The organism is Lentzea alba, assembly GCF_047445655.1.
GTDB lineage: Bacteria > Actinomycetota > Actinomycetes > Mycobacteriales > Pseudonocardiaceae > Lentzea > Lentzea alba_A.
The window spans coordinates 1-54,806 of sequence record NZ_JAJAEG010000035.1 but is presented as its reverse complement, the minus strand read 5'-3'; the positions used below and the strand labels follow the sequence as shown (position 1 = coordinate 54,806).

The 54,806-nt window shown below is 67.1% G+C and carries 61 protein-coding genes, 2 tRNA genes, 1 rRNA gene and 1 other RNA gene (1 of these 65 running past the window's edge); 20 read left to right on the top strand and 45 right to left on the bottom strand.

The genetic code is table 11. The features are described from left to right. Window positions 1-681, top strand: partial view of a saccharopine dehydrogenase gene (locus LFM09_RS40975; protein ID WP_414102033.1) — the 3' portion only. It extends 237 nt beyond the left edge of the window; 681 of the gene's 918 nt are visible here — the last part of the coding sequence; its start codon lies beyond the left edge, outside the window; the stop codon is at window positions 679-681. Here LFM09_RS40975 and LFM09_RS40970 read toward each other — a convergent pair. From LFM09_RS40970 to ssrA, 5 genes are all read right to left on the bottom strand, one after another. Then, the gene (locus LFM09_RS40970; RefSeq protein WP_414102032.1) at window positions 665-1,192 is read right to left on the bottom strand and encodes a zinc-binding dehydrogenase; all 528 of its coding nucleotides are present in this window, start codon (window positions 1,190-1,192) and stop codon (window positions 665-667) included. The genes LFM09_RS40975 and LFM09_RS40970 overlap by 17 nt on opposite strands. Then, window positions 1,120-1,470, bottom strand: coding sequence for an alcohol dehydrogenase catalytic domain-containing protein (locus LFM09_RS40965; protein ID WP_414102031.1), 351 nt, complete (start codon window positions 1,468-1,470; stop codon window positions 1,120-1,122). Before LFM09_RS40965 ends, LFM09_RS40970 begins: the two co-directional genes overlap by 73 nt. A 26-nt stretch (window positions 1,471-1,496) precedes the next feature. Beyond that, entirely contained in the window at window positions 1,497-2,024 is a 528-nt protein-coding gene (locus LFM09_RS40960) for an HD domain-containing protein (protein ID WP_414102030.1), read from the bottom strand. Window positions 2,025-2,187: 163 nt separating this feature from the next. Then, the gene (locus LFM09_RS40955) at window positions 2,188-3,138 is read right to left on the bottom strand and encodes a GlxA family transcriptional regulator (protein WP_414102029.1); all 951 of its coding nucleotides are present in this window, start codon (window positions 3,136-3,138) and stop codon (window positions 2,188-2,190) included. Between the two features lie 160 nt (window positions 3,139-3,298). Further along, window positions 3,299-3,676, bottom strand: a transfer-messenger RNA (tmRNA) gene (gene ssrA, locus LFM09_RS40950). Between the two features lie 121 nt (window positions 3,677-3,797). Here ssrA and LFM09_RS40945 point away from each other — a divergent pair. Further along, the gene (locus LFM09_RS40945; RefSeq protein ID WP_414102028.1) at window positions 3,798-5,036 is read left to right on the top strand and encodes a sensor histidine kinase; all 1,239 of its coding nucleotides are present in this window, start codon (window positions 3,798-3,800) and stop codon (window positions 5,034-5,036) included. Then, entirely contained in the window at window positions 5,024-5,665 is a 642-nt protein-coding gene (locus tag LFM09_RS40940; RefSeq protein ID WP_414102027.1) for a response regulator, read from the top strand. Before LFM09_RS40945 ends, LFM09_RS40940 begins: the two co-directional genes overlap by 13 nt. On the opposite strand, the gene LFM09_RS40935 is transcribed toward LFM09_RS40940, so the two are convergent. The 7 genes from LFM09_RS40935 to LFM09_RS40905 all read right to left on the bottom strand — a co-directional run bounded on the left by LFM09_RS40935 (window position 5,650) and on the right by LFM09_RS40905 (window position 11,002). Next, window positions 5,650-6,477 carry an amidohydrolase family protein gene (locus tag LFM09_RS40935; protein WP_414102026.1) on the bottom strand — a complete coding sequence of 276 codons (828 nt, stop codon included), beginning with the start codon at window positions 6,475-6,477 and terminating at the stop codon, window positions 5,650-5,652. The two genes, LFM09_RS40940 and LFM09_RS40935, sit on opposite strands and share 16 nt — an antisense overlap. Beyond that, window positions 6,477-6,953 carry an SsrA-binding protein SmpB gene (smpB, locus tag LFM09_RS40930; protein ID WP_414102025.1) on the bottom strand — a complete coding sequence of 159 codons (477 nt, stop codon included), beginning with the start codon at window positions 6,951-6,953 and terminating at the stop codon, window positions 6,477-6,479. Before smpB ends, LFM09_RS40935 begins: the two co-directional genes overlap by 1 nt. 30 nt (window positions 6,954-6,983) lie before the next feature. Beyond that, window positions 6,984-7,886, bottom strand: a complete 903-nt coding sequence (gene ftsX / locus LFM09_RS40925; RefSeq protein WP_414102024.1) for a permease-like cell division protein FtsX — start codon at window positions 7,884-7,886, stop codon at window positions 6,984-6,986. A 39-nt stretch (window positions 7,887-7,925) separates the two neighbouring features. Continuing rightward, window positions 7,926-8,615 (bottom strand): cell division ATP-binding protein FtsE, encoded by a 690-nt coding sequence (gene ftsE / locus LFM09_RS40920; RefSeq protein ID WP_086666930.1) that lies wholly within the window; start codon window positions 8,613-8,615, stop codon window positions 7,926-7,928. A 171-nt stretch (window positions 8,616-8,786) separates the two neighbouring features. Further along, entirely contained in the window at window positions 8,787-9,200 is a 414-nt protein-coding gene (locus tag LFM09_RS40915; protein ID WP_414102023.1) for a hypothetical protein, read from the bottom strand. Beyond that, window positions 9,176-10,276 (bottom strand): peptide chain release factor 2, encoded by a 1,101-nt coding sequence (gene prfB, locus LFM09_RS40910; RefSeq protein WP_414102022.1) that lies wholly within the window; start codon window positions 10,274-10,276, stop codon window positions 9,176-9,178. Before prfB ends, LFM09_RS40915 begins: the two co-directional genes overlap by 25 nt. Before the next feature lie 225 nt (window positions 10,277-10,501). Continuing rightward, complete coding sequence (locus LFM09_RS40905; RefSeq protein ID WP_030470382.1) at window positions 10,502-11,002, bottom strand: PadR family transcriptional regulator; 501 nt, start codon at window positions 11,000-11,002, stop codon at window positions 10,502-10,504. A gap of 386 nt (window positions 11,003-11,388) precedes the next feature. On the opposite strand from LFM09_RS40905, the gene LFM09_RS40900 reads away from it, so the two are divergent. Next, on the top strand, window positions 11,389-11,592 hold the full coding sequence (locus tag LFM09_RS40900; protein WP_045311201.1) for a hypothetical protein: 204 nt from the start codon (window positions 11,389-11,391) through the stop codon (window positions 11,590-11,592). Window positions 11,593-11,664: 72 nt separating this feature from the next. Here the strand turns inward: LFM09_RS40900 and LFM09_RS40895 are convergent. The 3 genes from LFM09_RS40895 to LFM09_RS40885 all read right to left on the bottom strand — a co-directional run bounded on the left by LFM09_RS40895 (window position 11,665) and on the right by LFM09_RS40885 (window position 15,146). Next, a tRNA-Ile gene (locus tag LFM09_RS40895) sits at window positions 11,665-11,738 on the bottom strand. Between the two features lie 280 nt (window positions 11,739-12,018). After that, window positions 12,019-12,092, bottom strand: a tRNA-Met gene (locus LFM09_RS40890). 51 nt (window positions 12,093-12,143) lie between these two features. Continuing rightward, complete coding sequence (locus LFM09_RS40885; RefSeq protein WP_414102021.1) at window positions 12,144-15,146, bottom strand: UPF0182 family protein; 3,003 nt, start codon at window positions 15,144-15,146, stop codon at window positions 12,144-12,146. Window positions 15,147-15,240: 94 nt separating this feature from the next. Between LFM09_RS40885 and LFM09_RS40880 the strand changes: the two genes are divergently transcribed. Continuing rightward, window positions 15,241-15,780, top strand: coding sequence for a PPA1309 family protein (locus LFM09_RS40880; protein ID WP_414102020.1), 540 nt, complete (start codon window positions 15,241-15,243; stop codon window positions 15,778-15,780). An 88-nt stretch (window positions 15,781-15,868) separates the two neighbouring features. Here LFM09_RS40880 and LFM09_RS40875 read toward each other — a convergent pair whose 3' ends face one another. Continuing rightward, window positions 15,869-16,948 carry a PDZ domain-containing protein gene (locus LFM09_RS40875; protein ID WP_414102019.1) on the bottom strand — a complete coding sequence of 360 codons (1,080 nt, stop codon included), beginning with the start codon at window positions 16,946-16,948 and terminating at the stop codon, window positions 15,869-15,871. 44 nt (window positions 16,949-16,992) lie between these two features. On the opposite strand from LFM09_RS40875, the gene LFM09_RS40870 reads away from it, so the two are divergent. After that, complete coding sequence (locus LFM09_RS40870; protein ID WP_414102018.1) at window positions 16,993-18,336, top strand: zinc-dependent metalloprotease; 1,344 nt, start codon at window positions 16,993-16,995, stop codon at window positions 18,334-18,336. An 819-nt stretch (window positions 18,337-19,155) separates the two neighbouring features. Here the strand turns inward: LFM09_RS40870 and LFM09_RS40865 are convergent. Then, on the bottom strand, window positions 19,156-19,683 hold the full coding sequence (locus LFM09_RS40865; RefSeq protein WP_414102017.1) for a M48 family metallopeptidase: 528 nt from the start codon (window positions 19,681-19,683) through the stop codon (window positions 19,156-19,158). Window positions 19,684-19,877: 194 nt separating this feature from the next. On the opposite strand from LFM09_RS40865, the gene LFM09_RS40860 reads away from it, so the two are divergent. The 4 genes from LFM09_RS40860 (at window position 19,878) to LFM09_RS40845 (ending at window position 22,847) form a co-directional block, all read left to right on the top strand. Further along, window positions 19,878-20,033: a DUF5679 domain-containing protein gene (locus LFM09_RS40860; RefSeq protein WP_169774275.1), complete on the top strand. Its 156-nt coding sequence runs from the start codon at window positions 19,878-19,880 to the stop codon at window positions 20,031-20,033. 45 nt (window positions 20,034-20,078) lie between these two features. After that, a complete protein-coding gene (locus LFM09_RS40855; protein ID WP_414102016.1) occupies window positions 20,079-20,879 on the top strand; it encodes a TOMM precursor leader peptide-binding protein in 801 nt (266 codons plus the stop codon). After that, on the top strand, window positions 20,876-22,186 hold the full coding sequence (locus LFM09_RS40850; protein WP_414102015.1) for an ABC1 kinase family protein: 1,311 nt from the start codon (window positions 20,876-20,878) through the stop codon (window positions 22,184-22,186). Before LFM09_RS40855 ends, LFM09_RS40850 begins: the two co-directional genes overlap by 4 nt. 85 nt (window positions 22,187-22,271) lie before the next feature. Further along, entirely contained in the window at window positions 22,272-22,847 is a 576-nt protein-coding gene (locus LFM09_RS40845) for a hypothetical protein (RefSeq protein WP_414102013.1), read from the top strand. A gap of 473 nt (window positions 22,848-23,320) precedes the next feature. Here the strand turns inward: LFM09_RS40845 and LFM09_RS40840 are convergent, their stop codons facing one another. From LFM09_RS40840 to LFM09_RS40825, 4 genes are all read right to left on the bottom strand, one after another. Next, window positions 23,321-24,193 (bottom strand): class I SAM-dependent methyltransferase, encoded by an 873-nt coding sequence (locus LFM09_RS40840; RefSeq protein ID WP_414102012.1) that lies wholly within the window; start codon window positions 24,191-24,193, stop codon window positions 23,321-23,323. Window positions 24,194-24,479: 286 nt separating this feature from the next. Then, window positions 24,480-24,803: a WhiB family transcriptional regulator gene (locus LFM09_RS40835; RefSeq protein WP_414102011.1), complete on the bottom strand. Its 324-nt coding sequence runs from the start codon at window positions 24,801-24,803 to the stop codon at window positions 24,480-24,482. A 98-nt stretch (window positions 24,804-24,901) separates the two neighbouring features. After that, the gene (locus tag LFM09_RS40830) at window positions 24,902-25,144 is read right to left on the bottom strand and encodes a hypothetical protein (RefSeq protein ID WP_414102010.1); all 243 of its coding nucleotides are present in this window, start codon (window positions 25,142-25,144) and stop codon (window positions 24,902-24,904) included. A 142-nt stretch (window positions 25,145-25,286) separates the two neighbouring features. Further along, a complete protein-coding gene (locus LFM09_RS40825) occupies window positions 25,287-27,356 on the bottom strand; it encodes an ATP-dependent DNA helicase UvrD2 (RefSeq protein WP_414102009.1) in 2,070 nt (689 codons plus the stop codon). Between the two features lie 85 nt (window positions 27,357-27,441). Here LFM09_RS40825 and LFM09_RS40820 point away from each other — a divergent pair, with 85 nt between their 5' ends. The 3 genes from LFM09_RS40820 to LFM09_RS40810 all read left to right on the top strand — a co-directional run bounded on the left by LFM09_RS40820 (window position 27,442) and on the right by LFM09_RS40810 (window position 30,638). Continuing rightward, on the top strand, window positions 27,442-28,170 hold the full coding sequence (locus tag LFM09_RS40820) for a DUF4191 domain-containing protein (protein ID WP_414102008.1): 729 nt from the start codon (window positions 27,442-27,444) through the stop codon (window positions 28,168-28,170). A 237-nt stretch (window positions 28,171-28,407) separates the two neighbouring features. Continuing rightward, the gene (locus LFM09_RS40815) at window positions 28,408-30,393 is read left to right on the top strand and encodes a helix-turn-helix transcriptional regulator (RefSeq protein WP_414102007.1); all 1,986 of its coding nucleotides are present in this window, start codon (window positions 28,408-28,410) and stop codon (window positions 30,391-30,393) included. A 62-nt stretch (window positions 30,394-30,455) separates the two neighbouring features. Beyond that, a complete protein-coding gene (locus LFM09_RS40810; protein ID WP_414102006.1) occupies window positions 30,456-30,638 on the top strand; it encodes a hypothetical protein in 183 nt (60 codons plus the stop codon). Window positions 30,639-30,640: 2 nt separating this feature from the next. On the opposite strand, the gene LFM09_RS40805 is transcribed toward LFM09_RS40810, so the two are convergent. Further along, complete coding sequence (locus LFM09_RS40805; RefSeq protein ID WP_414102005.1) at window positions 30,641-31,114, bottom strand: RDD family protein; 474 nt, start codon at window positions 31,112-31,114, stop codon at window positions 30,641-30,643. Between the two features lie 169 nt (window positions 31,115-31,283). Here LFM09_RS40805 and glnA point away from each other — a divergent pair, with 169 nt between their 5' ends. Further along, the gene (gene glnA, locus LFM09_RS40800) at window positions 31,284-32,708 is read left to right on the top strand and encodes a type I glutamate--ammonia ligase (protein ID WP_414102004.1); all 1,425 of its coding nucleotides are present in this window, start codon (window positions 31,284-31,286) and stop codon (window positions 32,706-32,708) included. A 141-nt stretch (window positions 32,709-32,849) separates the two neighbouring features. Here the strand turns inward: glnA and LFM09_RS40795 are convergent, their stop codons facing one another. The 9 genes from LFM09_RS40795 to LFM09_RS40755 all read right to left on the bottom strand — a co-directional run bounded on the left by LFM09_RS40795 (window position 32,850) and on the right by LFM09_RS40755 (window position 41,265). Beyond that, window positions 32,850-34,340, bottom strand: coding sequence for an AAA family ATPase (locus tag LFM09_RS40795; RefSeq protein ID WP_414102003.1), 1,491 nt, complete (start codon window positions 34,338-34,340; stop codon window positions 32,850-32,852). 66 nt (window positions 34,341-34,406) lie between these two features. Further along, window positions 34,407-35,549, bottom strand: a complete 1,143-nt coding sequence (locus LFM09_RS40790; RefSeq protein ID WP_414102002.1) for a tyrosine-type recombinase/integrase — start codon at window positions 35,547-35,549, stop codon at window positions 34,407-34,409. 110 nt (window positions 35,550-35,659) lie between these two features. Further along, window positions 35,660-35,842: a helix-turn-helix domain-containing protein gene (locus tag LFM09_RS40785; protein WP_414102001.1), complete on the bottom strand. Its 183-nt coding sequence runs from the start codon at window positions 35,840-35,842 to the stop codon at window positions 35,660-35,662. Between the two features lie 13 nt (window positions 35,843-35,855). Continuing rightward, complete coding sequence (locus LFM09_RS40780) at window positions 35,856-37,529, bottom strand: replication initiator (RefSeq protein WP_414102000.1); 1,674 nt, start codon at window positions 37,527-37,529, stop codon at window positions 35,856-35,858. Continuing rightward, window positions 37,529-39,007 carry an FtsK/SpoIIIE domain-containing protein gene (locus LFM09_RS40775; protein ID WP_414101999.1) on the bottom strand — a complete coding sequence of 493 codons (1,479 nt, stop codon included), beginning with the start codon at window positions 39,005-39,007 and terminating at the stop codon, window positions 37,529-37,531. Before LFM09_RS40775 ends, LFM09_RS40780 begins: the two co-directional genes overlap by 1 nt. 355 nt (window positions 39,008-39,362) lie before the next feature. Next, on the bottom strand, window positions 39,363-39,611 hold the full coding sequence (locus LFM09_RS40770; protein ID WP_414101998.1) for an AMED_5909 family protein: 249 nt from the start codon (window positions 39,609-39,611) through the stop codon (window positions 39,363-39,365). A gap of 14 nt (window positions 39,612-39,625) precedes the next feature. Beyond that, window positions 39,626-40,045, bottom strand: coding sequence for a hypothetical protein (locus LFM09_RS40765; protein ID WP_414101997.1), 420 nt, complete (start codon window positions 40,043-40,045; stop codon window positions 39,626-39,628). 120 nt (window positions 40,046-40,165) lie between these two features. After that, complete coding sequence (locus LFM09_RS40760) at window positions 40,166-40,936, bottom strand: GntR family transcriptional regulator (protein ID WP_414101996.1); 771 nt, start codon at window positions 40,934-40,936, stop codon at window positions 40,166-40,168. Window positions 40,937-41,010: 74 nt separating this feature from the next. Then, window positions 41,011-41,265: a hypothetical protein gene (locus LFM09_RS40755; RefSeq protein WP_414101995.1), complete on the bottom strand. Its 255-nt coding sequence runs from the start codon at window positions 41,263-41,265 to the stop codon at window positions 41,011-41,013. Window positions 41,266-41,404: 139 nt separating this feature from the next. On the opposite strand from LFM09_RS40755, the gene LFM09_RS40750 reads away from it, so the two are divergent. Then, window positions 41,405-41,569, top strand: a complete 165-nt coding sequence (locus LFM09_RS40750; RefSeq protein ID WP_414101994.1) for a hypothetical protein — start codon at window positions 41,405-41,407, stop codon at window positions 41,567-41,569. A gap of 66 nt (window positions 41,570-41,635) precedes the next feature. On the opposite strand, the gene LFM09_RS40745 is transcribed toward LFM09_RS40750, so the two are convergent. Further along, window positions 41,636-41,920 (bottom strand): hypothetical protein, encoded by a 285-nt coding sequence (locus LFM09_RS40745; protein ID WP_414101993.1) that lies wholly within the window; start codon window positions 41,918-41,920, stop codon window positions 41,636-41,638. Window positions 41,921-42,187: 267 nt separating this feature from the next. Next, a complete protein-coding gene (locus LFM09_RS40740) occupies window positions 42,188-42,463 on the bottom strand; it encodes a hypothetical protein (protein ID WP_414101992.1) in 276 nt (91 codons plus the stop codon). A gap of 94 nt (window positions 42,464-42,557) precedes the next feature. On the opposite strand from LFM09_RS40740, the gene LFM09_RS40735 reads away from it, so the two are divergent. The 3 genes from LFM09_RS40735 (at window position 42,558) to LFM09_RS40725 (ending at window position 44,210) form a co-directional block, all read left to right on the top strand. Then, a complete protein-coding gene (locus tag LFM09_RS40735) occupies window positions 42,558-42,974 on the top strand; it encodes an NUDIX hydrolase (protein WP_414101991.1) in 417 nt (138 codons plus the stop codon). 95 nt (window positions 42,975-43,069) lie between these two features. After that, window positions 43,070-43,528, top strand: a complete 459-nt coding sequence (locus LFM09_RS40730) for a hypothetical protein (protein WP_414101990.1) — start codon at window positions 43,070-43,072, stop codon at window positions 43,526-43,528. Window positions 43,529-43,679: 151 nt separating this feature from the next. Next, the gene (locus LFM09_RS40725) at window positions 43,680-44,210 is read left to right on the top strand and encodes an NUDIX hydrolase (RefSeq protein ID WP_414101989.1); all 531 of its coding nucleotides are present in this window, start codon (window positions 43,680-43,682) and stop codon (window positions 44,208-44,210) included. Here the strand turns inward: LFM09_RS40725 and LFM09_RS40720 are convergent. Genes LFM09_RS40720 through LFM09_RS40710 form a run of 3 tightly spaced genes read right to left on the bottom strand, consistent with a single transcriptional unit; the run spans window position 44,191 to window position 45,442 of the window. After that, entirely contained in the window at window positions 44,191-44,691 is a 501-nt protein-coding gene (locus tag LFM09_RS40720) for an NADAR family protein (RefSeq protein WP_414101988.1), read from the bottom strand. The two genes, LFM09_RS40725 and LFM09_RS40720, sit on opposite strands and share 20 nt — an antisense overlap. An 18-nt stretch (window positions 44,692-44,709) precedes the next feature. After that, window positions 44,710-44,871 (bottom strand): hypothetical protein, encoded by a 162-nt coding sequence (locus LFM09_RS40715; RefSeq protein WP_414101987.1) that lies wholly within the window; start codon window positions 44,869-44,871, stop codon window positions 44,710-44,712. 31 nt (window positions 44,872-44,902) lie between these two features. Then, a complete protein-coding gene (locus LFM09_RS40710; protein ID WP_414101986.1) occupies window positions 44,903-45,442 on the bottom strand; it encodes a hypothetical protein in 540 nt (179 codons plus the stop codon). Window positions 45,443-45,579: 137 nt separating this feature from the next. On the opposite strand from LFM09_RS40710, the gene LFM09_RS40705 reads away from it, so the two are divergent. Further along, window positions 45,580-45,813, top strand: coding sequence for a hypothetical protein (locus tag LFM09_RS40705; protein ID WP_414101985.1), 234 nt, complete (start codon window positions 45,580-45,582; stop codon window positions 45,811-45,813). Between the two features lie 66 nt (window positions 45,814-45,879). Here LFM09_RS40705 and LFM09_RS40700 read toward each other — a convergent pair whose 3' ends face one another. The 6 genes from LFM09_RS40700 to LFM09_RS40675 all read right to left on the bottom strand — a co-directional run bounded on the left by LFM09_RS40700 (window position 45,880) and on the right by LFM09_RS40675 (window position 52,350). Continuing rightward, window positions 45,880-46,812 carry an NADP-dependent oxidoreductase gene (locus LFM09_RS40700; protein WP_414101984.1) on the bottom strand — a complete coding sequence of 311 codons (933 nt, stop codon included), beginning with the start codon at window positions 46,810-46,812 and terminating at the stop codon, window positions 45,880-45,882. After that, complete coding sequence (locus LFM09_RS40695; protein ID WP_414101983.1) at window positions 46,809-49,709, bottom strand: bifunctional [glutamine synthetase] adenylyltransferase/[glutamine synthetase]-adenylyl-L-tyrosine phosphorylase; 2,901 nt, start codon at window positions 49,707-49,709, stop codon at window positions 46,809-46,811. The genes LFM09_RS40700 and LFM09_RS40695 overlap by 4 nt, the downstream gene beginning before the upstream one ends. 27 nt (window positions 49,710-49,736) lie before the next feature. Next, window positions 49,737-49,922 (bottom strand): hypothetical protein, encoded by a 186-nt coding sequence (locus tag LFM09_RS40690; RefSeq protein WP_112266236.1) that lies wholly within the window; start codon window positions 49,920-49,922, stop codon window positions 49,737-49,739. Beyond that, on the bottom strand, window positions 49,919-51,052 hold the full coding sequence (locus tag LFM09_RS40685; protein WP_414101982.1) for an anion permease: 1,134 nt from the start codon (window positions 51,050-51,052) through the stop codon (window positions 49,919-49,921). The genes LFM09_RS40690 and LFM09_RS40685 overlap by 4 nt, the downstream gene beginning before the upstream one ends. Before the next feature lie 85 nt (window positions 51,053-51,137). Further along, entirely contained in the window at window positions 51,138-51,893 is a 756-nt protein-coding gene (locus tag LFM09_RS40680) for a type 1 glutamine amidotransferase (protein WP_414101981.1), read from the bottom strand. A 25-nt stretch (window positions 51,894-51,918) separates the two neighbouring features. Next, window positions 51,919-52,350 (bottom strand): rhodanese-like domain-containing protein, encoded by a 432-nt coding sequence (locus tag LFM09_RS40675; RefSeq protein ID WP_414101980.1) that lies wholly within the window; start codon window positions 52,348-52,350, stop codon window positions 51,919-51,921. Window positions 52,351-52,430: 80 nt separating this feature from the next. On the opposite strand from LFM09_RS40675, the gene LFM09_RS40670 reads away from it, so the two are divergent. Further along, a complete protein-coding gene (locus LFM09_RS40670; protein WP_414101979.1) occupies window positions 52,431-52,880 on the top strand; it encodes an Lrp/AsnC family transcriptional regulator in 450 nt (149 codons plus the stop codon). On the opposite strand, the gene LFM09_RS40665 is transcribed toward LFM09_RS40670, so the two are convergent. From LFM09_RS40665 to rrf, 3 genes are all read right to left on the bottom strand, one after another. After that, window positions 52,877-53,689 carry a GNAT family N-acetyltransferase gene (locus LFM09_RS40665; protein ID WP_414101978.1) on the bottom strand — a complete coding sequence of 271 codons (813 nt, stop codon included), beginning with the start codon at window positions 53,687-53,689 and terminating at the stop codon, window positions 52,877-52,879. The two genes, LFM09_RS40670 and LFM09_RS40665, sit on opposite strands and share 4 nt — an antisense overlap. Next, the gene (locus LFM09_RS40660) at window positions 53,677-54,501 is read right to left on the bottom strand and encodes a GNAT family N-acetyltransferase (protein WP_414101977.1); all 825 of its coding nucleotides are present in this window, start codon (window positions 54,499-54,501) and stop codon (window positions 53,677-53,679) included. Before LFM09_RS40660 ends, LFM09_RS40665 begins: the two co-directional genes overlap by 13 nt. A 102-nt stretch (window positions 54,502-54,603) precedes the next feature. Continuing rightward, window positions 54,604-54,720: ribosomal RNA gene (gene rrf, locus LFM09_RS40655) — 5S ribosomal RNA — on the bottom strand. Window positions 54,721-54,806 lie beyond the last annotated feature (86 nt).

Genomic DNA, 54,806 nt, shown 5'->3' with positions numbered 1-54,806 from the left:
TACGTGGACGTGGCCGCCGAGATCGAGGCCAACGCCGACACGTTCGCCCGCGGCGCCTCAATCCCGGTCGTACCCGCCATGGCGTTCTTCGGCGGCCTGGCAGACCTGCTGGTCACCGCCGCGATGGCCGACTGGTCCACCGCCGACTCCGCCCACATCGCCTACGGCCTGAGCGGCTGGCAGCCCACCGCCGGCACCCTCGCCGCCGGCACGATCTCCCGCGAACGCCGCAACGGCCAGCGAGTCCGCTTCCGCGACGGCGCACTGCAGTACCACTCCGACACCCCACCGACCTCATCGTGGGACTTCCCCAACGGCCCCCGCGAGGTCATCGGCGAGTTCTCGATGGCGGACATCGTCACGATCCCGAGCCACCTGCAGATCCCGTCGGTGACCTCCTACATGTCGACCACCGCGGCCCGAGGCCTCAGCGATGCCGCCGACCGCGCAGAGCCCGAAACCTTCGAGGTGGACGTCCGCGTGCGCAAGGGCACCGAGGAACGCCGCATGACCATCGCCGGCCGCGACATCTACGCCGTAAGCGCCCCTCTGGCCGTAGAGGCCGTCGACCGCCTGTTAACCGGCCGCTCAAAGGTCACCGGCGTCGCCTCAGCGGGCGCGATGTTCGACGCCGCCGACTTCCTGGACGCCCTCTCCGCCCACCTCAAAACACCAGTGTGACCTTGCCGCCCAGCCCACCCCGCCGAAACCGCTCGTGCGCGGCCCGAACGTCCCGAACAGCGAACGTCGAGTCGATTCGGAGTTGGAGCACACCGTCGTCAACCAGCCGAACCAACTCCCGCAGGGCAACCCCGTCCTCACGAACCTCGATGTTCGTGGTCCGCACCCCGTCCCTGACCGGCACAGGACCGGCTTGCGAAGCAATCGACGCGTACCGCCCGCCCTCAACCACCGCGTCAACGACAAACGCGCCATACGTGTCGAACACAGCGTCGTACTCACCGTCGATCTCAGGTTCTTCCCTGGTCAACACGTCGACCTGCACACCCCGCGCCCGCGCCAGCTGCACCGCCAGACCTCCGACAGCCCCACCGCCACCCGCAACCAGCAACCTCTCGCCGGCTTCGAGTTGGAGCCACTCCAACGCCTGCAACGCGGTCATCCCGGCCAACGGCAACGTCGCCGCCTCCACGAAACTGCACGTCTCCGGCGCCGGCGCGACCAACTCCACCGGCAACGCCACCAGCTCGGCCCAGGTCCCCGACCAGTGCTGAGCTGGTGCGACATCGCCACAACCCGATCTCCGGCCTTGAACTCCCCCGCACCCTCGACGACAACCCCGGCAAGGTCCCACCCGAGCTCCCCGACCTCACCGAAGACACTCTGCGCGGTCTTGTCGTCAACCGGGTTGATGCTGGTCGCAACCGTCCTGACCAGCACTTCACCCGGCCCGGCAACCGCCTCCGGCACGTGAACGACCTGCAACTCCGCCGTCCGCACAGCCCGCATCGAGTCCCCCAGACCCACTGACCAACTCACTCCGGCCAAGCACTGCCCTTGATCAGGTCAACGAAGTCCGTCCGCTGAAATTCCGGGTCGAAGTGCGCCAGCACGTCGTCGTTCATCGTCCCGAACGTCGTTTCCGGCCGATGCGCCATGCCGTCGTAGAACGCCCTCAAGATCCGGCTCTTGAAATCCGGCCTGGGATGCGCCGCCACGACCTCTGCGCGCTGCTCGTCGCTCAGCTCGTCCAGCCCGACTCCGAGCACATCGGTCTTGACCCCCAACGCCACCGCGGCAACCTCGGGCGACAGGTGCTCGTTCACCTCAGGCGTCGTGTGCAACGCGATCGCCAACCAAACGTTGCGCGCCTCAGCCTCAGACCGCCCGTGCTCCAACAAGAAGAGCCGAGCAGCCTCAGCCCCATCAATCTCGAACCGCAGGTCTTTCGACGCGTAGGACTCAGTCAGCCCGAGGTCGTGGAACAGCCCACCCACATACGCGAGCTCCAGATCCACGTCCAACCCGCGCTGGGCGGCCTTCAACGCGCCCCACAAGAACACCCGCCGCGAGTGATGGAACAACGTGTCATACCGCGACCTTCCGAACCAACGCCGTAGCCGCCCGCGCCATCTCGGAGTCAGGAACCGTCACACCAGCAACAACCTCAGCCATGAGCCAATGCTCGACCGATCACCGGCCACTTCCCACTGTCAAACCAGACCGCTACCCCACAGATGTGGACATGCGAGCCCGATACTCGCTGGGCGACGCCCCAATCCGAGCCACGAACACCCGACGCATCGTCTCTGAACTGCCAAAACCCGCCAGCCGAGCCGTCTGCGCCACCCCGTGCCCGGCGTCCAGCAGCGCCTTGGCGTGATCGAGCCTCACCTGCTCCACGAACCGAGCAGGCGTGGTGTCCAACTCGCTCGCGAACAGCCTGGCCAGGTGCCGCGAGCTGACCCCCACCCGCGCAGCCAACGACCGCGCGCTGTGGTCCAGCGCGGGCTGCGCCGACACCAGGTCCACCACCTCACGCAACGCGGGTGTGCGCGGCCTCCTGATCTCCAACGGCGCCGAGAACTGCGACTGCCCACCGGGCCGCTGCATGAACATCACCAGGCTGCGCGCCACCGTCCGCGCCAGGTCAGCCCCGTAGTCCTGCTCGACGAGCGCAAGTGCCAGGTCCATCCCCGCCGAAACCCCGGCTGACGTGAACACCCCGCGGTCCTCGACGAACAACGCGTCCGGCAACACCTCGACATCCGGGTAGGCCCGAGCCAGCAGCGGCGCAGGCTGCCAATGGGTGGTGGCCCGCCGCCCGCTCAACACCCCAGCCGCAGCCAACGCGAACGACCCGGTGCAAATCGACACCAGCCTGCGCGCACGCGGATGCAGGTGGCGAATGGCCTCGACCAAGTCAGCGGGCACAGGTTGATGGACAAGTGCGTCGCCACCGGAGACGACCACGGTGTCCGGATCGACGACCTCGGCGGATGTGCCGTATACGGGCAGACGAATCCCCACAGATGTCGTGACCGGTTCGCCTGAGGGCGACACGTAGCTGATCACGTACTCGGCGCCAGCAGCGTTGGCCTCGGCAAACACCTCTGCAGGCCCAGTCACGTCCAGCATCTTCATCCCGTCGAACACGAGAAAGACGACGCTACGCACAGGCCCACCCAACAGGAAAGCCCGCCAAGTTGCGAAGCAACGAGGCGGGCTGGGGGTCCGGGGGCTTGCCCCCGGCTGGGGTCTGGGGGCTTGGCCCCCAGAAAACACCCGGAACGAGCCGGCGAAGGTGGCGCGAAGCGCCACCGAGCAGCCTTCGGCCGAGTGGAGGTGCCGGGAATCGAACCCGGGTCCTGTGGCGGTTCATCAGGGCTTCTCCGTGCGCAGTCCGCTCTGCCTCTACTTGACCCCATCAGTCACGCGAACGAGCTGATGTGACAGGCCCAGTCGCTGTGAGTTTCCCGAACAGTCACCGCGACCGTGACTGCTGGTAAGCCCTCTAGCTGATGCCGAACACTAGGCCGAAGGCACTCCTAGGTCGACAACCGCTAGCTCCGCTGTCAGGCAGCGAGAGCGTACGCGGTGCGCTTGTCGTTAGACGTGGCGCTTATTGGTTTGCGATGACGCTTAACGGTGGTCTCTCGCCTGCACCGGCACGCTTCCCCTGAATCAACGTCCACAGTCGAAACCGTTCACCCCCTTGTAGTGGTACGCATAGCATAACGACCGGGGCCAACCAGTTCTTCCCGAGGCAGGTAGGGCTGTCCCCACCCCTGACCGGCTAGCTGGCCAGATGGTCCCTGACCAGCGGGAACGACACCATGGACGGCATGAGGAAACCGAACGCGCTCGCAGCCGGGTTCTACCTGCTGACCCACCTGGTGACCGGCATCTTCTGGTTCACCCTCACGCTCGTGCTCGTCGTGGTCGGGTTCGCGACGTCCGTCTTCTGGGTGGGTGTGCCGATCCTGTGGCTCGCGATGAACGTCATGCGCGCGGGGGCCACGGTGGAGCGGGCGTGGGTCAGGGCGGCGTTGCGCACGGACATCCCCAGGCCGTATCGGCCGAAGATCGAGGGCACGCCGCTGGTGCGGTGGAAGCACCAGTTCACCGACCCCGCGACGTGGCGTGATTTCAGCTATCTGGCGCTGTTGATGCCGGTGGGGATCGCGGAGTTCGCGACCGTCGTCACGATGTGGTCGGTGGTGGCCGCGTTCATCGCCGTGCCGTTCTGGATCGGCGAGGCGCCGTTCGCGGTGATCGTGGGCGAGTTCTGGACGATCGACTCGTTCTACTCGGCGTTGCCGGTGTCGGCGATCGGGCTGGCGCTGATCCCGTTCGCCTTGATGGGCACGAGGTCGCTGGGTGCGTTGCACGGCAGGTTCGCGCGCGCCATGCTCGGGCCGACCAGGGCCGACGAGCTGGCGATCGAGGCGGAGCGGCTGCAGTCGAGCCGGGCCCGCGGTGTCGAGGCGGCCGAGGCCGAGCGCCGGCGCATCGAACGCGACCTGCACGACGGCGCGCAGCAGCGACTTGTCGCGGTGGCGATGGGCCTGGGCCGGGCGAAGTCCAAAATGGACTCCGATCCGGAGGGGGCGGCGGCGCTCATCGCGGAGGCGCACGCGGACGCGAAGCTCGCCATCAAGGAACTGCGCGACCTGGCACGGGGCATCTACCCGTCCGTGCTCGGCGACCGCGGTCTCGACGCCGCGCTCTCGGCGTTGGCCGCGCGCGTTCCGATCGAGGTGGACCTCCAGGTCAACGTCGAACCGCGTCCGCCGACAGCGGTGGAGAGCGCCGCGTACTTCACCGTCGGCGAGGCGCTCACGAACATCACCAAGCACTCCAACGGCACCAAGGCGACCGTGCGGGTCAACAGGGTCGACACCGGAGTGCTGGTCGAGGTCACCGACAACGGTCAGGGCGGCGCCGAGCTGAAGCCGGGTGGCGGGCTCGCCGGCCTCGCGGACCGGGCCGCCACGATCGACGGTGTGGTTGTCGTCGTCAGCCCCGTTGGTGGGCCGACCGTTATTCGAGCGGAGTTGCCGTGCGTGTGGTGATCGCCGAGGACTCGGTGCTGCTGAGGGAGGGCGTGCAGCGGTTGCTCGCCGACGAGGGCATCGAAACCGTTGCGGCAGTGGAGAACGGCGACGACCTGCTGGACGCCGTGACCGAGCACCGGCCGGACCTGTGCGTGGTGGACGTGCGGATGCCGCCGACGTTCACGGACGAGGGGCTGCGGGCCGCCATCGAGTGCCGCAGCCGTTACCCCGGACTGCCGGTGCTGGTGCTGTCGCAGTACGTCGAGGAGCGCTATGCCGTGGAGCTCCTCGCGGGCGGTGCGAGCGGGGTCGGCTACCTGCTCAAGGAGCGGGTCGCGGACGTGAAGGAGTTCGTCGACGCGGTGCGCAGGGTCGCTGACGGCGGCACGAGCATCGACCACGAGGTGATCACGCAGCTCATGGTGCGCAGCAAGAAGAGCCCCGTCGACTCGTTGACGCCCCGCGAACGCGAGGTGCTCGGGCTGATGGCACAGGGACTGTCCAACACGGCCATCGCCGCCACGCTCGTGGTGTCCGACGGCGCCGTGGAGAAGCACGTCGGCAACATCTTCGCGAAGCTCGGCCTGGAACCGTCCAACTCGGAGCACCGACGCGTGCGCGCCGTCCTGGCCTACCTGGACAGCTGAAGCAGGCGGGCGCCGTTGTCGTGCAGGATCGCCTGCTCGGCGGCGGCGCCGAGATCCCACCCGCGAATGGCGTCGAGCTGCACCTCGTAGGGGTACGGGATGTTCGGGAAGTCGGTGCCCAGCACCACCCGGTCCACCAGCCCGGCGACGCGCTGGACCCAGCCGTCGGGCAGTGGCCACATCCGTTCGCTGAACGGAACACCGATCATCGTGGTGTCGATGTGCACGTTCGGGTACCGCTCCACCAGGTCCAACGCGCCCATGTAGTCGGGCATGCCCGCGTGCGCGATGACCGCCGTCAGCCGCGGATGCTTCTTGAGCACCTCTTCGAAGATCGGCAGCCCGGTGAAGTTGCCGGGCTCGGGCCCTTCGGCGACGTGCGTCACCACCGGCACACCCGCCTCGGCCAGCTGGCCCCACACGCCGTCCAGCAGCTCGTCACGCGGGTCGTACCCGCCGACCTGGACGTGCGACTTGAAGCACCGCACACCGGCTTCCAACGCCTTGCGCACGTACACGTCCGCACCCGGTTCGGCGAAGAACGTGCCGGTCGGCACGGCCTCGGGCACGCGGGAGGCGAAATCGCGGACCCACTCGTTCAACCACTCCGCCATGCCCGCCCTGTGCGGGTACAGCAACGGTGCGAACGCCGTGACGCCCAGCTCGCGCAACGCGCTGAGCCGGGCGTCTTCGTCGGTGCGGTACTGGATGTACCAGTCGAGGCCGGACTCGCGGACGCGGTCGAAGTAGCCCCAGACCTTGTCCAGGACGTTCTGCGGCATGAAGTGGACGTGGACGTCCACCAGTGCCATCAGTAACGGCCCTTCAACGCCCGTCCGTGCGCCTTGGCGATCTCGCGGTTCGCGTCGCGCTTGGCGAGGTCCTGGCGCTTGTCGTAGGACTTCTTGCCCTTCGCGAGGGCGATCTCGACCTTGACGTAGCCGTCCTTGAAGTACATCTGCAGCGGCACGAGCGACAGACCGGACTCCTTGGTCTTGCCGATCAGCCGCTCGATCTCCGCTTTGTGCAGCAAGAGCTTCCGCTTGCGCCGGACCTCGTGGTTCGTCCACGTCCCCGCGACGTACTCCGGGATGTGCAGCGCGTGCAACCAGATCTCGCCGTCGTCGACCTGGGCGAAGGCGTCCACCAGGGACGCCCGTCCCATGCGCAGGCTCTTCACCTCGGTACCGACGAGCTGAATGCCGGCCTCGTAGGTGTCCAGAATGGTCCAGTCGTGCCGAGCCTTGCGGTTCGACGCGATGACCTTCTGCCCGCGTTCCTTGACCATGACGACAACTCTACGTGGTCAGTACAACCGTTAAAGCCGCACGTAGAGACGCAGCGTCACGTATCCCGTGCTGGCCGAGATGACGATCGCCACGAGGAACAGCCACGGCGACACCAGCAGGATGTCCAGGTACCCGATCGGCGGGATGATGCCCGACTCCGTGAGGTTTCTGGTGATCCGGTCCAGGAAGAACGCCTTGAACAGCACCAGGCCGGCGACCGCGGTGACCGAGCCGATGATGCCCGCGACGACCGCCTCGATGAGGAACGGCAGCTGCGTGTACCACCGGGTCGCGCCCACCAGTCGCATGATGCCGACCTCGACGCGGCGGGTGAACGCCGACACCTGGATGGTGTTCGAGATCAGCAGCAACGCGGCGAACGCCTGGATGAGCGCGAGGATCAGCGCGACGTCGCGCAGACCGTTGAGGCCCTCGAAGAACCGCTCCAGGAACTTGCCCTGGTCGTCGACGCCCTTGACGCCCGGCTTGCCCTCGAAGGCCTGCTTGATGACGTCGGTGCGCTCGGCGTCCTCCAGCTTGACGCGGAACGTGGCCGGAATCGCCTCCGGCCTGGCCAGCTTGAGCAGCTCGGGCTGGGCCTCGAAGATCCGCTTGAAGCGCTCGAAGCCCTCGTCGCGGTTCTGGAACACCACTGTCTCGACACCGGAGGTCGCTTCCAGATCGGCGCGCAGACCCGCGCACGGCTGCTGGGTGCAGTCCTTGTCGTTGGCGCTGACGTCGTTCGTCAGCAGCACGGAGACCTCGAGCTTGTCCGCGTAGTTGGCCTGCATCTTGTCGACCATGCGGACGACGAGCAGGCCACCGCCGAGCAGCCCGAGCGAGATGGCGGTCGTGAGGATCATCGCGATCGTCATCGTGACGTTCCGGCGAAGTCCGGTGACGACCTCGCTGAACACGAAGCTTGTACGCATCGGGGGCGGGGTTCCTTGGGGGTCGGGGGTTAGGGACGCTTAACGGCCAACGCCGTAAACGCCGCGCGCGTCATCGCGGACGACCTTGCCGTACGCCAGCTCCACGACACGACGACGCATCGAGTCGACGATGCCGTGGTCGTGGGTGGCCATGATGACGGTCGTGCCGGTGCGGTTGATCCGCTCCAGCAGCAACATGATGTCCTGGCTCGTGTCGGGGTCCAGGTTTCCGGTCGGCTCGTCGGCGATCAGCACCAACGGCCTGTTCACGAACGCACGGGCGATCGCAACGCGCTGCTGCTCACCACCCGACAGCTCGGTCGGGAACCGGTCCTCCTTGCCGTCGAGGCCGACCAGCTGCAGCACCTCGGGCACCACCTTGACGATGGTGTTGCGGGGCTTGCCGATGACCTCGAGCGCGAACGCGACGTTCTCGGCAACCGTCTTCGTGGGCAGAAGACGGAAGTCCTGGAACACGCAGCCGATGGACTGACGCAGGCGGGGGACCCTGCGCCGCGACATCTTGGCGACGTCGAAGTTGGACACGTAGACGCGTCCCCTGGTCGGCACCTCTTCGCGCAGCAGCAGGCGCAGGAACGTCGACTTGCCGGAGCCCGAGGGCCCGATCAGGAAGACGAACTCGCCCTTCTCCATCTCGACGGACACGTCGTCGAGCGCAGGACGCGTGGAGGTCTTGTAGACCTTGGAAACGTGTTCGAGACGAATCACGAGGCGCGAGTCTACCCATGGCCGGGGTAAAGCCCCCGTTCCGGTTAACTTCGGGCCCCGGAAAGGCGGTTCTGACCCTCCACACGGCGTGGCCGAACCGGCACAACCGGTGCAGAAAAACGCACGTTCGGGCCATCTGAGCGGCCGAACGTGCGCTTCGCCTCAGATCGTTCAGTCCCAGAAGTTGAAGAGGACGTCGCCGACCCGTTCCGGCCGCCAGTAGCGCACGTCGCGAGGGTCGAGATCCGGCCACTCCGCCGCCTTGAACGGCATCTCCAACTCGTCCCTGGTGCGCACCCGGATGTCGTTCGACAACTCCGCGAGCACGGCCATGAGCGCCACGTCGTCGAGGAACTCGACAGGTGGCAACGGCTCGGGCGACGCGGTCAGCGCCACATCACCCGCCGCCGTCCAGAGCACCACGATCGTGCCGCGCAGGTCGCGGTACTCGATGTGCACCTCGTGGTAGTTCGGCACGACCTCGGGGATCGACCACCGCACCACCTCACCGCCGGTGCGGCGCGCCGCCTCGAAGCAGAGGCCGCGGAACTTGCCCGGCGTTACGCCTGGCTCTGCTTGCGCCACCGGATGCCGGCCTCGAGGAAGTCGTCGATCTCCCCGTCCAGCACCGCGGACGGGTTGCCGACCTCGTGGTTGTTCCGCAGGTCCTTGACCATCTGGTACGGGTGCAGCACGTACGAACGCATCTGGTTGCCCCAGCTGGAGCCGGAGTCCTTGAGGGCGTCCATCTTGGCCTGCTCCTCCTGCCGGCGGCGCTCGAGCAGCTTGGCCTGCAGGACGTTCATGGCCGTGGCCTTGTTCTGCAGCTGCGAGCGCTCGTTCTGGCAGGACACCACGATGCCGGTCGGGATGTGCGTGAGGCGCACCGCCGAGTCGGTCGTGTTGACGCCCTGGCCACCGGGGCCGGACGAGCGGTAGACGTCGACGCGCAGGTCCTTCTCGTCGATCTCGACGTGGTCGGTCTGCTCGACGACGGGCACGACCTCGACGCCGGCGAACGACGTCTGGCGGCGGCCCTGGTTGTCGAACGGCGAGATGCGCACGAGGCGGTGCGTGCCCTGCTCGACGCTCAGCGTGCCGTAGGCGTACGGGGCGCTGATGCGGAACGTCGCGGACTTGATGCCCGCCTCTTCCGCGTAGGAGGTGTCGAAGACCTCGACGGGGTAACCGTGGCGCTCGGCCCAGCGCGAGTACATGCGCAGCAGCATCTCGGCGAAGTCCGCGGCATCGACACCACCGGCCTCCGCACGAATGGTGATCAGCGCGTTGCGCTCGTCGTACTCGCCGGACAGCAGCGTGCGAACCTCGAGCGCCGCGATCTCCTCGCGCAGCTTCGCGCGGTCGTTGTCGGCGTCGGCCAGCGCGTCGGCGTCCTCGGCTTCCTCACCGAGCTCGTAGAGCAGCGGGAGGTCGTCCAGGCGCTCGCGCAGGCCGGTGACACGACGCAGCTCGCCCTGCTTGTGGGAGAGCTGGCTGGTGACCTGCTGCGCCTTCTCCTGGTCGTTCCAGAGGTCCGGCTTGGCAGCCTGCTCCTCCAGGTCCGCGACCGCGGCGCGCAACGCATCGAGGTCCATCACCGCCTCGATGCTGGAAAGGGTGGCGGAGAGGTCCTTGATGTCTGCTTCGACGTCCGGGTTCACGCAAAAAGATTACGCCAGCACCGGTCACTGTTCGCGACCGGTGCTTCGCTGGCGCTCTCTGCGTGGTGGCCTCGGGCTGGCGTCGCGCGCTTTCGACGTCCAGGCGGGTGCATCGCGGTGCCGACCCGCGTCCTCGTGTTGGACACACGGGGGCGCGGGGCCGGTGCCGCGAGGTGCCCTACTGGGCGCCGGAAGCGACCGGCGTCAGCCCGAGGCCGGTCGCGCTCAAGCCGTGGGGATGGCGTCCAGAAGCTTGAGAACCGCCTTCGCGTGAGCGAGGCCGAACTCGGCCACCGCCTTGGCGTAGGGGTCCTCCGCCGTCTTGGCCGCGCTCTTCGCGCTCTCCTGCTCCTGACCGTACGTCGAACGCGCGGTCGTGATCAGGGACTCGCGCTGCTTCGCGGTCAGCGAGCCGGCGTGCACCAGGCGCAGGATGAGCGGGCTGCGGAGGTGGTCCGGGCCGGGCTCGGACAGCAGCCAGTTCTTGAAGGCCTTCTTGCCCGCCGCGGTGAGCACGTACTGCTGGCTGGACCGCGGTCCTTGCTTGCCGAGTCGCAGCAGGCCCTGATCGGCCAGCGCGGGCAGCTCGCGGTACACCTGGGAGCGGGTCACGCTGAAGAACGCGCCGAAGCGGTCTCCGGCCTCCGCCACCAACTGGCCACCGGTCTTGGGTCCGTCGTGCAGCAGCCCGAGCAGGGCGGCTGCGGTCGCATTCAGGTCTGACACAACGACAACGTTCCCACGTCTGGGGGAAGCTGTCCACAATGGTCAGCCGTTCTGTCCACAGTGGCTGATCACCGGGCTAGTCTGATGGGCCATGCGGAGCAACGAAAAGTCTCGCTGAGTAAGCGGCAGTTTCCACGCCTCACGCGTTTGGCCGCTTGACCGTCCGTGTCCATCCCGGATGGAAAAAGCCTTTCGCAGAAACGAAAGTCACCCGCTCTCACTCGATCGGCGGTACGACTCTCACCGGCCGAAGCCACCCGTATGGACGGACGTGAGCGTTCGTCGCACGACCTGGTGATGTCCGCGCACACCTCTTTCCACGGCCCTCAAGTCCGGGAAAATGATCATTGCCAGCAGGCGGGCGACACACACGGAGGTCGGGGACGATGAAGAACATCAAGTGGCTGGACCACAAGAAGGTGGCGGCGCACACGGTGGCGTGGATGACGGGCGGCATCCCGGAGCAGGCCGGCAAGGACGAGTGCATGGTGTGCGGCAAACAGATCCGCAAGCACCGCACGGTCAACGGCGAGGGCCGCATCTGCTCCAGCATGCTGTGCGCCCAGTACTGGGCGGAGAACATGACCTGAAAGACCGAGCAGTTCGCACTGATCGGGAATAAGCAGAAGGCCGGCACCAGATTGTTACGGCCTTCTGTGTAGTAGCGGGGCCAGGATTTGTAACTGCGACCCCAGGGGTATTAGCCCAGCGAGCTACCGAGCTGCTCCACCCCGCGCCGCTTCTAGCTTGTCTTGCTGTTGTAAGGAGAACTGTACACCCTCCGGAAACCCCATTTTCACCACCCCCCACTAACCCGATTTCCGCAGGTCAGCGGCCAGATCGAGACTGGCAGGCATTCGCGGCTATCCCAGATGATCGCTCGCGACGCCGAAGGCGAGCCGAGCGCGGGGGTCTGAAGGCTTGCCCCCAGGGTGGGGTTTGGGGGCTCCGCCCCCAATGTGAAACGCGAAAAAGTCCTGTCTGCGATCTCCGCAGACAGGACTTTCCCAACTTTGTAGCGGGGACAGGATTTGAACCTGCGACCTCTGGGTTATGAGCCCAGCGAGCTACCGAGCTGCTCCACCCCGCGTCGGTAATTAGAACCTTACGCGGGGCGGAGCACTTAAAGCAAATCGAGAGGTCAGCCAGACGGTGTGGGGCTGGGCACAGTCGTCGACTGCTGCGTCGCCGGCGGTGCGGCAGCCGCGGTGTTGTACTGCTTGAACCGCCTCGACGCCTCCTCCAGGCGCTGGTACGCCTGGCCGAGCGCGGCGAAGTCACCGTTCTGGTTGGCCTTCTTGATGTCGGCAAGCGCCGCGTCGATGTCGTTGACCGCCTTCTGCAGCTCAGGGCTCAACGACCCGTTGCCCGGCGTGGTCGGCGACGTCGGCGTGGTGGTGTTGCCGTTGCCGTTGTTGTCGGTCGGCGGTGGCGCGACCGAACCGGCACCGCTCAGCACCTGGTCCAGCGCCTCGCTCAACGTGGACGCGTAGCCGACCCGGTCGCCGTACCAGACGAGGACCTTGGACAGCTGCGGATACGACGTGTTGTTCGACGCCCGCTCGATGTAGACGGGTTCGACGTAGAGCAACGCGCCACCCACCGGCAGTGTCAGCAGGTTGCCGTAGACGACTGTCGTCTTCTGCTGTGCCAGCAGGTTGAGCTCGCGACTGACGTTGTCCGACGTGAGGAACTGCGTCTGGATCTGCTGCGGGCCCTTGGCGTCCTGCGTCAGCTGCAGCACGCTGATCTTCCCGTAGTTGTCCGGATCGGATCCCACTGACACGTGGGCCGCCATGAACTCCCGGTTCTCACGCACCAGCGGGCTGGTCAGCTGGAAGCGGACCTTGCTGGAGTCGCTCGGGTCACCGGCGAGGACGTAGAACGGCGGCTGGGCGTCGCGGCGCTTGCTCGCCTCGTTCTTCTGCGCCTCGGCCGTGGTCACGTTGTCGATCGTCGGGTCCTGCGGCGGCTGCCAGTAGGAGACACCGGAGTAGAAGTCCGACGGGGACGACACGTGGTACTTCGACAGGATCTGCCGCTGCACCTTGAACAGGTCCTCGGGGTAGCGGAAGTGCTGCCGCAGCTCGGGCTTGATGTCGCTGTTCGGCTTGACCGTGCCGGGGAAGACGCCCATCCACGCCTTGAGGACCGGGTCCTTCTCGTCCATCGCGTACAGGCTCACGGTGCCGTCGTACGCGTCCACAGTGGCCTTGACCGAGTTGCGGATGTAGTTGACGGGCTTGTTGATCTGCGAGACGACCACGCCGTCCGCGGTGAGCGAGTCGTTGGTCGCGTCGCTCAACGGGGTGCGCTGCGCGTACGGGTAGTTGTCGAGCGTGGTGTAACCGTCGACGATCCACGTGATGCGGCCGTTCACCACGGCCGGGTACGGGTCGCTGTCCACGGTCAGCCACGGCGCGACTGCCTCCACGCGGTCTCGCGGCGTGCGCTTGAACAGGATCTTCGAGTCGTCCGCGATCGACTGGTTGAACAGGATGTTCCGCTCGCCGTAGTAGGCCGCGAACGCCAGCTTGTCGAGCAGGTTCCCGATCGGGACACCACCGGAACCGGTGTAGGTGTAGGACTTGGCGTCCGTGTCGTACTCCGCCGCCGAACCGGCCGGGCGGCCGCCGACGATCGAGTAGTCGTTCTGACCGAACAGCTCGCCGTAGTACGTGCGCGGCTGGTCGATCTTGATGCCGTTGTCGGCGTTGCGGACGCTGCCGTCCGGCGCGACCTCACCGGTCTTGAACTCGGGGTAGCCGCCGTTGGTCTGGTCAGCCACGGCGTTGACCTTGTTCGCCTCGGCGTAGACGAAGCCGTTGCCGTGCGTGTAGATGAGGTGCTGGTTGATCCAGTCGCGCTGACCCTGCGGCAGGCTGTCGAGCTTGAGCTCGCGCACCGCGACGATGTAGTCGCGCAGCTTGCCGTCCACTGTGTACCGGTCGACGTCGAGCTTGTTCGGGAACCCGTAGAACGGCCGCAGCTGCTGGAACTGCGTGAAGGTCCGCGACAGCACCGCCGGGTCGAGCAGGCGGATGTTGCCCAGCGTCGCCGCGTCGTTGATCTTGATCTGGTCGTTGTTGATGTTCTGCTTGCCCTCGTAGGGCTTCGTCTCAACCTTGTCGTCCGTCAACCCGAACGACTGCCGTGTCGCCGCGATGTTGCGGGTGATCGACTCGGCTTCCTTCTGGATGGCGTTCGGCTTGACCGAGAACTGCTCCAGCACCGCGGGCCACGCCGCGCCGACGAGCACGCTCGACAGCACCAGCAGGACGGTCGCGATGGCGGGCAGCTGCACGTTGCGCATGAACGCGCCCGCGAAGAACGCGACGGCGCAGAAGACCGCGATGCACAGCAGGATCAGCTTGGCCGGCAGCACCGCGTTGAGGTCGGTGTAGCTGGCGCCGACGAACTTCTCGTTCTCGTGCAGCAGCAGCTCGTACCGGTCGAAGAAGTACGCGACGCCCTTCAGCAGCACGAACGTGCCCGCGACCAGCGCCAGGTGCAGCCGCGCGGGGCCGGAGAGCTGCCCGCCGCGGCCGGCCAGCCGGATGCCACCGAACAGGTAGTGCGCGATCACCGCGCCGATGAACGACACCGCGGTCACGATGAACGCCCACGACAGCAGCCACTCGTAGAACGGCAGCTGGAACGCGTAGAAGCCGATGTCGTGCCCGAACTGCGGGTCGGTCACGCCGAACGGCTCGGCGTTGAGGAAGAGCTGGATCTGCTGCCAGTCGGCCTGCGCGGACGCACCGGCGATCAACCCGACGAACACGGGGATGCCGATCGCGAACAACCTCATCCGCCGCATCACGACCGTGCGGTAGCGGGCCACCGGGTCATCGGGCCCCGACACCGGCACGAACACCGGGCGCGCCCGGTACGCGAGGTACAGGTTGAGCGCGACGATGCCGCCGACCACGACCCCGATGGCGACGAACAGCCCCAGTCGGGTGAGCAGCACTGTGCTGTAGACGTTGCGGAAATCCACCTCACCGAACCACAGCCAGTTCACGTAGGTGTCGAGCAGCCGCGATCCCGTGATGAGACCGAACAGGAGCACGACACCGACGATGAGCAGGATTCGGCTGCGTCGGGACAGTTTCGGCAGTCCGACTGGAGGCCGTGTGGCCACGAGGCACGCTCCTGGATCGCGGTATTTCGATACGTACGTTTAGTCCAACTCTACGGACGACGCCCTGGGTTCCCGTGAAGAGCGCCGTCTTACGATGACATGCGTGTCAGCGAGTGAAACGCCAGCGGTCATCCTCCCGACGGTCGCCCGCGAGGTAGAGCAGTTCGTAGCGGCAGGCGGCTGGGAGCAGCCACCGCAACTCTTCGCCCTCGTGGCCACCTCAGACCTGCTCGACCAGCAGCCGGAGCTGCGGGACCAGCTCGATCCGGAGTCGTCACCGCTGACCCCGATCGCCCAGGACGCCCTGGAAGGCGATCTGGGCGACGCGCTGGCGGGCATCGAGTGGCCCCCGGCCGTGACCGGGTGCGCACTGGCCCAGGAGATCGTGGTCCTGCCGCCGGACGCCGAGACGGAGCTGCAGCACGGCGAGCTGGACGACGAGGCCGCCCGCCGCTTCGCCGCCGAGCACCCGGCGCGCCGCGAGGCCCGGCTCGTCGCCGCGGTGCTGCGGGACGGTTCGGTCTCCTGCGTGCTGCGGCTGCGCGGAACGGTCGAGGTGCCAGAGGAGTTCGTCGAGCACCCCGAGCTGGCGCCCAACCTCACCGACGCCCTGCTCGCCACGCTGCGGCCCTAGCTGTCACACCCTCAGGCTGGCACAACCCCGGCGCTTGATCGCGCCGGGGTTGTGATCTCGTGTTGTTTGTTCGCCCGAAGCGGAAGTTTCAGCAGCTCGGCGTGGACTTGCCCGAGGTCAGCGCTTCGAGCGACGTCACCGCGTCCTTGAGGTTCTCGACCTTGATCAGGGTCAGGCCCTCCGGCGCCTGCTGCTTGGCGTCGGTGCAGTTCGCGGCAGGCACGAGGAACGCCGTCGCACCAGCCTCCTTGGCCGCCACCATCTTGAAGGCGATGCCGCCGATCGGCTTCACCGTGCCGTCGCCGGTGATCTCGCCGGTGCCCGCGATCGACTTGCCGCCGTTGAGCTCGCCCGGCGTCAGCTTGTCGACGATCGCCAGCGCGAAGATCAGACCGGCGGACGGGCCACCGACGTCGGACAGGCTGATCTTGATCTTGAACGGCACGTCGGCGCGGTCGACCGGCGAGATGCCGATGAACCCGGCGGGGCGGCCGTCGTCGCGGGTGCCGAGGGTGAGCTGGGTCGACTTCGAGGTGCCGTCCTTCTCGAAGGCCACCTCGATGCGGTCGCCGGGCTTGGTGTTCTCCAGCGCGGTGGTCACGTCGGCGGAGCTCTGCACCTGCTTGCCGTTCACCGAGATGAGGCGCGCGCCGAGCGGGATGACGTTCTCGGCGGGGCTGCCCTTGGTGATCTGGTTCGCGATCACCTTGCCGGGATAGCCGAGGTAGTGCAGCGCGGCGACCTCCGCGGAGGTCTGCGACTCGCTGAACGCCAGCTCGTTGTTCTTCTGCACCTCCTCCTCCGACTCGCCGGGCTTGAAGAACTCCTCGCGCGGCGCGAGGGCGTAACGGCCGGAGAGCCACAGCCCGAGTGCGCCGAACAACGACACGTCATCGGTGAGCGAGACCGTCGTCATGCGCAGGGTCCCCTTGGTGGGGAACGTGTTCTGGCCTTCCACCGAGACGACGTCGGCGTCCTTGACCTGGCTGAGCACGTCGTAGGTCGGGCCGGGGCCCAGCGCGACGTACGGGACTCTGGCGAAACCGCCGAGCAGTCCGAGCGCCGCCACCACTAGGAAGCTGACGATCAGCGTCCACGTCCGGCGGGTCAGTCCGCGCTCCCTCGGCGGGGGCGCGGGTGGAGGTGCGGTCGTGACGGTTTCACTCACGGCTGAACAGCGTACGACCATGTCTATCCGCGTACGGTAGAGGCATGAGTGACGTGCCGTTCGGGTTCAGCCCGCACGACCCCGACGACAAGAGCGGGAAGCCGGGGGACAACCCGTTCGACTTCAGCCAGCTGGGCAACATGCTGAGCCAGCTGGGCGCGATGCTGAGCAGCGCAGGGACGTCGAGCGGGCCGGTCAACTACGACCTCGCCAAGCAGATCGCCTTCCAGCAGCTCTCCTCGCAGGCGACGACGATCGGTTTCGCCGCCGACCAGTCGAGCGCGGTGACCGACGCCGTGCACCTGGCCGAGATGTGGCTGGACCCGGTCACCTCGCTGCCCGCGGGCACCCGCACCACGCAGGCGTGGACCGCGCGCGACTGGATCGAGCGCACCATCCCCACCTGGCAACGCCTGTGCGACCCGGTCGCACAACGCATGTCCGGCGCCTGGGTGGAGGCCATGCCCGCCGAGGCGAAGCAGGCCGCCGGCCCACTGCTGTCGATGCTCGGCCAGATGGGCGGCATGGCGTTCGGCTCCCAGCTCGGCAACGCGCTGGCCCAGCTCGGTGCCGAGGTCCTCACCTCCACCGACGTGGGCCTGCCGCTCGGCCCCGAGGGCACCGCCGCACTGCTGCCCGCGAACATCGAGAAGTTCACCGAGGGCCTGGAACGCCCGGCCTCGGAGGTCATGGTCTTCCTCGCCGCCCGCGAGGCAGCCCACCAGCGCCTGTTCACCCACGTGCCGTGGCTGCGCCAGCGCCTGCTCGACACCGTCGAGGAGTTCGCCAAGGGCATCAAGGTCGACACCTCGGCCCTGGAACAGCTGGCCGGCCAGATCGACCCGTCGAACCCGGCCTCCATCGAGGAGGCCATGAGCTCCGGCCTGCTCGAACCGCAGACCACCCCGGAGCAGAAGGCAGCGCTCAACCGCCTCGAAACGCTCCTCGCCCTGGTCGAGGGCTGGGTGGACGTCGTGGTCGACGCCGCCGTAGCCGACCGCCTGCCCGGCGCCCCCGCCCTGCGCGAGACGCTGCGCCGCCGCCGCGCCTCAGGCGGCCCGGCCGAGCAGACCTTCGCGACGCTGGTCGGCTTGGAGCTGCGCCCGCGCAAGCTGCGGGCGGCCTCAGCGCTGTGGAAGCTCATCGGCGACCAGCACGGCGTCGAGGTGCGCGACAGCGTGTGGGAGCACGCCGAGCTCGTCCCGACCGCCGAGGACCTGGACGACCCGCTGGAGTTCGCCGAGCGCCTCACCAACACCCGCAAGGCGCTGGAGGACCCCATCGCCGAGCTGGAGCGCACGATGCGCGAGGGCGAGGGCAAGGCGGAGGGCGGCGGCAAGTCCGAGGACGAGGGCAAGCCGGAGAACGGCAAGCCCGAGCAAGGCTGATCCGCCGAGTTCGACTCACGGGCCGGGTGCGCGCTGCGCGCCCGGCCCGAGCCTTTCTCGGGGCGTGACGGGTTCACGGCACGTGCGGCACGCGGACAAGCTCGCGCAGGGCTCCTCGTGATCACCGGACGCGCGACAAGCCCCGCGAAGGCACCCGCACGATCACCGGACATGCGGTCCGACGCACGACAAGCACCGCGAAGGCACCTGGGTCATCGCCGAATGCCATCCCGGCGGGTGACAAGCCCGAGAAGGCTCTACCGCGATCGCCAGACGCGCCGTCCGACGCACGGCAAGCCCCACGCAGGCACCCAGGCGACCACCGGCATGCCACCCAGCGCGCAACAAGCCCCGCGGAGGCTCCCTGGTGATCACCGGACATGCCGTGCGGCGTGCCTTACGAAGGCTCTCTCGCGATCACCAGACATGCCATCCGGCGCGTGCCAAGCCTCGTGAAGAATTCCTGCGCCAGACACGCTGTGCGACAAACCTCGCGAAGGCGCCCACGCGATCACCGGACACGCCGCGCGATGCGCGACGTGCGACAAACCTCGCGAAAAGTTCCTGCTGATTGCCGGTATCGCCGTGCGGCGCGTCCGGCGGCGCTCCAGAGCCGATCAGGATGCGTGCGGCGCCCAGTCACGCTGACGTACGCCGACCCATCGGGCGCATACGGCGCGCCCAGTCAGGCTCAAGGGTGCCGACCCCCACCGGGCGCTCGCGGCGCGCCCGACAGGGTCAGCTACTAGCGGGATAAGAGCAGCTCAGCCCGTCCGTACACGAGCCATGCCGCGCGAACCAGCCTCCTGCCCATCTCTCTCAGTCCTCCGTGATGCCGAGCCCGGCCGCTGCCGACAGCCCTTCGAGGTAACCCATGGCCCGTTCGGTCTTCGGGTAGCGGTGCACCCACTCCCAGAAGTCCTTGCCGTGACCTGGCACCAGCAGGTGCGCGAGTTCGTGCACCAGCACGTAGTCGAGCACCCAGGGCGGCACCTCTCGCAGGCGCTCGGAGACCCTGATGGTGCCTTCCGTGGGCGTGCACGACGCCCACCTCGTGCGCATGGGCGGTACCCAGCGCACGCTCACGGGGTCGGCGAGCGAGTCCAGGTAGCGCGCCGACAGCTCGGCACAGCGCGCCATCAGCGCCTCGTCCGACGTTCGCGCAGGGGATCTCCTGCGCGTCTCACTGCGCTGGAGGCGGCTCAACATCTCCGCCACCCAGTGCTTCTCTTCCCCCTTGGTCATCCGTGCCGGCAGAAGGACGACGACGGTGTCGCCCTCCCGGTACGCGCTGACCATGCGGCGGCGCCGGGGGCTCCGCCGCACCTCCACCCGCGGTTCGGCCATGGAGTCACCGTAAACGGCGGCACCGACAATTTTCGGCCCCCAACCGGCCGCACGCCCGCAGGCGGTGGTCCAAGTTCCACCGAACGGCGGCTGGACACGCGCGGATGAACCTGCGCGGATTCGCCGCCCCGCCCAGGTACCGTCGCGCCAAGGTCCCCGAGTGTGTCCGCACTCACAACTGCAAGGGAGGGGCTGTGGCCGAGAAGTACAACGGCTACTGCGTCAAGTGTCGGGAGAAGCGCGACTTCGACGGCAAGGTCGAGGAGACCAACGGCCGGCGCATGGCGAAGGGCACCTGCCCAGTCTGCGGCACGAAGATGACGCGGATCCTCGGCAAGGCCAAGGTTTGACGTTTCCGCTGGCAGGGGGCCTCGCCCCCTGCCAGTCTTTCTCTTGTGGACAACAGACCCCGCGTGCGTAGTGGACTGCCCGTGGTGCGCCGCGGCCCCGGTGTCGTGCAGGTCGGCACCGACCCGAAGCACGCCGTGGTGATCGACTCGCTGTCCGAGGCCCTGATCGATCAGCTACTCGCCATCGACGGCCGCCACACCGTCACTGAACTGGGTGAAAGACTCCGTGAACGTGGTGAGGACCCCGCCCAGTTGACCGCCGTTCTCACATCGCTGGAAGACGCCGGTCTGCTCGAAGAGAGCTCACGGCTGGAGGGCGCGACGGCCTCCGTGCACGGCAGCAGCCACCTTGCGCTGGCAATTACTTCGCTTCTAGCTGAATCGGGCGTCCGGCTCGCCCACGCCGCCGATCTGGTGGTGCTCGCGGCGACCCTCGTGCCCGATCCGAACGTCGTGAACACGCTGATGGCGTTCCGCACGCCGCATCTGGCCGTGCGCGTGCGTGAGGGCGTGGGCATCGTCGGGCCCTTGGTCCTGCCTGGCCGCACGAGCTGCCTGAACTGCGCGGACCTCCACCGCACCGACCAAGATCCGGCGTGGCCCGCCATCGCGACCCAGCTGGCCGGCAAACCGGCCTCCACCGACGTGCTGTTCGCGTCCGGAACGGCCGCGCTGGCAGTGGCGCAGATCCTGGAGTCGTTGATCTACGTCCGCGGCCGCGAGCAGGCCCCTCCGCCCGTGTTGAACGCCACTGTCGAGCTGGACCTGGTGACCGGGGAAGCTGAGAGGCGAAGCTGGTATCCGCACCCGGACTGTCAGTGCTCCGCACATAACATGACCGAGTGACCGAGATTCCGCGCAAGGCCGTGCAGCGCACCGCCAAGCTGGCGAGCCTCCCGCTCGGGGTGGCCGGCCGGGTTGTCGGTGGCTGGGGGAAGCGACTGACCGGACGCGCGGCCGACGAGGTCAACGCCGAGGTGACGGCCAAGACCGCAGAACAGGTCTTCGCGGTGCTCGGTCAGCTCAAGGGCGGCGCGATGAAGTTCGGCCAGGCGCTGAGCGTGTTCGAGGCCGCCGTACCGGACGAGCTCGCCGCTCCGTACCGCGAAGCCTTGACGAAGCTGCAGACCGCGGCCCCGCCGATGCCCGCCCGCACCACACACCGCGTGCTCGCCGAACAGCTCGGTGCGTCCTGGACGAAGCGCTTCAAGTCGTTCGACGACGACCCGGCCGCATCGGCGTCCATCGGCCAGGTGCACCGTGCCGTGTGGCACGACGGCCGGGACGTGGCGGTGAAGGTCCAGTACCCCGGCGCCGACGAGGCCCTGCGCGCCGACCTCAAGCAGCTGCTGCGCTTCTCACGGCTGTTGCAGGCGATCATGCCCGGCACCGACGTGCGCCCGCTGCTGGAGGAGCTGCGCGACCGGTACCTGGAGGAGCTCGACTACCGCGACGAGTCCGCGAACCAGCGCACGTTCGCGAAGGCCTTCGAGAACGACCCGCACGTCGTGGTCCCGCGCGTCGTCGCCTCCTCCCCCAAGGTCATGGTCACCGAGTGGACGTCCGGCACGCCGCTCTCGACGATCATCCGCGAGGGCTCCGTCGACGACCGCGACCTGGCCGGACAGCTGCTGGCCGAGTTCCACTTCTCCGCACCCTCGCGCTCCGGCCTGCTGCACGCCGACCCGCACCCCGGCAACTTCATGCTGGGCGACGACGGCCGCCTGCGCGTGATCGACTTCGGCGCCGTGGCCCGTCTCCCCGACGGCCTGCCCAAGACGCTCGGTCTGATGACCAGGCTGGCCCTGGACGGCCGCTCCGCCGACCTGGTGGAGCTCCTGCGCACCGAGAACTTCATCCGCGAGGGCATGTCCCTGGACGGCGAGGACGTCCTCGGCTACCTGGCGCCGTTCGTCGAACCGCTGCGCACCGAGTCGTTCCACTTCACCCGCCGCTGGCTGCAGTCGCAGGCAGAACGCGTGGGCGATCTGCGCAGCCCGGACTCACAAACGGGCCGCTCTTTGAACCTGCCCCCTCAGTACCTGCTGATTCACCGCGTGACATTGGGCGCGACGGGCATTCTCTGCCAGTTGGACGCCCACGTCACCGCACGCGAAATCGTCGCGCGCTGGCAGCCGGGATTCGACGACTAACTCGTCCGAGTGAACCCTCGCCGAGTTGTCCACAGGTTTGCGCTGAGCCCCCTTTGCGGTCTGGCGGGCAGGCCAAGATGGACCCATGTCACCCATTGCAACCACCGCTGACCTGCGCAAATCCGGACTCTCCACACGGGAGATCCACCGTCATTGCACGCCCGCCGGGCCGTGGCAGCAGCTGCTGCCCGGCGTTGTTCTGCAGAAGCCGTCGCCGCCGACCCGGCTGGACCGCCTGAAAGCCGTGCTCTCATTCGCAGGCCCTGATTCCGTGATCACAGGCGCGGACGCATTGACTCGGCAAGGCGCTGTCCTGCCCCTCCCCCGGCACATTCACGTGCTCGTGGGAAAGGATGCGCGAAGAGCGCATCCGTGGATTCTTCTCGAACGCACGTGCAGGCCGCCGGGCGTCGTGGAGCGCCACGGTTTGAGGCTTGCCGCCCCGGCCCGGGCCACTGTCGACCTGGCTCGCCGGGAGACGAACCCGCGCGCGGTCGTGGAGCTCCTCGACGCGGTGATGGGTGCACGGCTGTGTTCGCCTGCTGATCTCCACGAGGAGCTGAGGTTGAGCAGCCGGCGAGGATCCGCGCTGGTCAGGAAGGCCTTATGCCACCTGTATCCGCAGGCCGGTTCACCGCTGACGCCAAGCGCCGGCCCCTGAGGCGACAACGGCGGCCAGCCAACCCCTCCGCCACGATCCAGTCACAGAGGGCCGAACCACACGCGCCGGCCCAGCACAACGTCAGTTGACCGACCGGCGTGGACACGCGCAGGTCAGAAGGGGCATACGCGGCCTGGACCAGCGGTCCGATCCACCACCGACACCAAGCGCCGGAACCTGACGCGCCAACGGCAGCCGACCGACACCGCCACAGCACTCGGTCACCGGCGCCCGCCACACCGAACCCCGAACTCGCCACGCCCTCACCAATCCGACCGCGGCGAGAGCGACCGAGATCGCGGTGAGTCAGCGCCAGTACTCGTCCGGCAGCTTGCCCTCGATGTCCCGAACGTGCGTCTTCGCGCACACGTGACAAAGCCACCGAACAGACCCACCCGTCCGCTCCGAAGACCAGGCCAGGAACTCCAGGTCGGAAACGGAGGCACGCGACCGCCCGCATCTGTGGCAGGCCGTCACCGCCGTCGTCCCAGGTGGACGGTGTCGGTTTCCAGCAGGAACACGTCCTCGCGAGCCCCAACGTACTCGGAGTCGGAGGGGTTCAGGAGCCGGCGCAGCGCATCGCGATCGGACGCGTGCAGGCGCGACGAGGTGATCTCGGAGAGCCAACCCAGCCGGTCAACGGCCCAGTCGCGCACCTGCTGCTTGGCCGGGGCCGGGTGATCGACGACGAAGCTGAAGGCGCTGATCTCACCGAGGCCCGCGTCGGCCAGGGCGACGTTCCAGCCGACGGGTAGCCGCACGGAACCGGTCATGCCCTCGCGCATCGACACGAACCACTCCGCGCGGGCCGCGGCCATGCGGTCCTGCAGGCCGGGTTCGCCGACGCCGAGGTCCCACGGCAGGAAGCGGGTTTCGAGCCCGCCCTCGGCCAGGGCCAGCCAGCCGCCGGGAGCGAGCGCCGAGACCAGGCGGCGCACACCGCGCAACTGATCAGGAAGGTGGTGGATCACCCGCGAGCCCCAGATGAGCTCGACCGGGCCTGCGAAAGTCAGCGGATCCTCGGCGGCGAGGTCGGCCAGCACGGGCTTCACCGACACGGCGCCGTCGGCTTCGGCACGCGCCGCGGCGCAGGCTGCGTCCAACAACTCGGGTGTGGCGTCGACCAGCACGAGGACGCCACCGCCGTGGTCGCGCAACGCCGAGACCAGCGGCACGCTCATGGAGCCGGCTCCACAGCCGACGTCCATCACGACCGGGGAGTCGGGCAGCAGGGCGACGAGTCTGCGGGCGACCGCGGACAGCGCCTCCTCCTGCAGGGCGCCGTAGCGCCTCATCCCGCTCAACCGAGCGGACCAGTCGATTCCGTCGTGGGTGTGGTGCGGCACAAAGGGAACGGTACGGAGGAACGGCCGAGGCCGCCATCCACCTTCTCGTGGATGACGGCCTCAGCTCGAGACTGTCAGAGGTCGAAGCGAGCCGCTCTGCGACCGGCCCATCGCGCCAACCTGCGCCAACGTTGCGCTGACGCGAGTCGGGTCGCCACGCGTTGCTCTTCCGCGACCCTCTGGGCTTCTTGTATTCGTATTCGCACGAGTTCTTCTTGCAGAGACATCTGAGTCAGGCCCTCGTTCAGGTAGGCGGGAATTGCGCTGTGGCTGAGCTGCACGGTGTTCACGCTGCCGCCTCCGTCTTGTCAGCAGTGACAACAGCTGCCGCGTCCTTGCGCGGACGGCCACGCGGCCGCTTCCGCGCGATCACGACACCGCGCTCGAAGATCTCTCCACCCCAGACGCCCCACGGCTCGTGACGGGCGATCGCGCCGGCGAGGCACTCCGCCAGCACCGGGCAGGTCCCGCAGAAGGACTTCGCCTTCTCGAGGTCGGCCGGCGCGTCAGCGAACCAGAGGTCGGGGTTGTGGGTGCGGCAGGGCAGGTCAAGCCCGTCCGCGAGGTCCGGAAGTGTCTCGCCGGTGAGCGGGACAGTCGCGGTCAACATCAGGGTTTTCTCCTTGTGTGGGGTACTGCAAAAACACGAAAGCCGCGGACTCTGTGCGAGTCCGCGGCTTTCGTGAGCCTGGTGGTCCTTCGACCCCCCTATGGGGTCGGCAGGAGCCTTCTCACTTGATGCGCGGACAGCGCATTCGTGTAGTTAGGAACATCGACGACGACCGGCAGCACGATCGGCTGCTCGTTGGTCAGTCCGGTGCCGCGCTCGCGACCCAGCAGGGCCGTCGACCTGTGGGCAGACTTCTGCCACACGGTCAGTTCGGCTGCGGACATGCAGAGGCCCTCGGACACGGGGAGGCCGAGCGTGCGAGAGATGTTGAAGATCTTCACAACGGTCACCTCCACCAAGAGAGCTCTGCTGTCGAGAGCTAGTAGTAGTTCTTCTTCCCCAGACGGGTCCTCCGGACCCGGCATGAGCAGGTTATGACCCCGTCCCAGGGGCTCGCAACCTATTTAACAAAACTTGTCCCGATCAGGTGGCGGAGTACCCGACACCCGCCCGGACCAGGCCCAACACATCGTCGCCGAACTTATCAAGCTTCGAGGCGCCGATGCCCGAGATCGCCACAAGTCCGGCCGAATCCGTGGGTCGCTGCTCCGCGATCGCCATCAGCGTGGCGTCGGTGAAGACGACGTACGCGGGCACCTTCAGCTCCCGCGCCCGCGCCGACCGCCACTGCCGCAGCGACTCGAGCAGCTCCTCGTCCACATCGGACGGGCAGGACGTGCAACGGCCGAGCTTCACGGCCTGTGCCTCGATCAACGTCGACGCGCATACCCGGCACGTCGGCTTTTCCTTCTTCATCAGAGGAGGCCGCTGCGCACCGGCAGATACTCGGGCAGCCGGGTGGTTCTCCGGTACGAGGCTGTAGAGGAACCGCGACCTGCGGCGGTACTTGCGCCCACCAGCCGCGCGCGACAACGCCCACGACAGCCAGAGGTGCTCACGCGCTCGCGTCACGCCTACGTACAGAAGGCGGCGTTCTTCTTCGACCTTCGCCTCGTCGCCGTCGGCGTACTGGATCGGCATGGTGCCCTCGACCAGCCCGACGAGGAACACGGCGTCCCACTCCAGGCCCTTCGACGCGTGCAGCGACGCCAGCGTCACGCCCTCGACCGTCGGCGGATGCTGCGCCTCGGCGCGCACGTCCAGTTCCGCGCAGAACCGCGGCAGGTCGGCGCCGGGCACGGCGGCGACGAACTCCTCCGCGAGCTCGACCAGCGCGAGCAGCGACTCCCAGCGCTCCCGCGCGGAGCCACCGGTCGGCGGCTCGTCGGTCAGGCCGACCCGTGCCAGCACCGAGCGAACGACCTCGGGAAGCGAGCCGGACACGTCGCCCGCCGCGCGCAACGAGATCATCGCCTGGCGGACCTCGGCCCGTTCGAAGAACCGCTCGCCGCCGCGCACCAGGTACGGGATGCCCAAGGACGCAAGCGCCTGCTCGTACACCTCGGACTGCGCGTTCACCCGGTAGAGGATCGCGATCTCGGAGGCCGCGACGCCTTCGTCGAGCAGCGTCTTGATGCGCCGCGCGACCGCGTCCGCCTCGGCCGGTTCGTCGTCGAACTCGTGGAACCGCGGCAGGGGCCCTTCCGGCCGCTGCCCGACGAGCTGCAGCCGCGAGCCGGCCGGACGCCCGCGCGCCCACTTGATCACGTCGTTGGCCAGCGCCACGACCTGCGGCGTCGACCGGTAGTCGCGCTCCAGCCGCACGACGACGGCCTCGGGGAACCGGCGCCCGAAGTTGAGCAGCGGCTGTGGCGAGGCGCCCGCGAAGGAGTAGATGGTCTGGTTCGCGTCGCCGACCACCGTCAGGTCGTCGCGGTCGCCGAGCCACGAGTCGAGCACGCGCTGTTGCAGCGGCGTCACGTCCTGGTACTCGTCGACGACGAAGCAGCGGTAGCGGTCGCGGAACTCCTGCGCGACCTCCGCGTTGTCCTCCAGCGCGGCGGCGGTGTGCAGCAGCAGGTCGTCGAAGTCGAGCAGCTGCGCCTCGTTCTTGAGCTGCTCGTAGACCGTGTAGAGCTTCATGATCTGCTCGGCGGGCGCCGGGATGTCCCGCGCCGCGCGCGAGGCCGCCGCCGGGTAGTCCTCCGGCGTCAGCAGCGACGCCTTGGCCCACTCGATCTCGCTGGTGAGGTCGCGCAGCGCGTCGGGCTCGGTCGGCAGCCCCAGCCGGGAGGCGGCGCGGGCGACGACGCGGATCTTCTGGTCGACCAGCTCCCAGCGCGGACCGCCGACGACTCGCGGCCAGAAGTAGCGCAGCTGGCGCGAGGCAGCAGCGTGGAACGTCACGGCCTGTGCGCCGTGCACGTCGAGAGAACGCAAACGGGTGCGCATCTCCCCCGCGGCGCGCTTCGTGAACGTGACGGCGAGGACCTGCGACGGAGCGATGTGGCCGCGTTGGCAGAGGTACGCGATGCGGTGCGTGATGGTTCGCGTTTTTCCGGTACCGGCGCCCGCGAGCACGCACACCGGGCCGCGCGGTGCTTCCACCGCTGCGCGCTGTTCCGGATCAAGACCCTCCAGCAACGCCTCCATGCCCCGCAGTCTCGCAGATGGCCGATCCGTGCTCGTTACAAGAGACCGCTGTGTCCGATTTTTCTGGGCACGTATCCTGGTGGGTATGGCTGGAAAGCAGGACAAGGCGGCTGCCAAGGAAGCGGCGAAGGCTCGTCGCGCGGCTTCACGCGAACGGCGCAAGCAGATCTTCGAGGCGTTCAAGATGCAACGCCGCGAGGACAAGGCGCTCATTCCGCTGATGCTGGGCGCGGTCCTCGGCGTCACCGCGATCGCCGTGGTCCTCGGACTGGTCTTCAACGCGGTCTGGATGTTCGTGCCGCTGGGCGTCGCGATCGGCGCACTGCTGGCCGTGATCATCTTCGGCCGCCGGGTGCAGAGCAACGTCTTCCGCAAGGCGGACGGCCAGCCGGGCGCCGGCGCGTGGGCGCTGGAGAACCTGCGCGGCCGCTGGCGGGTCACCCCCGCCGTCGCGGGCACCACGCAGCTCGACGCCGTGCACCGCGTGCTCGGCCGTCCTGGTGTGGTCCTCGTCGCCGAGGGCGCGCCGCACCGGGTGAAGCCGCTCCTCGCGCAGGAGAAGAAGCGCATCGCGCGCGTCATCGGCGAGACGCCGATCTACGACTTCATCATCGGCACCGAAGAGGGCCAGGTCCCGCTGAAGAAGCTGCAGTCGGTGCTGATGAAGCTCCCGCGCAACATCACCGCCGCGCAGGTCGAGACGCTCGACACCCGCCTCGCCGCGCTCGCCAACCGCGGTGCCGCGCTGCCCAAGGGCCCGATGCCGGCGGGCGCGAAGATGCGCAACGTCCAGCGCACCCTGCGCCGCCGCTGAATCTTCTAGGTATATTCCAGCCCGATCTGAGTTAGCCTCTCCCATTACCACCGCCGCCGCGGGGTGATCGGAGAGGCTTTCTTCGTCATGTGCGTGGTCTGCGGCGCGGAATGCGCGAATCGTTATTGCTCAAACGCTTGCCGCCAGCGCGCATATCGCAACCGGTCCAAACAAAATTCGCGCCCGAGCACCGCGCCGGGGCCGACCGACAGCTTTCTGGGCCGTGAAGACGAATGGGTGCGCCTGGGCAAGCTCCTGCGCCGCTCCCGGCTCGTCACCGTCGTGGGACCGCCGGGCATCGGCAAGTCGCGCCTCGCGGCGGAGTTCGCGGCCAAGAGGCCGAACGCACAGGTCATCGACGTTGCCGACGGAGTGAGCGCGGTCGACGTCACCGCCGATTTCGTCGTGCTGGACAACTGCGATCACCACCTCGAAGCCTGTGCCCGCGTCGCGGCGGAGCTGCTCGCCGCACCGAACCGCCGCGTCCTCCTCACCAGCCGCGAGGAGCTGCGCATCACCGGCGAACTGCTCCTGCACGTCGGTCCGCTGTCACCGGCGCACTGCGCGCAGCTGTTCATCGACCGCGCGCACGGCTCCGTCGCACGCTCCGACGCGGTCGACCAGATCTGTTCCTGGCTCGACCACTCCCCGCTCGCGATCGAGCTCGCCGCGCGCCTCGTACCGGCGTTGCCGCTGGTGGAGCTGCTGGCGCGGCTGGACCAGCGCCGTCTCGACCTGCTCGCCACCGGCACCCGCACCGGCCATCCCCGGCACGCGAGCCTGCGGGCCGCGCTGGCGTGGAGCTGGGACGCGTTGACCGCCACCGAACAGCAGGTGCTGCGGCAGATGTCCGTGTACGCGGGCGGGTTCGACCTCGACACCGCTTCGGCGGTGTGCGGACTGCCGGATGATCAGCTGGTGGGCGCGATCACGGCGCTCGTGGCGAAGTCGCTGCTGGTGCCGCCGGACGAAAACCGCAGGTACCGCTTGCTGCAGTGCATCAGGGCGTACGCGTTCGAACGGCTCGTCGAAGCCGGAGACCTCGACACGACCTGCGAACGTGCACGCGCACGGCTCGCCGAGGTCGCACGGGCCGTGCTGGAGCCGGTGTTCACGCCTGCGGCCGCCATGGCACGGGCTTCGCTGGAGCGGGCGAACCTCGCGCAAGCCACGCGGGTGGCCGCGCAGAAGGGCGACGACCGGGAGCTCCTGTTCGCGACCACACTCGCTTTGTGCTGGTCACAGGCGGGGTACACGGCGCGCGGCCGTCGTTTGCTGCACGATGCGCTCGCGCACGCGACGGCGAGCCCAGCCGACCGCAGCGTCGCGCTGGTGCACGCCGGGTGGCTGGCAGCGAAGGAGAACGACCACGCCGAGGCGTTCGCGCTGTGCAGCGCAGCAGCACAGGACATGCACGGCGAAAACCTCGGTAGGGCGCTCAGCGCGCTCGCGGGTGTTCATATGGCTCGTGGCGAGTTCGTGGAGGCGCGGGCGGCCTATGAACGTTGCCTCGACCTGCTGGAAGAACCGCTGGACCGGGCGACCGTCCAGCACAACCTGTCGTGGACCGAGCTGCAGTCGGGCGACGTCGCGCGTGCCGAGCAGCTGGTGAACGAGGCTCTGCCCGTCTACCGCCAGGCCGCGACCGCGGGGAAGCTCGCCGCGATCCTGCGCACGGCGGGAGCGCTTGCGTTACGCCGGGGCGACACGGGCGCTGCCGAGGAGAAGTTCCGCGAGGCGTTGGGCCAGTCCCCCGACGAGCACATCCTCATCTACCTGCTTCAAGGCCTGGCGATCACCGCGGTTCGCCGCGACGAGCCGGAACGCGCGTTGCGGCTGCTCGGCGCGGTGCAGGAGACCTGCGGCGCGCAGGACCCGTGCTGGCGGGACGAGGTGTCCGCCGCACTGACCGCCGCCGAGGCAGCGCTACCGCCCGCCAAGGCGCGAACGGCGTTGCAGGTGGGCGCCCGCCTACCCCTTGACCAGGTCGTTTGCTACGCCCGCGACCGGATCTGGCCGGGGCTCGGCGACGACTCGCCGTTGACCCAACGGGAACGGGAAATAGCCGCGATGGTCGCGCGCGGTGACACGAATCGACAGATCGCGAAAAGAATGCAGCTGTCCGAACGAACCGTGGAAGCGCGGCTGACCAAGATCCGCGAGAAGCTCGGCCTGCAGACCCGCACGCAGATCGCTACCTGGCTGGTGACCCGCAGTGCCTAACGCGTAACGGCTGCGGGTATCACGACTGCCGCGGATGCATTTACCGCAAATAGCTTCGTTCCATGCTGAAGAACATCGTCATCGCGACCACCACTGCCATCGCCCTGCTCGGACTGGGCACTGCCACCGCACTCGCGGACGGCGACCCGTGCCGGCACTGCGGCATCACCTCGGTCGGCAGCGCCACACCGGTCGACACCGGCCACGGCGTGGTCATCGACTGCCGCCACTGCGCCGGTCAGTAGAGCTACCGGACCTTGATGACGACGGTGCCTGCCGCCTTGTCGTGCAGGCACCGTCCGTCCGAGTCCCAGACCAGGGCCGGGATCAGCGGGAAGATCAGCACCGTGCGCAGCAGCGCGCGGGGCAGGTGCACGAAGGTCTTGCCGTCGATCCGCGCCACCCGCAGCCCGAACAACGCGTGCCCCGGCGTGAACCCGAAGAACGCCACCGCGACCACGGTGATGACGAACCAGGCCAGCAAGCTCCAGTTGCGCGGCAGTTCCGGCTGCGTGAACACAGCCGCGACACCGGCGGAGAGGAGGAAGTCGACCAGGATGGCGAACGTGCGCCGTCCGATCGAGGCGATGGAGCCGGGCCCCTTCTCCGGGAAGCCGTGACGCTCACCACGCCAGCGCTGCTGCTTGCCGTCGTTCGACTCCTCACCCGGTTCGAGCACCGAGCGGGGTCCTGACAGCCACGAACCGGTCCACCTGCTCACCCCACCAGAGTAAGCCCGTGAACATCGCGTGAGGATCGGCAGGTCGTCTTGCCCCCTCGAACCGCCCCGTTAACACTGGCGAAACATCCGAGTGACGGACGGGCAACACCGCCCGCATACGGTCGCTCGCGATGACCAGCCGTATTCCATAGTCAAGGAGTCGACGAGGGTGTTCAAAAATTCCGACGAGGTGCTGAAGTTCATCTCCGACGAGGGCGTCAAGTTCGTCGACGTGCGGTTCAGCGACCTGCCCGGCGTGATGCAGCACTTCACTTTGCCGGCGAAGGCGTTCGATGCCGACGCGATCGAAGAGGGTCTCGCCTTCGACGGCTCCTCCGTGCGTGGCTTCCAGTCGATCCACGAGTCGGACATGCTGCTGCTGCCCGACCTCTACACCGCGCGCCTGGACCCGTTCCGCATCGAGAAGACGCTGATCGTCAACTTCTTCGTGCACGACCCGTTCACGCGTGAGGCGTACAGCCGCGACCCGCGCAACATCGCGCGCAAGGCCGAGCAGTACATCACCGACTCGGGCATCGCCGACACCGCGTACTTCGGTGCCGAGGCCGAGTTCTACATCTTCGACTCGATCCAGTTCGACACCACCGCGAACTCGTCGTTCCACAAGATCGACTCCGAGTCCGGCTGGTGGAACACGGGCCGCGAGGAAGAGGGCGGCAACCTCGGCTACAAGGTGAAGTACAAGGGCGGCTACTTCCCCGTCACGCCGACCGACCACTACGCCGACCTGCGCGACAAGATGGTCCTCAACATGGAGGCCCAGGGCTTCGCCGTCGAGCGCGCCCACCACGAGGTCGGCACCGCGGGCCAGGCGGAGATCAACTACCGCTTCAACACCCTGCTGCACGCCGCCGACGACCTGATGCTGTTCAAGTACATCATCAAGAACACCGCGTGGCAGGCCGGCAAGACCGTCACCTTCATGCCGAAGCCCCTCTTCGGCGACAACGGCTCGGGCATGCACACCCACCAGTCGCTGTGGAAGGACGGCGCGCCGCTGTTCCACGACGAGAGCGGCTACGCGGGCCTGTCCGACACCGCCCGCCACTACATCGGCGGCATCCTGCACCACGCCCCGTCGCTGCTGGCCTTCACCAACCCGACGGTGAACTCGTACCACCGCCTGGTCCCCGGCTACGAGGCCCCGGTGTCGCTGGTCTACTCGCAGCGCAACCGCTCGGCGTGCGTCCGCATCCCGATCACGGGCAACAACCCGAAGGCCAAGCGCATCGAGTTCCGCTGCCCCGACTCGTCCGGCAACCCGTACCTCGCCTTCTCGGCGATGGTCATGGCCGGCCTCGACGGCGTGAAGAACAAGATCGAGCCGCCGGCCCCGATCGACAAGGACCTCTACGAGCTCCCGCCCGAGGAGGCCCGCGACGTCAAGCAGGTCCCGGCCACCCTCGACGCGGTGCTGGACAACCTGGAGGCCGACCACGAGTTCCTGCTCGAGGGCGGCGTGTTCACGCCGGACGTGATCGACACCTGGATCTCGTACAAGCGTGAGCAGGAGATCGACCCGCTGCGTCTGCGCCCGAACCCCTACGAGTTCGCGCTGTACTACGACGTGTGATCGGTGCGGGGCTTTGACCAGCCGTTTCACCGGTTGAAGCCCCAGCCAGGCCGTCTCCAGGCCGTCCAGCGTGGAGAGGCCGTTTGATCTACCAAAGGCCGAGGGCCGGGTGACTGCTTCAGTCGCCCGGCCCTTGCCCGTTTAGCCCAGGTACGCCGTAAGAGCGTTGACGAACTCGGAACGCACGTCGGCGTCGAGCTCCTCAGCCCAAACTGCCGCTGCGTCATCCCACACACGACTGGCACGGAACCGCGCTCCCAGGGCTTCCGCTGTTCGACGCGGCCAGGTGTGGGAGTTCTCAAGACGCTTTGCATCATCAACAGCGTCAAGGAGGTCGCCCTCCCGTACGGCAAGCCGCTGAGCGACCTTTCCCCACTGTTCCTCAGTCAGACCATTGAACACAACACGCTCGGGTGCATCCCCGCCAGGCAAAACCAGGCAACCAGGGCTGAACTCCTGATCGCCGTCCAGCACTCCAACAGCCTTTCCCGGCAATCCACCTTTGTCAGCCACCTCCCCCAGCGTCTGAACAGTGCTAGCGGGTCCGACTGCGACAACGTCAAGCCTCTTGCCGAACGAGCCGTCCGTATCCTCAATGGCAACCAAAAGCTGGACGAGGCTCTTTGACTGGGCGTCTTCACAGTAGACGACCAGCTCTGGATGGGAAATGTCGTCCATCATGCTCAGCGCAAACTCAGGAGTAACACCGTACAAAACGTGACGACGCCTGTCTCGGTCAACATTCACATAGACACGAGCTTCCAAAGGGAGCTGCTCAAAAACATAGGGAGAGTGCGTCGAAAGAATAATCTGAAGCTTCCGATCAAGAGCCAATTCGAGAAGCTCAGTAGTCAATCGCCTCTGCGCGCGGGGATGAAGCGAAGACTCCACCTCATCGATAATGATCAAAGAGTTACGAGGAACCTCTTGCAAGATGGCCACGAGGTCCGTCGTCGCATCTTCGCCAGCTCCTTGATGGAAGTTCGAGTAGGTAGTCCCACCAACCTCAAGGACTCCGACCTTCTTACCGTCCTTCGTCACCATCATCCCGTGTTCATAGGACACGCCGAGAACTCGGGCCAACACTTTCAGATACTTGTCCTCAAGAGCCACCTCTTCACCGGCGAACACAGACTCCTTGGCAATCTTTCCGTAGCCGATGAGTGTGTCAATCGGCTGGGTTCGACTTACATCAAGGAAGAACACCGGCCGGACAGGACGTGCAGGCATGCCGCGCCAGCGCTTGGTGAGCTTCCGCAACGAGCTCGTCTGATCAACATCGCCGTGCGTGTACTTGTACTGAAGGTAGACGTTCTCGACAATTTCCCAAGGCGTATTAGGGAAGAAATCATCGGGATAGAACGTGGTTGGATCCCGCTTCGAGCCGGTGTCCCGAGCCCTATATGCCGCAGCAGCAGCCTTGAGTACTGTGCTCTTACCTGAGCCGTTGGCGCCCGCAATCGCGACCACGGGGAACCTGAACTCGACTTTCTCTGCACTCCAGCCTCGCAAGCCGGAGACCGTCACGGCGTCCAAGAAGAGCGGCCAGCCTTTTGATGACTTCCTCAACGTGTTCCACGAATCCGACACTTTGCGAACAGTCGACGAAGGCTCGTTCAGGCTCCTTGACATGACACCTCGATCTGCCGAGCTGGCGTGCGGTCTTAGCTCCCCCATCGCTCGCTAGGACCTAGGTTGTTACGCCAGCTCACTTGCCCACCCCCTCAACGCTGGCCACGTGCGGAGCATCTTCTCGATCGCGGCCCGTGCTCGCTGATGACTAGACGACATCAGATGCGTGTACACGCGCAGGGTGAACGCCGGATCAGCGTGGCCAAGGTACTCAGCAAGCGCCCGAATGCTCACACCATCATCCAGAAGCATGGATGCGAAGAAGTGCCTCAGTGCGTGAAAGCCCTCTGCCCTGCCAGGAGCGGGCACGCCGGCCTGGACGAGCGCACGCTTCCACACGTGATGGTTGAACGAGTGCCGATAGATCTGCTTCGACTCCCGCGTGTAGATCAGAAGCGGCACCGTCACGAGCTTGCCGTCAGGAGTTCCCCACGGCAGCGTGATCGAAAGCGGTTCGAACTTCTGAACGTGCGCGTCGATCGACTCCCCCAGTCTGCTTGCCAGAGGTACATCCCGGCACTTGCCGTGCTTCGGCGGAGCAAAGATCATCTTGCCGCGCACGATCTTGATCTGACGCACGACGTGGATGACACCCTCCGAGTCATCCACGTCGTTCGGCGAGAAGCCGAAGACCTCTCCCTGCCGCAGACCGGCACCCGCGCCCAGGTCCACGCCAACGCGGTACCGCTCCCCGATCGCCGACCGAACCGCGTGCACTCGTTCGGGCTCCCAGGGCACGATCTTCGGATACTCGCCACGCGGCTTCTTGACAGACTTGGCGTTGCACGGGTTCTTACGGATGCGCTCGTCATCCACCGCAGCCGTGAGGATTGCTGAAACGTTGGCGAAGATCGTGCGTCGGTAGGTCTCCGCGAGGCCTTTCTTCTGGAGCTTCCGATCCCACGCTTGGATCGTGGACGGCAGGATCACCCGCAGCTCATCGTCACCGAAGTACGGAAAGACATGGAGCTTGAGCCGAAACTCAACCTGCTCGCGCGTTGACTCATCGAACGTCTGCCCGTCGAGCCAATGCTCCTCCGCGTACTTCCTGAACGCGATCTTCCCCGCGTCAGGGTCGAGGTACGTCCCCTTGTTCTTGTCGTTCTCCATCTCGTGCAGGAAGGCTTCAGCCGCAGTCTTCTGGCGATCCGGGAACGACTTCGTGCGCTCTCCACCACCCGGCAACGGGATGCGCACCTTGTAGCGCAATCCCTTGCCGTACAAGGCAGTCTTCTCCCGTACACCGTCCTTGACGGTCCACCAGCGGTCTTGGATGTGGCCCATGACAGTCTTCTCCCCTTGTTCGAATTCGAGATCTGTCAGGCCGCGTCAGCGCTGTTGAACCACTCGCGCACCTTGGCCGGGTCCCACCGGAGGTGTTTGCCGACTCTGCGCGCAGGCGGGCCGTAGTTCTTCGTCCGCCACCCACGAATCGTGTGCACGGGCACCCCAAGGAAGGCCGAGAGGTCTTCCACTGTCCATAGCGGTTCGACGTTCGACATGTGATCCCCCAGATCAGGCAGCCATTGCCGGAGTTGCTGAAACATCGGGCGCAGGCCGAGGCAACGCGGCGATGACTGCCTGCGCGTGCTCGTACTCCGCTCGCCACTTGAGCCGCTGGGCGATCATCTGCATGAGCAGTTCCGCCCGGCCGGGAACGTGTGGATCACCGGCCCGCACGGGCGACCACATCAAGCGCGTCCGGTCTGTGTGCTCCTCCTTGGCGATGCCCGCAGCGGCGAGCGCCTCCTTCACGAAGGCCGACCGGTCGGCCTTGTGCTCGGCGAGGGTCTTCCCCGACCACCGCCGCGACACGAGCACCCGACGACCGGGCAGGCCGAGCGTTTCCCTGCGATGCGCCTTGGAGCGGCAGCGTCCCGGAGTCATCCGGGAGTTCGTTCCCTTGGGCTGCACGCCATAGATCAGCCACACCGCGCAGCGATCCGAGCACGGCGTGACGGCCAGCTCGGCGGCCAGGCGGCCGGCGTGTTCGGAGACCCGAGCCGACTCGTCCGTGTGCACCACCTCAGCGATGGACTTCACGAGGTACTTGGTCAGGTAGCCGATGTGCCGTCCAGCTTCCTCGGTACCGCCGAGGATGCCCTTGGAGTGCACCTGCGGTCCGAACTCCGCCACGTGTGCCGGAGCTTCGAGGTCTGCCACCGCGTCCGCCCACGAAGCCAGCGGCAGGTTGGTGTCCGGGTCCACGAAACCCTTGGCGCGCATGTCCCAGACGGGCATCCGGTCGCCGCTGTACTTGATCTCGTCGTGGTTGGGCCACCACACCTGGAGGTATGTAGCCGCCGTGACGTCGCGGATGACCTGATGCGGGATCGAACCCCGGACGGCAAAGTGCGCATGTGGGGTGATCCGCTTCTGCGGCTCGACCGTGCCGAAGTACTGCGCATCGAACCCGACGACCCGACGCAGGTTCTGCCACCATCGGTCGACCAGCGACGCGAAGTGCACTGCGTCCCGAGCAGCACGGCGGTAGTCGTAGCTGTCTGGGGCGACCGGCGTGCCGTCATCGCGGACCTTGCCGTAGCTGTCAAGCGTCAGCGTGATGAACGTGGACGGGCGGTACTTGCCCGCGAACTCCCTTCCAACCGTGCGCTTGTCGACCTTGCGCCGGGGCAGGTTAGGCGCGTCCTGACGCCGACGAGTCGATCGAATCGGGGCTGTTTTAGCTGGTCGCTCGACAGCTGGAAGGTTCCCGCGGACACCCTCCCCACGCAGGTCAGCGTCCGCCTCACGGATGGCTTCACGCAGGTCATCGACCTGGTCCACCGCACCCTCAGCCGCAGCCTTGCGATACTCCGCCGTCAGGTCCGAACGGTAGGTCACCAACGCGACTTGATCGGGCGTCGGTGCCTCGCGCTCGGCGACGGGTTCGTTGTCGAGGTGCCATCCCTCGCGGCACTGCGCCATACGGGACCGACGGTTGCGGTCAGCGCAGGCCGGGCACTTGCTCGCTTGAGTGGAGTTGCAACGGACCGCGACGATGCGGACCTCTCCGGTGTCGAGGTCGACGACCTCACGCATCACCGGTCGGGTGCACACGCCATGCTGCTCAGCCGCTGCTTTGATCACGTCGAGGCTGAGCGGCAGCCGAGCGCGTTCAGCCGACGTCATACCTGCAACATCAAGGGGCACAGCAGGAACGACGCCCGTCGAGTCTGGTTCGGTCATCACGCCGCCTCCGTCTCTGTGCTGCTTGTTCGTCCGGTGAGCTCACGAACCGACGCGTCCCCTGCGGTCAGGAACTGGCCGAGCTCAACCAGGTCCGCGTCGGTGATGTGGAAGGCGCGAGCCCGTTCCGGTTCCCTGCGACCGTCTTGCTTGATCCAGGCCACGCCGGGCGTGTTCTCGCTGATCTCGTGAGCCGCCGCGCCACGCTGACGAACGCCATCGCCCAGGACCATGTCCACCTGAATCGGCTCGTCGAGGCGCAGCGCCACACGCGTGGTGAACAGGTGGCGGAAGCTGACGATCTCCTTACGCGGGTCCTGGACGAGCGCGACGACCGCGAACCCCGGAGCGCGTCCCTGCGAGGTGATCGTCTGGACGGCGCGAGTCGCTCGTTCGCGGAGGTTCTTGTCCGTCTGATAGGCGATGACGTCCGCAAGTTCGTCCACGATCAGGACCGTGAACGGCTCACCGGATGAGCGCGTCCACAGACGCCGAATGCCCTTGTAGCGCGACGCCCGTTCCTTGACCTCAGCGGCAATCTCCTCCAGGAGCTCCACAGCTGCGGGGCCGTTGTCGTAGACGACCTTGGCAAAGGCGTCCGGACACTGACCGAGTTCCATGCCGCCCTTGGGGTCGATGCCGACGAGGCGGACGAGGCCAGCCCGAATAGCCGGAGCGAGCTGCCACACGATCGACCACAGCACCGAGCCCTTTCCCGCACCGGGAACGCCGACGACGAGGAGCTGAGAGCCCAGAAGTCGCAGCAGCCACGGCCGGCCGGTCTCCGTCTTGCCGACCACGACGCCCTTGAGGTTCGCGGCTACTGCATCCGCAGACAGCGCGGGTGCCGGGATCGGACGAGCGAGCGGATCGGAGTGGATGAAGTCGAGTTCGAGCAACCGAGGCTTCAGCACTCGAACACGGCACGACTTCGCGTTGAAGGAGTGCGCCAAGTTGTCCCGTCGGGCCTCCCACTGCTCCGGAGACTGCGCGGGGATCATCTTGACTCGGACACGGTCACGCCATCCATCCGAGCGCACGCGACGCAGCTGCGGGCGGAACTCCTTGCCCCTGCTGTCCTTCGTCAGTTCGGCGAGTCGCGTCACGGTCCGCCAGTGCGGCACGTAGAGCGTGGCCCGCCGCCATTCCGTCAGCGCTCGAAGCCACGCGTGTCGGATGAACGACGGGCGGTGAAGGCCCGCCCAGATCACCAGTCCACCGACGGTGGTCAGCACGACGATCACCAGAGCCCACAGTCCGCAGTGGACGCGGACCAGGTAGAGCGCGATGCCGAGGACGACAGCCACCGGGTAGTGAGCAGCAAGGATCACCAGGCGCACCGCAAGCCAGATGACCAAGTACGCCAAGGCGAACGGCAGCGACACGACCTTGACCCACCGAGGCAAGAAGAACCACCACGGCAGTCGCGGCCGGACGCCCTCGAACGGAGCCGGATCAACCCACCTGTTCCCAGACATCACGCCTCACCGCCGCTCACGACGACGACCGTGACGAAGATGAGCGGCAGCCAGCCGAGACAGGCACAGCACTTGATCTGTCCTGGCGCATAGATCCCGAACCGGTGGCACACCTGGCAACGCCGACCGTTCGGCAGCTTCCAACCGGACGGGCGATCGGTCCCGCTTGACGCGCCACATGTATGCGGCGATACCCTCTGCATGACTCGAATCTCCTTGTGTCCCAATGAATGCATGGCAGATCGAGTCGGTACGTCGCCGGGAAGCAGTCGAGGCCCGCCAAGACTTTCGACTGCTTTCCGTGCGACACACCAACAGGTATTCAGTTGTTGATCAGCGCTCGTAGACCCTTGGGTCAGGCCTCACCCAGTTCTCGCGCCAACCGGGCCTCACGGTCAGCCCAGTACAAGGCTTCGTGGTGATGACCTCGGTCGATCTCGGCCACCCGCTGGTAGACCGCTGCGCTCTTCTCGTGGAACCGCCGCAGGTCTGCAGGTGCGGCACCATCGCGCGGCATCATCCGAGGCAACAAGTCGTGCGCCTCGCTCAACGACTGCACTTGCGCGATCCGCGCCCATGTCACTTTCTGCTCAGCCACAGTCATCACAGCCGTTCCTCTCACGCCGCAGCGGGCGACGCGTCGGACTTCTGCGCAGCTGCCTTGCCACCACGGTTCGCGGGCAAGGCCGAGTGCATCTCGTCGGCCCAGATCGTGTAGTTGACCCAGCCGTCACGCACATACGGCGTGACCTTCAGGCCGGTGAACATCGCAGGGCGAAACGGCGTGCCCTGCATCGTCTCTGGAGGTACCGGCTGATAGTCGGCCGCCATCTTCACGACCTGACCGGTGTTCTTGCCCTTGGCGGACGGGTCCGTGCCTTGCACCGTCCACACCGGACGACCCGTCAGCTTGCAGACGGCGGGCTTGCTCTTGCCATCGGCGTAGTCGTTCGCCCTCTCCACCGAGATGACGTAGAAGCCCTGCGGGAACAGCTCGTCGAAGGAGATCGGAAACCTGTGACCAGCGGGGATAGCCATGTCTGTTGCCTCTCTTGATCCTGTTGCTCGTATCCAAGCTTGTCCACTCGTCTACTAGTGTACACAAGTATTCAAGCCGCAAAAGAGGCCTGCCGACCAGGGCGAACCTGGAGGCAGGCCCTACTCGGGTGCGTCAAACTCGTAGCTGAAGCTGTACTTGTCGGCAGCTACAACGCTGTCGAACACCTCCACCGGTTGACCGTTCTGGTCGTAGGCCACGCGGACAAGCTGAACCACCGGGACAGCTCCAGCCAGCTGCAACGTGCGCGCTTCCTCGGGCGTCGGCATTCGCGCTGTGAGGTCTTCGCGGAACCGGGCCAGCATGTGACCGGCGTCTTCAACTCGGGCGTAGGAGCCACCGGGGCCAGAGTCCTGCTCAACGAGCTTGGTGCCCGCCGCCAACGAAGCCGGGAAGTAGCTGTCCGCCAGCTGCATGGGCACGTCGTCGGCAAACATGATCCGCCGACGCACAGCCACCTTTTCCCCGTCACCAAGCCTCAGCAATTCGGCCACAAATCCTGGCGGTTCGATCTCGCCAACCTCCACCAGCTTCTGACTGGGAGTCATACCGAGTCGCTTTACTTCGGATGCGAACGCACCGTCACCAGCCTGGCGACGCTTGCGCGAGAACCTATTCATACTCGCGCGGATGATTACCGGAGCGGAACGAACGAAGACGCCTCGGCCATGCTGCGAAACCGTCAAGCCTTCCGCTGCAAGTTCGGCAAACGCGCGACGGGCGGTCACACGAGTCACGCCGTACTTCTTCGCCAGCTCGTTCTCAGACGGCAGGCGCGCCCCAGGACCGTACGTACCGTCCTTGATCGCTTCTCTCAAGATGTCAGCGATCTGCTTGTAGACAGCTCGGTCACTGGACTGATCGATCGGCACATCCCCTCCCTCCACCAGGTTGTGTACACAGGTACACGAGTTTAGCGCACCGCTGCACGCCTGGAAACAGGGAGTCAGTGCGCAATGGAAATATTTGCCCCGGGAAGGAACTGAACTTCGCCGTCATTCCATCGCCAGGTTGAGCCGCAGCATTCACAAACGGCGACGCTCAGGCCTTCTTCACACGAGGGTTCAATGCCGATTTCCACACAGACAGCGCATTGCGCCTTTCCCAGTAGCTCCAGCGCTGACTCGTCCTCATCGAACATCGACCAGCCGTTCACGCCGTGGTCGCGCTGACAGCGAAACCTCATGGTCTGCCCGGTCATTCGCTCTCCCGCTGTGTCCGTGGTCGTGCGGCACGATACCGACCGCGTCGTTCAGCCAGCCGCGTGCACTGCTGAATTCTGCTTTATGGGATCAAGGCGCCGCCGTCGGCGGCGCGCGGCGGGCCGGTCGCCTGCCAGCGTGGCCCGCATCCATCCGGGCACGTCGGGCTCCCGCTTCGCTCCGCCCGCCGGCCACGGCGGCGCGGTCCCCGTGGTCGCGTGGCAGCGCGCCGCCAACAACGGAACCGACACCACGAGCTGTCAGCGAACTCCGGTCGGGACGATCGCGCCGTGGTCGAGCTGATTGAGCTGGGCACGGCGATCGACGCCCGTCAACGCTCCGCGTCAACGGCCACCGAGTCCGGGTGTGTTAGGCGGCGGTGGCGAGCTGCACCACGATGGCAATGATCGCCACGACGAAGGCCGATCCAGCGATCCAAAGATTGGCCTTTGCGAGCGCTCGTGACGCCCTAGCCTCCTCAAGAGCCGCTTCAGCGGCACGATTCGAAGCGGCAGCGGCACGCTCGAACGAGCGCCTGCTCAGCTCGTCAAGGTAGTAGTTGATACCCACAGCCGTGTTCTTGGCATGGCCATCGTGAACCTTCTCGATCTCTTCGTCAGTCATTGCGCGCAGCTGCTTCAACGTGTGTGACATGTCGCCGAAGTCTGCCCCATTGCTCGTCGACACGATCGAGTCAATGGCCCGTCGGCGCCGACACAAGATCAGGCCGTCTCCAGGCCGTCAGACGTGGATCAGCATCGATCAACGACGACAAACTTCGATACCGAACCAGCAGGTCAGACTAGGTGCGATAGTGCGAACCGCAGGTAGCCGCGAACCAGCGACAAACCTACGACGTGTGATCGGCTGATCTTCAGTTCTTTCGGTCTGAGGGCCGGGTGACTTCTTGTCACCCGGCCCTCAGGCTGTTCGGCCTTCCGTGCCGAGGAGGGTCGCGGTGTACGACACGCCTCGCGCGCTCGTGCCGGTCCGCACGTTGGTGACCAGGACGTCCGCTTCGCCTCCGGTCGGCAGTTTGATCCTCGCGTCGCCGCCGTCGAGGGTGTGCGCGGAGGTTACCGCGCCGGACAGCTGCCAGAAGCCGTCGTTCACGGTCTCGATCAGGTCCACCCGCTCCAGCTCGGCCGCGGTGCCGTCCGCGTAGACGAGCCGGGCCGGGCCTGAGTAGCTGAACATCGGTTCTCCCTGTCAGATCAAGTTCGGCCGCATCGACAAGACTCTTCACCTTGTGCACGGCTGCGCGGCCGCGTTCGTTCGAAGGCAGGGGTGGATGACACAGCGTCACTCGGTGAGCGTTGCCGGAGTTGTGATCAGGGGCGAGGGCGAGGTTCTCGTCATCCGGCGCCGCGACAACGGCCGGTGGGAGCCGCCGGGTGGGGTGCTTGAGCTGGCGGAGACGTTCGAGGACGGCGTTCGCCGCGAAGTGCTGGAGGAGACCGGGGTCGCGGTTCGGGTTGAACGGCTCACCGGGGTCTACAAGAACATGGAGCGTGGCGTTGTCGCGCTCGTCTTCCGCTGTGTGCCGCTGAGCGAGCCCAGGCATTCGACAGGCGAGGCCGCAGAGGTTCGGTGGATGTCGTTGGACGAGGTGCACGAGGCGATGGCACCGGCCTACGCGGTGCGGGTCGTCGATGCGTTCGAAGCCGGCACTCAGACCCGTGCTCACGACGGCATCAATCTGCTGTGACAGCAGGCCCACCACCAACCAGGTCATGGGTGGCTCGGCTGAGGCCCGGCGTAATTCATCGCCGGGCCTCGCGCTCTCTTTGCGATCATGCCGCCATGCCCTCGGAAATCACGTTCTTCCTCGCGCCCGACGACGAGACCGCAGCATTGACCCGCAACAGCAGGCCCGGTCGTGCCTTGCGTTCGCTGACGTTCCACGGCTTCGACCCCGACGACGCCGTGGTCGAGTGGACGAGATACTTCGAGGCACCAGGGAGGCAGTTCGCGGACGACGAGCGGTTGTCCCTCGGCAACTGGCCGCGCTATGTGGCGGACTTCCTCAACGACGGCGTCGGTGTGTTCATCGTTCCAGAGAACGTCCTGGTCGCGCTTGCCGCCGCGGGTCCGGACGAGCTGCGTGGGCTCGTAGGCCATTGGGGCGAGTTCCTCGTGAGGATCAATGACGACGAACTGACCACGGACGAGAAGCTGGCGGTGGTGGAGGGCGTAGCACAGCTGGCCGCCGCCGCGGTCGCGTCTGCGGGGCAGCTTCGCCTCTACTGCTGGCAGTTCTGAGGTCAGCTCTTTCGACGGACGAGGTAGTTCGCGAGCACGAACAGCAACCCGATGAGCAGCCCTACGCCGGCACCGGCCCAGAAGTCAGGCGACATGATCCGGACCGTACCGAGGACGCGGCAGGCCCGCAGCGCGTGATAGAGGTTGTCGGGTGACACAGTGGACGGTGCACGGCACCCGAAGGATTTACGAGTCCGAGTGGATGAGCGTCGACCTGGACGACGTCGAGGTGCCGCAGGGCGAACGGTTCGAGCACCACGTCCTCAGGCTGCCGTACCCGTCGACGGCCGTGGTGCTCGTGCACCAAGACAACGTGCTCCTGATGTGGCGCCACAGGTTCGCCACCGACGCGTGGGGCTGGGAGATCCCGGCGGGCCGGTGCGAAGCCAATGAAACGCCCGAGACCGCGGCGATTCGGGAGACCGAGGAAGAGACCGGTTACAGGCCGGGCAGGATCGAGCCGCTGGTGACCATCCACCCGTTGAACGGCCTCAGCTCTCACACCACGCACATCTTCACGGGCAGCGACCCGGTCAAGACCGGCGAGCACGACCCGGCCGAAGCGCAGAAGATCGAGTGGGTGCCGCTCAACGAGATCCCGACGTACATCCGAAAAGGACTGATCCCGTGCGGGATCACGTTGGCAGCACTCACGACCTACCTCACGCTGCGGACAACCTAGAGCGGACCTCCATCAGCGCCTCGCCGAGCAGGTTCAGGCCCAGCCACGACGACGGGTCCGACGCGCGCGGGTCGGAAGCGACCAGGCCGATGCCCCACACGCGGTCCTGCGGACTGGCTTCGACCAGCACGCGGGAACCTGTGTTCAGCAGGTAGGAACGCAGGGCAGGATCCTGGCCGAACTTCGCCAGGTTGCCGGCGACCACGATCTCCAGACGCGAGGAAACCCACACCTCGTCGTCGAACCCGGAGACCTCACGCCCCAAGGCCTTGGCCTCGGCAGGAGAGGCAGCAGCCAGGACACGTGAGGCCACCGCGGTGTCGTCGAACAGCAAAGCCTTGCGCCACATCATGTAGTGCTCGGCGGAGGCGAACGTGACCCCGTCGACCTCAAACACGCACGGCCACCACTGCGAGAGACAACCCTTGCCGACAGAGCCGTCACGTTCGGGCTGATGGCCCCAGAAGAACAAGTACTTCACGACGAGAACACTAAGCGCCTAGCGCTCGTCAGCAGCAAGGTTTTCGTCCGAGCCCGGCATCTCCGGCTCGCGCCACTCCTGCGAACGGGTCGGGCGCCCGGAGCGCAGCTCGTTGGCCATCTCGCGCTTCAGCTCGTCGTCGCGGGCGGGGCCGTGCTGATCACTTCCGCGTTGAGTCATGTACGTGGCGTACCCAGAAGAACCGACGAACTCACTTCGGCAGCGGGATCCCCGTCACGGTGATCGCGGCGCCGGTCGGGGCGAACTGGCCGGAGATGGAGGAGAACGTCAGCGTGAGCGAGTTCACACCCGAGCCGAGCTTCTCGTCGAGGACCACGGTGCCCGACGTCGTGCTGCCCTGGGTCACCAGGCCGTCCCACTTGCTGCTCGAGGCCGCGTAGGTCCGCTTCAGATCGTCCAGGACTGCGATCCCGTCCACGGGGAGGACCATGCGGGCCTGGGAGGCGTTCGTGGCCGTCACGAAGAGCTTCACCCGGCCGTTCGCTGCCTCTACGCGGGTCACCTCGACGGTGAGCATGCCGCGCTGCTGCTTGAAGGAGCCCGTCGTGACCTTCACGTCTGCGGACGGCTCGGTGGTTTCCAGTGCGCCATCAGGGGTTTCGACGCCGTTCGACGTAGTCGTCGTGCCCGTGACGTTGGGCTGGGCGGCGGAGTTGTCACCACTCAGTGCAAACTGGATCACACCGAGTAACGCGAGCACCCCGGCAGCCACCCCCGCGATGGCGATCACGGTCTTACCTCGGCGCGTGACCCGACGATGCTGCATGACTTCCTCTGTTCGACCCCCGTGACGTACAACAGCTCCCCCGCTGAGCGCGCCTAGTCTCATCTCGAATGGGTGAAACGTCAATGCGCTAGTGTCCGCGCGTGTCCCAAGAAGTCGCCGAATTCACGGCTCCGCAGCTGCTCACCACCCACATCGTCGACTCGGCGGCCGAGGCGCTCGAAGCGGTTCAGGCCGCTGACGTGCTCGACCTCGGTGTCCGCGTCTACAACCGGCTCGTCCCCGACTCCGAAGACGCCGAGGCGTTGGAGGAGGAGTGGGTGGTCGAGGTTTACACCAGCGCTCCTGCTGTCGACCCCGACTCGGACGAAGACTGAGCAGCACTCAGAAGTGGGGGCACCCCACCAGGAGTGCCCCCAAACCTGAAGCCATACATGAAGATTTCAGGCAGTTAGTACAACTTTGCCGCGCACGTGCCCACCTTCGAGCAGCTTGTGCGCCTTCACGGCCTCTGCCAACGGGAAAGTCTGCTGCACCTCGACGCGCAACTTGCCCGCGGCGACAAGATCGACCAGCCACTGCGTCTGCCCGGCGTGAGGCCGCGCCCACGTGTTGATCACGCCGTTCTCCAACGCCCGCGGCCCGTCCACAATGGACGTCATCTGCCTGCGGTCGCGCACCAGCTGCAACGACTGGTCGAACGCGAGCCCGCCGACGTTGTCGATCACCACGTCGACCAGGCCGTCACCGCCCACCAGCTCGGCCACGGTGTCGACCAGCGCATCGCCGTAGGCCACCGGCTCGGCCCCGAGCGAGCGGACGAAGTCGTGATTGCGCGGCGACGCCGTGCCGAGAACGCGCTCAGCACCGAGCTCACGCGCGATCTGCACCTGAAGATGGCCGACGCCACCGGCAGCCGCGTGCACCAGGACGACATCGCCCGCCCCGGTGTCCACGGCCTTCAACGACTGCAACGCCGTCAACCCGGCCAACGGCAGCGCAGCCGCCGTCACGAAGTCCACGTTGGACGGTTTGCGCGCGATCATCCGGTCCGGCAGTGAGATCAGCTCGGCACAAGCGCCGAACTGCACGTGGTCCTTGCGCGCATAGGCGAGCACCTCGTCGCCAGGCTTCCAGTACGTCACGCCGATGCCGACCGCCCGCACGACACCCGAGACGTCCCAGCCGGGGATCAACGGGAAGTGGTGCGGCATGAGGCCCTGCAGGTACCCGGCTCTGATCTTGAAGTCCACCGGGTTCACCCCGGCCGCCTTCACCTCCACCAGGACCTGGTCAGGCCCTAGCAGCGGGTCTGGCAGCTCCTGCCACGACATGACGTCGGCATCGCCGAACTCGGTAAACGCGATAGCTTTCACAGTCCCTCACCGTAGAAGACTCGTTCCGCTACTGCACGTGCGCGGCGGGTCGTACGGCGATACTCCTCCAGGAACACTCCCGGATCGCCACCGGGCTGATACCCCATCACGGAAGCGACCGCGACCAGATCACGCCCGGACGTGGGCAGCTGGTCGGACGCCTTGCCCCGCACCAACGTCACGGCGTTGCGCGCATGGGTCGCGAGGTTCCACGCGGCCGTCAGAGCCGAAGCGTCCTCGGCAGCCAGCAAGCCCGCCGAGACCGCGGCCTCCATCGCGGCCATTGTGGACGGTGTGCGCAGGCCGGGAACCGCACCGGAGTGCTGCAGCTGCAACAACTGCACGGTCCACTCGACGTCGGCCAGCCCACCCCGCCCGAGCTTCGTGTGCGTGCTCGGATCAGCCCCGCGCGGCAGCCGTTCCGCGTCGACCCGCGCCTTGATCCGCCGGATCTCCCGCACCGAGGCGGCATCCAACCCCTCAGCGGGATACCGCAACGGCTCGATCAACGCCTCGAAGTCGGCACCAAGAGCGGCATCGCCCGCGATGAACCGCGCCCGCAGCAAAGCCTGCTTCTCCCACAGCTCCGCCCACTGCCGGTAGTACGCGCGGTACGAGTCCAACGTCCGCACCAACGGCCCCTGCCGGCCCTCAGGCCGCAGATCCGCGTCTACCTGCAGCGGCGGGTCCTGCGACGGCGCGCCGAGCAGCCGCCGGATGTTCTCCACCACGCCGCTGGCCCACTTCGCCGCCTCGGCATCGGACACACCCTCGAACGGCCGGCACACGAACATCACGTCCGCGTCCGAGCCGTACCCGAGCTCGTGCCCGCCGAGCCGTCCCATACCGATCACTGCCAACGAGGCAACCGGCGAACCACCCGCGCGCACGGCCGCGTCCAACGCGCTCTCCAGCACCGCGGCCCACACCTCGGACAGCGAGATGCACACGGTCTCGAGCGGCATGAACCCCAACAGGTCCGCGGCGGCGATCCGCAGCAACTCGTGGCGCCGCAACGATCTCGCCGCCGCGATCGCCCGCGCCGCGTCGCCGTACCGGGAAACCGCGCTGCGCAACGGGTTCCCGATCGAGTGCGGGTCACCGCCGACCAACGCGTCGGTGTCCGCGAGCAGCCGCAACACCTCCGGCGCCCGCACCAGCAGATCTGGCACGAGACGCGAGGTGCCCAGCAGCACCGCAAGACGTTCGACGACCGCGCCCTCGTCGCGCAAAAGCCGCAGGTACCAAGGCGTTTCGGCCAACGCCTCGGACACCTTCCGGTACGCCAGCAGCCCGCCGTCGGCGTCCGGCGTCAACGCAAAGAGGTCAAGCAGCACGGGCAGCAGAGCACCCTGGATGCGAGCACGCCGCGACATGCCGTGCGTCAACGCCTGGATGTGCCGCAAAGCGCCGTCGGGCGAGGTGTAGCCGAGAGCAGCCAGCCGGGCCACGGCTTCCTTGGTCGTGAGCCGCAACGCCTCGGTCGGCACGCCCGCCACGGACTGCAGCAGCGGCCGGTAGAACAGCTTCTCGTGCAGGCGCCGGACCTGGTTGGCGTGCTTGCGGAACTCCGCGAGCAGCACCTGCCCCTCCGACTTCTGCCCATCCGCCGCGAGGCCGATGGAACGCGCGAGCCAGCGCAACGCCGTGACGTCGTCGTCAGCCGGGAAGAGGTGCGTGCGCAGTAAACGCTGCAACTGCAGCCGGTGCTCCAGCGTGCGCAGGAACCGGTACGAGCGCCCGAACTCCGCCGCGTCCTCACGCCCGACGTAACCGCCGGTGCCCAACGCCGCCAACGCGGCCGTCGTCGCCTGAATCCGCAGGTCCTCGTCGGAACGGCCGTGCACGAGCTGCAGCAGCTGCACGGCGAACTCGACGTCGCGCAGACCGCCCCGGCCGAGCTTCAGCTCACGATCCGCGAGCCCCGACGGCACGTGGTCCTCGACCCGCCGCCGCATCGCCTGCACGTCCTCGACGAAGTTCTCGCGCTCGGCCGCGGTCCACACGTAGGGCCGCACGACGTCGAGGTACGCCTGCCCCAGTTCCTCGTCGCCCGCGACCGGCCGCGCCTTCAGCAACGCCTGGAACTCCCAGGTCCGCGCCCACTTCTTGTAGTACGAGGCATGGCCGTCCAACGTCCGCACCAGCGCGCCCGCCTTGCCCTCGGGCCGCAGCGCCGCGTCCACCTCGAAGCACGACTGGCCGGCGATCTGCATCATCGTGCTGGCCAGCCGGGTCGCCGCACCCAGATCGCCCTCGCCGACGAACACGACGTCGACGTCGCTCACGTAGTTCAGCTCGTTCGCACCGCACTTGCCCATCGCGATCACCGCGAGCCGGCACCGGTCCGCGCCGTTGACGCGTTCCGCGGCGAGCTTCAACGACGCCCGCAACGCCGACACGGCCAGATCGGACAACTGCGCCGCCACGGTGTCGTACGGCACGAACGGCAGCGACGGCTCGACGACGTGCGCCAGGTCGTTGGCCGCCACGAGCAGCAGCTTCGCCCGGTACTCGGTGCGCAGCACGTCGCCGTCCGAAAGCTCCAGCGTCACGTCCACGCCTTCGGTGAGCGAGCGCCACCGCTCCGGGTTCACGACTAGGAAGTCCGCCAGCGCGGTCGACGATCCGAGCACGGCCAGCAGGCGGCCGCGCACGACCTCGTCCTTGTGCAGCGCGACCGACAGGGCGTCCCAGTCGGCCGCGGCGTGGAGGCGTTCCAACCCGCGCAGCGCGAGGTCGGGATCGGGGGAACGGGAGAGCGCGGCCAGCACCGGTTCCGAGCCGTCGGCGGGACGACGATCAGCCCACAGACCCAGGCCGCGCAGCACTTCCTCGCTGCGCGGCTCGGTGAGTCCGAATCTTGCTGGTGACGCGTGGCGGACTGGTTCGCTCATCAAGAGCTAAACCTAGTCCTCGCAGCGCTAGAAGACGATCAGGGAGAGCCCGTACAACACGACCGCGACGCAGCCGGCGAAGCTCGCGACGGCGGGCACCTTCTTGTCACTCGACAACGCCCGGATGCCCAGCACGAACAGCGTGACCACGAGCAGCGTCACCAGCAGCGTGGCACCGAAGACCTGCAGCAGCGCTTCCCACTTGATCGTCATGCCGCCACCTTGTGCAGCTCGGCCTGAGCGGCCACCTCGTCGACGATGTGCTCGGGCTTGACCGGCTCACGGCGCGACAGGATCCAGATGCCGATCGACACCGCGGCGCCGATCACGGCGACCCCGATGACACCAGTGGTGCCGCTGGACGCCCACTTGCCCGCGATCGCTCCGACGATGCCGGCGGCGGGGAGCGTCAGCAGCCACCCGGCGGCCATCTTGCCCATCGTTCCCCACTTGACGCCGTGCCGGTCGCGGCCCAGGCCGGAACCCATGATGCCGCCGGACGCGACGTGCGTGGTCGACAGCGCGAACCCGAGGTGCGACGAGGCCAGGATCGCGGTGGCGGTCGAGGTCTGCGCCGCGAAGCCCTGGGCGGGCTCGATGGTCGTGAGGCCGCGGCCGAGCGTGTGCGTGATGCGCCAGCCGCCGAGGTACGTGCCGAGCGCGATCGCGAGACCGGCGCTGACGATCACCCAGGTGGGCGGCGCCGAACCGGGGGCGAGCGAGCCGGACGTGATCAGCGCGAGCGTGATGATGCCCATGGTCTTCTGCGCGTCGTTCGTGCCGTGCGCGAGCGAGACCAGCGAGGCGGACGCGACCTGGCCGACCTTGAACCCGGTGTGCGAGACGCGCGGGTCGGAGGCCTTCTTGAGCCGGTAGACGAGGATCGTGGCCAGCGCCGCGACGAGGCCGGCGATCAACGGCGCCGCGATCGCGGGCACCAGCACCTTGTCGACGACCTTGGCGAAGTGGATGGAGTCCACACCGGACGCGACCCAGGCCGCACCGATCAGGCCGCCGAACAACGCGTGCGACGAGCTCGACGGCAGACCCACGTACCAGGTGACGAGGTTCCACATGATCGCGCCGACCAGCCCGCCGAAGATGACAGCGGGTGTGATCTGGGCGTCGTCGACGATGCCGCCGGAGATGGTCTTGGCCACCTCGACGGACAGGAAGGCGCCGACGAGGTTGAGGACCGCCGACAACGCGACCGCTGTCCGGGGCTTCAGAGCACCGGTGGCGATGGAGGTGGCCATGGCGTTGGCCGTGTCGTGGAACCCGTTGGTGAAGTCGAAGATGAGAGCAGTGACAACGACGATGATCACTACAAGAGCGGGATCCACACTGATCCTCCGGCTGGATCGAACAAGGTGCTCGATGATGACGGTACCGGGTACTCAGGATGCCTTATAACCTACGAAAGTAACGTCACACCAACGGAAGTTGTGTGCCCAAACACCCCGCGGGCGACAGTTCTCCCCGCACCATCTTCGCGAATCTGGCGACGAACGGCTGCCACACCTCTTCGAAGTCGCGGTGCGCCTCAGCGAGGAAGTCCACGTCGAAGTGGGCAGGCCGCGCGCACGCCGCCGAATCAGGATCCTTGGCCGCCCAGTTCAAGACGATTTCCGGGGTCGTCTCGATGTGGAACTGCAGACCGTAGGCGCACGCGCCGACGCGAAACGCCTGATTCGGGTATTTCGGTGACGCCGCGAGGTGCTCCGCGCCGGGCGGCAGCAGGTGCACCTCGTCGCTGTGGAACTGCAGCACGTCGGGAGTCCACGGCAGATCCGCGAACAACGGGTCGTTCCCGGCGGTGTCGCGCTTGGCCACCAACAGCACGCCGACCTCGGGCCCCTGAGGCCCCCGCCGCACCTGTCCTCCGGTCGCCGCCGCGAGCAGCTGCGCCCCGAGGCAGATCGCGAGCGTCGGCAGCCTCTTCGCCACGGCGCTGCTGAGCAGCCGGCGGGCGTCGGCGAGCCAGGGGTGCTGCAGGTCGTCGAGGGCGCCCATCTCGCCGCCGAGGCAGATCACGCCCTGGTAGCCGTCGAGGTTCTCGGGCGCGGGCTCGTCCTGCAGCGACACCAGGTGGAGCTCGATGCCGTCCGCCTCCAGCCAGTCGCCGAGCCTGGCCAGCGGGTCGGACTGCGAGGGCTGCAGAACGAGCAAACGCGGTGCGGTCACGGACGTGAGCCTATGTCGGCTTGACTCAACAATGACACGCGACCTTAGAAACACTTGCCAGGACAAGATCGTCCGTCTCGACCGGATACCCGGCGTCTCGCCAGGCCGTGATGCCTCCGGCGAGCCTCTTCACCCGGTATCCGCGTTGGGCAAGTGCGAGAGCGCCCTTGGTCGCGGCGTTGCACTGGAAGCTCTCGCAATAACAGATGTAGACCAGTTCAGGGTCGAGGTCGAGCTGTTCGGGCAGGTCGCGGTAGGGCAGGTTGATGGCGCCCGGAATGCGTGCCTGAGCGAACGCCTCCGGTGCGCGCGTCTCCACGAGCACGTACCCCTGCGTGTTGCCGGCCTGCAGGTCGCGGTGGACGTCGTCCGGGTCGGCTTCGAACGCGAGCTCGGCGGCGAAGAACTCTGCGGCTGATTTCGGGTCGGCCGCGGGGAAGCGCAGTGCGTTGGTCATGCCCTTGATCCTGCTGGGCGGTTACGACTCCGCACATGCAGAAGTCCAGGCGTTCCGGGCCTCCTGCTTATGATTTCCAGGTGGAACTCGATGCGGTCGACTGGAAGATCCTGGAGCTGCTGCAGCAGGACGGGCGGATGTCGTTCACGGCACTCGGCCGCGAGGTGTCGCTGTCCGCGCCGGCCGTGACCGAACGGGTGCGCCGCCTGGAGGCGCTGGGCGTGATCACTGGTTTCGCCGCGGTGGTCTCACCGGCCCGGCTGGGGCTGCCGATCGAGTCGATCGTGCGCGTCCGGGTCCGATCGCTGGACACACCGCGGTTCCGGTCCGCCGTGCTGGCGCTGCCGCAGATCCGGGACGCGGACCACGTGACTGGCGATGACTGCTGGCTGCTGCGCGTCGTCTGCCGCTCGATGGTCGAGCTGGAGGATCTCGTCGAGGTGATGCAGCGCTACGGCGACACCACCACCTCGCTCGTCTTCTCCTCCCACGTGCGGAACCGCCCGCTCGCGCCCGAGCTCTTCGACTAGTCCCAGCGGAACTCGGTCCAGTCCGAGACGGGCCGGAAGCCGATGCCCTGGTAGACCGAGTTCGAGGTCGGGTTCGCCAGGTCCGCGGTCAGCACCACGTGTTCGGCGCCGGCCTCGTAGGCCCAGCGACTCACCGCAGCCGTGACCGCGGCGCCGTAGCCGTGCCGGCGGTGCTCGGGAGGCGTGTAGACAGGGCCGACCCTGGACACCCCGCCCACCGGAGTCGTGCTGCCGGCCCACGACACCGGCTCTCCGTCGACGAGCCACAAGATGTGCCCGGCCGACATGCCCCGGCTGTCCATCGCGCGCCGCTCGGCCTCCTCGCCGTGGAGGCTGTCCAGCTCCGAGACGAACGCGATCCACCACCTGGTGATCAGATCGTCGTCGTCCGGCGTCGCCAGCCTGGCCTCACCCGGCACGTCCGGCGTCACCAGGTCACCCAGCCGGTAGAGCCGCAGCCGGTAGATCTCCGTGCCGCCGTCGCGCCACAGCGTGCGGAGTGCTTCGACCCGGTCGAGCGGGCCGGTGATCTCGGTGAAGTCCGGGCCGTCGCGCAGGACGTCGGCCACGATCGGCGCCGCGGCCGGTGGCATGGCGGCGACGTGGACCGGGCGACCCTCCATTCTGGTCACCGCGCCGACAATGGTGCCGTTGTCGTGCAACGAGATCAGCGTGACGGGTTGCCTGTCGCCGCGCAGCACGGCGTCGACCGCGGTCAGGTGCACGCTGTGGTTGACCGGATCGGCGTCGAGGAAGGCGCCGGCGGTGGCCACGAAGTCGTGGATGTCCTTGTGCACTAACGCTTCCACCAGAACTCCGCCCAGTCGTCGAGTGGTTGGTACCCGATGCGTTGGTAGATCGAGTTCGAGATCGGGTTGCTCAGGTCCGTGAAGAGGAGGACCGCCGTCGCGCCCTGGTCCAACGCCCACTGCGTGACCATCGCGGTGACCGCGGCGCCGTAGCCGTGCTTGCGGTGCTCGGGCGGGGTGTAGACCGGGCCGACTCGCGTCATGCCCGCGTGCGGGAGGCTCGCCACGGCCCACGCCACGGGCGTGCCGTTGATCTCCCAGAGGGCGTGGCCGTTGCCGAGCCGCAGGGAGCCGCGCATGGCCTCGGCGGTCGGCCCGGCCGGCGCCTCCGGTACGGCTTCCTTCAGGAAGGCGTGCCGCCAGGCGACCAGGAGCTCGACGTCGTCCTCGGTGGCCAGCCGGCCGGAACCTTCCGCGACCGGCGGGGCCAGCGTGCCGAGGCGGTACAGCCTGGTGGTCAACGACTCGGTGAAGTCCTTGCCCGTCGCTGTGGCGAACGCCTCCGACCGTTCTCGCGGACCCGTCACCCCCGGCGCCTCCGGGTCGACCTCGACGGCGATCTTCACCGCCAGCTCGACCGCGGCCAGCGGGAGGTCGGCGGTCTGGAACGGCCAGGGCGGGGTGCGGACGAGTGAGCCGATCACCTCGCCGTTGTCGTGGAAGGTGATGAGAGTCGGCGTCGGCTCGCCGGGAAGGCGTCGAATGCGGTCCAGTGAGGTGAGCGCCACCGTGTTGCGCACCGGATCGGCCGCGAGCCGATCGTGGGCGACGGCGTCGAACGATTCCAGGCTGGTGTGCACGACCGCGTCCATGGGTCCATCAGATCAGGACGGGCAAGCGAAATTCTGGAAATGCAGAAGACCCCTGCGGGGAGCACGCGAAGTGCTCGACCCGCAGGGGTCTTCTGAACGATTGTTCGGCGGCGACCTACTCTCCCACACCGTAACCAGTGCAGTACCATCGGCGCAGAAGGGCTTAACTACCGGGTTCGGAATGGGACCGGGTGTTTCCCCAACGCTATAACCACCGAAACTCTGTGGAGTTGTACCTGCGGCGATCGGAATGCCGCTCGGTTCTTCCAGAACCGCACAGTGGATGCGTAGCGTCTTTGTAACAA

What these genes read in the sequence shown, in the direction of transcription:
- LFM09_RS40810 (WP_414102006.1), top strand. Translation starts at nt 30,456, where the DNA reads ATGCTGAAGAACATCGTCATCGCGACCACCACTGCCATCGCCCTGCTC.
- LFM09_RS40690 (WP_112266236.1), bottom strand. Translation starts at nt 49,922, where the DNA reads ATGACGATCAAGTGGGAAGCGCTGCTGCAGGTCTTCGGTGCCACGCTG.
- ftsX (WP_414102024.1), bottom strand. Translation starts at nt 7,886, where the DNA reads ATGCGTACAAGCTTCGTGTTCAGCGAGGTCGTCACCGGACTTCGCCGG.
- LFM09_RS40935 (WP_414102026.1), bottom strand. Translation starts at nt 6,477, where the DNA reads ATGGCACTGGTGGACGTCCACGTCCACTTCATGCCGCAGAACGTCCTG.
- LFM09_RS40845 (WP_414102013.1), top strand. Translation starts at nt 22,272, where the DNA reads ATGTCACCCATTGCAACCACCGCTGACCTGCGCAAATCCGGACTCTCC.
- LFM09_RS40825 (WP_414102009.1), bottom strand. Translation starts at nt 27,356, where the DNA reads ATGGAGGCGTTGCTGGAGGGTCTTGATCCGGAACAGCGCGCAGCGGTG.
- LFM09_RS40900 (WP_045311201.1), top strand. Translation starts at nt 11,389, where the DNA reads ATGAAGAACATCAAGTGGCTGGACCACAAGAAGGTGGCGGCGCACACG.
- LFM09_RS40695 (WP_414101983.1), bottom strand. Translation starts at nt 49,709, where the DNA reads ATGAGCGAACCAGTCCGCCACGCGTCACCAGCAAGATTCGGACTCACC.
- LFM09_RS40770 (WP_414101998.1), bottom strand. Translation starts at nt 39,611, where the DNA reads ATGACTGTGGCTGAGCAGAAAGTGACATGGGCGCGGATCGCGCAAGTG.
- LFM09_RS40755 (WP_414101995.1), bottom strand. Translation starts at nt 41,265, where the DNA reads ATGACCGGGCAGACCATGAGGTTTCGCTGTCAGCGCGACCACGGCGTG.
- LFM09_RS40965 (WP_414102031.1), bottom strand. Translation starts at nt 1,470, where the DNA reads ATGCGGGCTGTGCGGACGGCGGAGTTGCAGGTCGTTCACGTGCCGGAG.
- LFM09_RS40780 (WP_414102000.1), bottom strand. Translation starts at nt 37,529, where the DNA reads ATGACCGAACCAGACTCGACGGGCGTCGTTCCTGCTGTGCCCCTTGAT.
- LFM09_RS40765 (WP_414101997.1), bottom strand. Translation starts at nt 40,045, where the DNA reads ATGGCTATCCCCGCTGGTCACAGGTTTCCGATCTCCTTCGACGAGCTG.
- LFM09_RS40745 (WP_414101993.1), bottom strand. Translation starts at nt 41,920, where the DNA reads ATGTCACACACGTTGAAGCAGCTGCGCGCAATGACTGACGAAGAGATC.
- LFM09_RS40880 (WP_414102020.1), top strand. Translation starts at nt 15,241, where the DNA reads ATGACATGCGTGTCAGCGAGTGAAACGCCAGCGGTCATCCTCCCGACG.
- LFM09_RS40795 (WP_414102003.1), bottom strand. Translation starts at nt 34,340, where the DNA reads ATGTCAAGGAGCCTGAACGAGCCTTCGTCGACTGTTCGCAAAGTGTCG.
- LFM09_RS40735 (WP_414101991.1), top strand. Translation starts at nt 42,558, where the DNA reads ATGACACAGCGTCACTCGGTGAGCGTTGCCGGAGTTGTGATCAGGGGC.
- LFM09_RS40820 (WP_414102008.1), top strand. Translation starts at nt 27,442, where the DNA reads ATGGCTGGAAAGCAGGACAAGGCGGCTGCCAAGGAAGCGGCGAAGGCT.
- LFM09_RS40675 (WP_414101980.1), bottom strand. Translation starts at nt 52,350, where the DNA reads ATGACCAACGCACTGCGCTTCCCCGCGGCCGACCCGAAATCAGCCGCA.
- smpB (WP_414102025.1), bottom strand. Translation starts at nt 6,953, where the DNA reads ATGGTCAAGGAACGCGGGCAGAAGGTCATCGCGTCGAACCGCAAGGCT.
- LFM09_RS40715 (WP_414101987.1), bottom strand. Translation starts at nt 44,871, where the DNA reads ATGACTCAACGCGGAAGTGATCAGCACGGCCCCGCCCGCGACGACGAG.
- LFM09_RS40835 (WP_414102011.1), bottom strand. Translation starts at nt 24,803, where the DNA reads ATGTTGACCGCGACTGTCCCGCTCACCGGCGAGACACTTCCGGACCTC.
- LFM09_RS40775 (WP_414101999.1), bottom strand. Translation starts at nt 39,007, where the DNA reads ATGTCTGGGAACAGGTGGGTTGATCCGGCTCCGTTCGAGGGCGTCCGG.
- LFM09_RS40945 (WP_414102028.1), top strand. Translation starts at nt 3,798, where the DNA reads ATGGACGGCATGAGGAAACCGAACGCGCTCGCAGCCGGGTTCTACCTG.
- LFM09_RS40870 (WP_414102018.1), top strand. Translation starts at nt 16,993, where the DNA reads ATGAGTGACGTGCCGTTCGGGTTCAGCCCGCACGACCCCGACGACAAG.
- LFM09_RS40785 (WP_414102001.1), bottom strand. Translation starts at nt 35,842, where the DNA reads ATGTCGAACGTCGAACCGCTATGGACAGTGGAAGACCTCTCGGCCTTC.
- LFM09_RS40740 (WP_414101992.1), bottom strand. Translation starts at nt 42,463, where the DNA reads ATGTTCAGCTACTCAGGCCCGGCCCGGCTCGTCTACGCGGACGGCACC.
- LFM09_RS40865 (WP_414102017.1), bottom strand. Translation starts at nt 19,683, where the DNA reads ATGGCCGAACCGCGGGTGGAGGTGCGGCGGAGCCCCCGGCGCCGCCGC.
- LFM09_RS40730 (WP_414101990.1), top strand. Translation starts at nt 43,070, where the DNA reads ATGCCCTCGGAAATCACGTTCTTCCTCGCGCCCGACGACGAGACCGCA.
- LFM09_RS40660 (WP_414101977.1), bottom strand. Translation starts at nt 54,501, where the DNA reads ATGGACGCGGTCGTGCACACCAGCCTGGAATCGTTCGACGCCGTCGCC.